Source organism: Flavobacterium hungaricum (genome assembly GCF_015182285.1).
Classification (GTDB): domain Bacteria; phylum Bacteroidota; class Bacteroidia; order Flavobacteriales; family Flavobacteriaceae; genus Flavobacterium; species Flavobacterium hungaricum.
The window spans coordinates 1-57671 of sequence record NZ_PRDM01000007.1; the positions used below are offsets into that span (position 1 = coordinate 1).

General features: G+C 35.2%; 46 protein-coding genes and 1 other RNA gene (1 of these 47 running past the window's edge). 23 read left to right on the plus strand and 24 right to left on the minus strand.

The genetic code is table 11. The annotated features are described in order from the left end of the window. The coding region (locus C4F50_RS24495) for a SprB repeat-containing protein (RefSeq protein WP_194141269.1) at positions 1-1858 on the minus strand (1858 nt) is incomplete at its 3' end. A gap of 815 nt (positions 1859-2673) precedes the next feature. Here C4F50_RS24495 and C4F50_RS24500 point away from each other — a divergent pair. From C4F50_RS24500 to C4F50_RS24520, 5 genes are all read left to right on the plus strand, one after another. After that, positions 2674-3159: a SixA phosphatase family protein gene (locus tag C4F50_RS24500; RefSeq protein ID WP_194141270.1), complete on the plus strand. Its 486-nt coding sequence runs from the start codon at positions 2674-2676 to the stop codon at positions 3157-3159. A gap of 5 nt (positions 3160-3164) precedes the next feature. Continuing rightward, complete coding sequence (gene ppk1 / locus C4F50_RS24505; protein WP_194141271.1) at positions 3165-5243, plus strand: polyphosphate kinase 1; 2079 nt, start codon at positions 3165-3167, stop codon at positions 5241-5243. Positions 5244-5276: 33 nt separating this feature from the next. Beyond that, positions 5277-6167 carry a Ppx/GppA phosphatase family protein gene (locus tag C4F50_RS24510; protein WP_194141272.1) on the plus strand — a complete coding sequence of 297 codons (891 nt, stop codon included), beginning with the start codon at positions 5277-5279 and terminating at the stop codon, positions 6165-6167. Positions 6168-6217: 50 nt separating this feature from the next. After that, positions 6218-6778: a Crp/Fnr family transcriptional regulator gene (locus tag C4F50_RS24515; RefSeq protein WP_194141273.1), complete on the plus strand. Its 561-nt coding sequence runs from the start codon at positions 6218-6220 to the stop codon at positions 6776-6778. 685 nt (positions 6779-7463) lie between these two features. After that, a complete protein-coding gene (locus C4F50_RS24520) occupies positions 7464-8042 on the plus strand; it encodes an NAD(P)H-dependent oxidoreductase (protein WP_194141274.1) in 579 nt (192 codons plus the stop codon). A gap of 33 nt (positions 8043-8075) precedes the next feature. On the opposite strand, the gene C4F50_RS24525 is transcribed toward C4F50_RS24520, so the two are convergent. The 3 genes from C4F50_RS24525 to C4F50_RS24535 form a co-directional block, all read right to left on the minus strand. Continuing rightward, entirely contained in the window at positions 8076-8519 is a 444-nt protein-coding gene (locus C4F50_RS24525; protein WP_228012135.1) for a DNA polymerase III subunit gamma/tau, read from the minus strand. A gap of 245 nt (positions 8520-8764) precedes the next feature. Next, on the minus strand, positions 8765-9850 hold the full coding sequence (gene dnaX / locus C4F50_RS24530) for a DNA polymerase III subunit gamma/tau (protein ID WP_194141275.1): 1086 nt from the start codon (positions 9848-9850) through the stop codon (positions 8765-8767). 61 nt (positions 9851-9911) lie between these two features. Further along, the gene (locus C4F50_RS24535; protein ID WP_194141276.1) at positions 9912-10568 is read right to left on the minus strand and encodes a hypothetical protein; all 657 of its coding nucleotides are present in this window, start codon (positions 10566-10568) and stop codon (positions 9912-9914) included. Positions 10569-10747: 179 nt separating this feature from the next. Here C4F50_RS24535 and C4F50_RS24540 point away from each other — a divergent pair, with 179 nt between their 5' ends. The 7 genes from C4F50_RS24540 (at position 10748) to C4F50_RS24570 (ending at position 14749) form a co-directional block, all read left to right on the plus strand. Further along, the gene (locus C4F50_RS24540) at positions 10748-11548 is read left to right on the plus strand and encodes a peptidase (protein WP_194141277.1); all 801 of its coding nucleotides are present in this window, start codon (positions 10748-10750) and stop codon (positions 11546-11548) included. Between the two features lie 276 nt (positions 11549-11824). Further along, entirely contained in the window at positions 11825-12280 is a 456-nt protein-coding gene (locus tag C4F50_RS24545) for a nuclear transport factor 2 family protein (protein ID WP_194141278.1), read from the plus strand. Positions 12281-12325: 45 nt separating this feature from the next. Then, the gene (locus C4F50_RS24550; protein WP_194141279.1) at positions 12326-12772 is read left to right on the plus strand and encodes a GNAT family N-acetyltransferase; all 447 of its coding nucleotides are present in this window, start codon (positions 12326-12328) and stop codon (positions 12770-12772) included. A 96-nt stretch (positions 12773-12868) separates the two neighbouring features. Then, entirely contained in the window at positions 12869-13345 is a 477-nt protein-coding gene (locus C4F50_RS24555) for a BON domain-containing protein (RefSeq protein WP_194141280.1), read from the plus strand. A gap of 6 nt (positions 13346-13351) precedes the next feature. Next, positions 13352-13723, plus strand: coding sequence for a LysM peptidoglycan-binding domain-containing protein (locus C4F50_RS24560; RefSeq protein WP_194141281.1), 372 nt, complete (start codon positions 13352-13354; stop codon positions 13721-13723). 168 nt (positions 13724-13891) lie between these two features. Further along, a complete protein-coding gene (locus tag C4F50_RS24565; protein ID WP_194141282.1) occupies positions 13892-14371 on the plus strand; it encodes a BON domain-containing protein in 480 nt (159 codons plus the stop codon). A 6-nt stretch (positions 14372-14377) separates the two neighbouring features. Further along, the gene (locus tag C4F50_RS24570; RefSeq protein WP_194141283.1) at positions 14378-14749 is read left to right on the plus strand and encodes a LysM peptidoglycan-binding domain-containing protein; all 372 of its coding nucleotides are present in this window, start codon (positions 14378-14380) and stop codon (positions 14747-14749) included. A 289-nt stretch (positions 14750-15038) separates the two neighbouring features. Here the strand turns inward: C4F50_RS24570 and C4F50_RS24575 are convergent, their stop codons facing one another. Beyond that, a complete protein-coding gene (locus tag C4F50_RS24575) occupies positions 15039-15332 on the minus strand; it encodes an SH3 domain-containing protein (RefSeq protein WP_194141284.1) in 294 nt (97 codons plus the stop codon). A 125-nt stretch (positions 15333-15457) separates the two neighbouring features. On the opposite strand from C4F50_RS24575, the gene rnpB reads away from it, so the two are divergent. Both rnpB and C4F50_RS24585 read left to right on the plus strand, forming a co-directional pair. Continuing rightward, positions 15458-15799, plus strand: an RNA gene (gene rnpB, locus C4F50_RS24580) — RNase P RNA component class A. Positions 15800-15830: 31 nt separating this feature from the next. After that, complete coding sequence (locus C4F50_RS24585) at positions 15831-17081, plus strand: cation:dicarboxylate symporter family transporter (RefSeq protein WP_194141285.1); 1251 nt, start codon at positions 15831-15833, stop codon at positions 17079-17081. 159 nt (positions 17082-17240) lie between these two features. On the opposite strand, the gene C4F50_RS24590 is transcribed toward C4F50_RS24585, so the two are convergent. Then, positions 17241-17435 (minus strand): hypothetical protein, encoded by a 195-nt coding sequence (locus C4F50_RS24590; RefSeq protein ID WP_194141286.1) that lies wholly within the window; start codon positions 17433-17435, stop codon positions 17241-17243. Positions 17436-17621: 186 nt separating this feature from the next. Between C4F50_RS24590 and C4F50_RS24595 the strand changes: the two genes are divergently transcribed. Together C4F50_RS24595 and C4F50_RS24600 are read left to right on the plus strand one after the other, a co-directional pair. Further along, positions 17622-18167 (plus strand): hypothetical protein, encoded by a 546-nt coding sequence (locus C4F50_RS24595; RefSeq protein ID WP_194141287.1) that lies wholly within the window; start codon positions 17622-17624, stop codon positions 18165-18167. A gap of 1 nt (position 18168) precedes the next feature. Then, positions 18169-18807, plus strand: coding sequence for a hypothetical protein (locus tag C4F50_RS24600; RefSeq protein WP_194141288.1), 639 nt, complete (start codon positions 18169-18171; stop codon positions 18805-18807). Here the strand turns inward: C4F50_RS24600 and C4F50_RS24605 are convergent, their stop codons facing one another. Both C4F50_RS24605 and C4F50_RS24610 read right to left on the minus strand, forming a co-directional pair. Further along, positions 18808-19497, minus strand: coding sequence for a response regulator transcription factor (locus tag C4F50_RS24605; RefSeq protein WP_194141289.1), 690 nt, complete (start codon positions 19495-19497; stop codon positions 18808-18810). Positions 19498-19507: 10 nt separating this feature from the next. Then, positions 19508-20866 carry a sensor histidine kinase gene (locus C4F50_RS24610; RefSeq protein ID WP_194141290.1) on the minus strand — a complete coding sequence of 453 codons (1359 nt, stop codon included), beginning with the start codon at positions 20864-20866 and terminating at the stop codon, positions 19508-19510. Between the two features lie 136 nt (positions 20867-21002). Here C4F50_RS24610 and C4F50_RS24615 point away from each other — a divergent pair, with 136 nt between their 5' ends. Then, the gene (locus C4F50_RS24615) at positions 21003-23114 is read left to right on the plus strand and encodes an outer membrane beta-barrel family protein (RefSeq protein WP_194141291.1); all 2112 of its coding nucleotides are present in this window, start codon (positions 21003-21005) and stop codon (positions 23112-23114) included. 120 nt (positions 23115-23234) lie between these two features. Here C4F50_RS24615 and C4F50_RS24620 read toward each other — a convergent pair whose 3' ends face one another. Both C4F50_RS24620 and C4F50_RS24625 read right to left on the minus strand, forming a co-directional pair. Further along, positions 23235-23840 (minus strand): RsmD family RNA methyltransferase, encoded by a 606-nt coding sequence (locus tag C4F50_RS24620; protein WP_194141292.1) that lies wholly within the window; start codon positions 23838-23840, stop codon positions 23235-23237. Continuing rightward, a complete protein-coding gene (locus tag C4F50_RS24625; protein ID WP_194141293.1) occupies positions 23837-24658 on the minus strand; it encodes a DUF3822 family protein in 822 nt (273 codons plus the stop codon). Before C4F50_RS24625 ends, C4F50_RS24620 begins: the two co-directional genes overlap by 4 nt. Positions 24659-25068: 410 nt before the next feature. Here C4F50_RS24625 and C4F50_RS24630 point away from each other — a divergent pair, with 410 nt between their 5' ends. From C4F50_RS24630 to kdsB, 3 genes are all read left to right on the plus strand, one after another. Then, positions 25069-26478: an ATP-dependent DNA helicase gene (locus tag C4F50_RS24630; RefSeq protein WP_194141294.1), complete on the plus strand. Its 1410-nt coding sequence runs from the start codon at positions 25069-25071 to the stop codon at positions 26476-26478. A gap of 73 nt (positions 26479-26551) precedes the next feature. Next, entirely contained in the window at positions 26552-27382 is an 831-nt protein-coding gene (ygiD, locus tag C4F50_RS24635) for a 4,5-DOPA-extradiol-dioxygenase (protein WP_194141295.1), read from the plus strand. A gap of 111 nt (positions 27383-27493) precedes the next feature. After that, entirely contained in the window at positions 27494-28228 is a 735-nt protein-coding gene (gene kdsB, locus C4F50_RS24640) for a 3-deoxy-manno-octulosonate cytidylyltransferase (RefSeq protein WP_194141296.1), read from the plus strand. Between the two features lie 192 nt (positions 28229-28420). Here kdsB and C4F50_RS24645 read toward each other — a convergent pair whose 3' ends face one another. From C4F50_RS24645 to C4F50_RS24685, 9 genes are all read right to left on the minus strand, one after another. After that, a complete protein-coding gene (locus C4F50_RS24645) occupies positions 28421-30835 on the minus strand; it encodes an alpha-ketoacid dehydrogenase subunit alpha/beta (RefSeq protein ID WP_194141297.1) in 2415 nt (804 codons plus the stop codon). Between the two features lie 188 nt (positions 30836-31023). Continuing rightward, the gene (locus tag C4F50_RS24650) at positions 31024-33771 is read right to left on the minus strand and encodes a gluzincin family metallopeptidase (RefSeq protein ID WP_194141364.1); all 2748 of its coding nucleotides are present in this window, start codon (positions 33769-33771) and stop codon (positions 31024-31026) included. A gap of 279 nt (positions 33772-34050) precedes the next feature. Continuing rightward, positions 34051-34779 carry an LOG family protein gene (locus C4F50_RS24655; RefSeq protein WP_057116425.1) on the minus strand — a complete coding sequence of 243 codons (729 nt, stop codon included), beginning with the start codon at positions 34777-34779 and terminating at the stop codon, positions 34051-34053. A 388-nt stretch (positions 34780-35167) separates the two neighbouring features. Further along, a complete protein-coding gene (locus C4F50_RS24660) occupies positions 35168-36076 on the minus strand; it encodes a hypothetical protein (protein WP_194141298.1) in 909 nt (302 codons plus the stop codon). 101 nt (positions 36077-36177) lie between these two features. Continuing rightward, positions 36178-39009 (minus strand): excinuclease ABC subunit UvrA, encoded by a 2832-nt coding sequence (gene uvrA, locus C4F50_RS24665; RefSeq protein ID WP_194141299.1) that lies wholly within the window; start codon positions 39007-39009, stop codon positions 36178-36180. Positions 39010-39110: 101 nt separating this feature from the next. Beyond that, complete coding sequence (locus C4F50_RS24670; RefSeq protein ID WP_194141300.1) at positions 39111-40064, minus strand: Fic family protein; 954 nt, start codon at positions 40062-40064, stop codon at positions 39111-39113. Between the two features lie 60 nt (positions 40065-40124). Continuing rightward, positions 40125-41909 (minus strand): chloride channel protein, encoded by a 1785-nt coding sequence (locus tag C4F50_RS24675; RefSeq protein WP_194141301.1) that lies wholly within the window; start codon positions 41907-41909, stop codon positions 40125-40127. Between the two features lie 72 nt (positions 41910-41981). Beyond that, complete coding sequence (gene ggt, locus C4F50_RS24680; protein WP_194141302.1) at positions 41982-43667, minus strand: gamma-glutamyltransferase; 1686 nt, start codon at positions 43665-43667, stop codon at positions 41982-41984. Positions 43668-43754: 87 nt separating this feature from the next. Then, entirely contained in the window at positions 43755-44339 is a 585-nt protein-coding gene (locus C4F50_RS24685) for an acyl carrier protein phosphodiesterase (protein WP_194141303.1), read from the minus strand. A gap of 221 nt (positions 44340-44560) precedes the next feature. Between C4F50_RS24685 and glmM the strand changes: the two genes are divergently transcribed. Further along, complete coding sequence (glmM, locus tag C4F50_RS24690; RefSeq protein ID WP_194141304.1) at positions 44561-45949, plus strand: phosphoglucosamine mutase; 1389 nt, start codon at positions 44561-44563, stop codon at positions 45947-45949. Positions 45950-46019: 70 nt separating this feature from the next. On the opposite strand, the gene C4F50_RS24695 is transcribed toward glmM, so the two are convergent. Both C4F50_RS24695 and C4F50_RS24700 read right to left on the minus strand, forming a co-directional pair. After that, complete coding sequence (locus tag C4F50_RS24695; RefSeq protein ID WP_194141305.1) at positions 46020-47504, minus strand: glycosyl hydrolase; 1485 nt, start codon at positions 47502-47504, stop codon at positions 46020-46022. A 175-nt stretch (positions 47505-47679) separates the two neighbouring features. After that, positions 47680-48555 (minus strand): lysophospholipid acyltransferase family protein, encoded by an 876-nt coding sequence (locus C4F50_RS24700; protein ID WP_194141306.1) that lies wholly within the window; start codon positions 48553-48555, stop codon positions 47680-47682. 112 nt (positions 48556-48667) lie between these two features. Between C4F50_RS24700 and C4F50_RS24705 the strand changes: the two genes are divergently transcribed. Next, the gene (locus C4F50_RS24705; protein ID WP_194141307.1) at positions 48668-49306 is read left to right on the plus strand and encodes a rhomboid family intramembrane serine protease; all 639 of its coding nucleotides are present in this window, start codon (positions 48668-48670) and stop codon (positions 49304-49306) included. 52 nt (positions 49307-49358) lie between these two features. Then, entirely contained in the window at positions 49359-50048 is a 690-nt protein-coding gene (locus C4F50_RS24710; RefSeq protein WP_194141308.1) for an SIMPL domain-containing protein, read from the plus strand. Between the two features lie 361 nt (positions 50049-50409). Here the strand turns inward: C4F50_RS24710 and C4F50_RS24715 are convergent, their stop codons facing one another. From C4F50_RS24715 to C4F50_RS24725, 3 genes are all read right to left on the minus strand, one after another. After that, positions 50410-51219, minus strand: coding sequence for a mechanosensitive ion channel family protein (locus tag C4F50_RS24715; RefSeq protein WP_194141309.1), 810 nt, complete (start codon positions 51217-51219; stop codon positions 50410-50412). A 507-nt stretch (positions 51220-51726) separates the two neighbouring features. Continuing rightward, positions 51727-52956, minus strand: a complete 1230-nt coding sequence (locus C4F50_RS24720; protein WP_194141310.1) for a sensor histidine kinase — start codon at positions 52954-52956, stop codon at positions 51727-51729. Between the two features lie 9 nt (positions 52957-52965). After that, positions 52966-57671 carry the 3' portion of a HAMP domain-containing protein gene (locus C4F50_RS24725; RefSeq protein WP_228012136.1) on the minus strand. The gene runs 1660 nt beyond the window's last position, so the window shows 4706 of its 6366 coding nt (coding positions 1661-6366); its start codon lies beyond the right edge, outside the window; it ends in the stop codon at positions 52966-52968.

Here is a 57671-nt window from a genome sequence, read left to right on the forward strand (position 1 = left end):
TCAAAGCTTCCTGGTTACTGCATTCTATTGTTTGGTTTAAAGAACCGGCTTGGGTTGTCCAGATTGGTGCAGTGGTATCCTGAATCGTAATCACCTGTGTGAAAGTTTCAGAAATATTGCCACAGTCGTCTTTAACTGTCCAGGTATTGGTATAAGTTCCGGCATTTCCGCATCCTTCAGAGGCTGTAAACTGACCGCTTACTTTAGTAATGTTGCTCACATTTGTATCACAAGCATCAGAAGCAATAGGGAATAAGGCCTGCGCCGAAGTCAAAGCTTGCTGATTACTGCATTCGATTGTTTGGTTTAAAGAACCGGCTTGGGTTGTCCAAGCAGGAGCGGTATTATCTTGAATTGTAATTACCTGATTGAAAACAGTTGAAGTATTGTTACAGATATCTTTTGCAGTCCAGGTATTGGTATAAGTTCCGGAATTTGCACAAGATCCTGCTGAAAAAACTCCGCTCACTTTAGTATAAGTTACGGTTCCGCCGCAGTTATCAGAAGCAGCCGGTGCTTGATTCTGCGCTGTAGTTAATCCCGCCGTGTCACTGCACTGTAAAGTCACATCCAATGAATTTGCTTGGGTTGTCCATGCAGGAGCGGTATTATCAACAATATTTATGGTTTGGCTTACCGGAAGAGAGCTGTTGTTACAAGCATCTTTTGCTGTCCATGTTCTGGTTATAGAATAGGTGCCTGCACAAGAACCTTGCGTAGTCTGGTCAACATACGTTAAAGAAGTAACGATGCCACTATTATCTGTAGCTGTTGCTTCAGCAAATACAGGAACGGCAGGACAATTAATAATGCTTGGTTCTGGCAGCGGATTAACAATTGGTTTAACAGAATCTCCTCCAGATACCACTACAGTCAATTGTTTGGTACAATTATTAGTGTCTTTTACAGTGACTGTATAGCTTCCAGGATTAACTCCAGCCAAATTTTTGGTAGTAGCTCCATTATTCCATAAGTATGTGTAGCCGGGAGTTCCGCCAGTAACAGTTAGAGTTATGTTTGAAGTTCCGCCACTGCAACTGACCGCGGTATGGGTTTCGCTCAACATCAATTCTGCTGGCGAAACTATGGGAAGAATGTAGGTGTTAGTGAGATTTTGAGCATCTTTAACAGTTAATTTCGCTGTATTATTAGCAGTGGTATAAGTATAAGTCGGATTGGGTGAAGTAGAATCTGGCGTACCTCCGTCATTATTAAAATCCCATGAATAAGTATAAGGCGTTTTACCTCCATTTGTAGTCGATGTAAAATTAACAGTTGTACTTGTGCCAACAGTGCAGGCTTTGTACGTAAATTGTACAGCTAGAGGTTTAGATATTGTAAATGTATTGGTAAAATCACATTGCGAATTACTATAAGATCCACAAGTATAATTTGGTCCTGGGTCACTATTGCTGCTCGTTCTCCAGCCAATAATGGTGTTGGAAAGGGTAAGTTCATCACCACAAGTCCAATTGAACGGACCATAGATTAGCTTTTTATTGCTTCCAGGAACGATCTCTCCTAATAAGACATTCAAAAAAGTACCAGTTCCATTAATTATTAAATCGGTATTTAACCTTGCATAATAAATGCTGGAATTAGAATTCGAACTATAATTAAGATAAATATAAACCGGCTGTACCTGTCCAACGGTACAGGTTGAGTTGGTTATAGGCTCTCCGTTTACTCCAGACAGGCTTAGATATACATCGGTAAGTGTGTAATTGTTTGATTTGCAATTATAACCGCAAGTTCTAAGGTCTACTTGTGAAAAAGATGAATGAATGTTGAATATTAAAAACAGCATTATAAACGCATGTTTAACATTAATATTCGTTAAATAAGTAATGTTTTTCATAATCTCTAATTTTTAATTTTTAGTCATTTTATTTGGAGATTGAATTATAATCCGTTTTACTGATTATAAAATGGTTAGGTTGTTTTAAATAAAAATTATAGAATTTGTCTGTAGAAAATTTTAAAGTGATTTTTTTAAGATTTTAGGTTAATTTTTAGTGAAATTCTCAAGAAGATGGAAAATCTTTCTATTTGATTTAATTTAATTTAATTTAATGGGACAAATAGGGTCGTAATCACATCGTGCGCTCTAAAAGAAAAATGACTTACAATTTGAACACTTTTTAGGACCTTTGAAGTGTGCTTTTAAATTCTTATAAATCATTTATCTGTTTTGTGATATGTTTAAATTTTTAACAGAATCAAAGTTATATTAGAGTTTTTCTAATTAAATTTTTTTATCTGTAACTAACCTAAAAACTCGTTGAAGTGCTCTTTTTTTGTCAAAAATTGACTCAAAAAAATATATTTTTGACTGATTTGCCCAAAAATTATTATCGAATTTTCTTCTTTTTTGATGAAAATGAGGTGATTTACTTTTGTTTAAATATCTAATAATCAGATATTTAGTTAATTTTTTACAGATATAGGAAATATCGACCAAGTGCTGATTATTATAGATGAACTACATAAAATTGATGATTCTCATTTCGTAATTTTTGAAAATTGTTAACGTTTTGAGAATTGCCTATTCCTGTTAAATTTTTGATATAATGTTAACGGAAATAAAAAAAAAGAAACGTTTACAATTTCTTTTGTAAATTAGAACTTAATTAAAATTTGAATCTCTTTTTGAGGTCTTTAAACGAAATACTTATGAAAAATTTAATTTTAATACGTCATGCCAAATCAAGCTGGGAAGCTCCATTAAAAGATTTTGACCGACCATTGATGAAAAGAGGGATTCTAGACGCGCATGAAGTTTCATTAAATATCTCAAAATATCTTCCTAAAACCTATATTATATGGAGCAGTCCGGCAGCACGTGCTTCAGAAACAGCTCTCATATTTGCACAAAATATTTCATATCCCCTCGAAAGTATCGTTTTCAGAGACGATCTTTATACTTTTGATGAGAAACAACTAGAAAAAGTTATCAAATCGTGTGATAATAGTTTTGAAAGCGTTATTCTTTTCGGACATAACGAGGCTATTACAAATTTTGTTAATAAATTTGGAGATGTTTTTATAGATAATGTTCCTACTTCGGGCTTTGTATCATTGCAATTTGATTCTGAAAGCTGGGACAGCATCGATAAGGGCAAAACACATAAAACTATTTTCCCCAAAGACCTAAAATAATTACCGTGTACGAACAGAAATATATCGATAGAGAAAAAAGCTGGCTGGCGTTTAATGCAAGAGTACTTCAAGAAGCAGGAGACAATACAGTGCCACTTTTAGACCGACTGCGTTTTGTTGGAATTTTTTCAAACAATTTAGACGAATTTTTTAGGGTTCGGTACGCCGCCATTCGTCGATTAAGCCTTTCTGGAATTTCTGGTGAAAAATATTTAGGCGGTGTTTCAGCGCCTCAGTTAATTAAAGATATTACCGAAATTGTAATTCAACAGCAATCTGAAAGTTTGCGTATTTTAGGAAATATAGAAGCAGAACTCGAAGCCGAAAATATTTTTATTATAAACGAGACACAAATCACTCCTAAGCAGGAATGTTTTTTAAAAGATTTTTATACACAAAAATTAAGTCCAGAGCTCGTAACCATCATTTTGAATGATTTGGCTGTTTTTCCAATTCTAAAAGATACGTTAGGATATCTGGCTGTTCGTTTAGAATTAGAAAACGAAGAAGTTCGTTATGCATTAATTGAAATTCCAAAAAACATCAACAGATTTGTTGTTCTTCCGTCTGATGATGAAAAACAATACGTTATTTTAATCGATGACGTCATCCGATTTAAACTTAAAAACATCTTTAATATTTTTAATTACAAAAGTGTTTCGGCACACATGATTAAAATTACCAGAGATGCACAATTAGATATTGATAGTGATTTGAGCAAAAGTATGCTCGAAAAAATTGCCTCTTCAGTAAAAGACCGACGAATTGGAGAACCTGTTCGTTTTATTTATGATAGTCTGATTGAAGATGACACACTTCATTTCTTTTTAGATAAAATGAAGATTGTCGAAACCGACAGTATCATACCAGGAGGAAGGTATCACAATCGACGCGATTATATGGCTTTTCCTAATTTAGGGCGATATGATTTGTTATACAAACCAAACGAACCGCTTCCGGTTCCGGGTTTAAGTCTTGAAGGAAGTATATTAGAGAAAATCTCCAAAAAAGATTATTTGGTGCATGCGCCGTATCAGTCGTTTTCTTATTTGACTAAGTTTTTGCGTGAGGCAGCCTTAGATCCAAAAGTAACAAGTATAAAAATCACGTTGTATCGCCTCGCTAAGAACTCGCAGGTGATTAGTTCGCTGATTAATGCCGCAAAAAATGGGAAACGCGTTGTGGTTCAGATCGAACTTCAGGCACGTTTTGACGAAGCTTCGAATATTTCTTATGCAGAACAAATGCAAACGGAAGGGATCGAACTTATTTTCGGAATCAAAGGATTGAAGGTACACAGTAAAATCTGTGTAATAGAAAGAACGGAAGAAGGGAAAAATCGTCGTTACGGTTTTATTTCAACAGGAAACTTTAACGAATCGACAGCCAAAATTTATACCGATGTAACACTTTTAACCTGTCATCAGGGGATTTTAAAGGACACTTCGAAGATATTTGAATTTTTTGATATCAATTATAGAGTACACCGTTACAAACATTTAATTGTATCGCCTCATTATACCAGAACAAAGTTTATAAAGCTTATCGATCGTGAAATTCTTCATGCTTTAGCAGGTAGAAAAACACACATAAAGCTTAAAATGAATAGTTTATCAGATTTTAAAATGATCGATAAATTATATGAAGCCAGCAATGCAGGTGTAAAAATACAGCTTCAGGTAAGAGGAATCTGTTCGTTGATTCCGGGCATTCCTGGAATGAGCGAAAATATCGAAGCCATTAGTATCGTCGATAATTATCTGGAACACACCAGAGTTTATATTTTTGGAAATGCAGGTTTAACCGAAGTTTACATTTCATCTGCCGATTTCATGACCAGAAATCTTGACTTAAGGGTTGAGGTAACATGCCCGATATACGATCTTGAAATCAAAAAAGAATTGATTGATAATTTTAACATTGCATGGAAAGGAAACGTAAAAGTACGTTATCATTCTTATAAATTAGATAATAAATATAAGCCTAGAAATCATCATGCCCCATTTAGAGCACAGCTTGAAACCTATAAATATTATCAAAAGAAAATTGAGGTAATCGAACAGGTTGCATCGCCGGCGAATTAATTAAAAAACATTAAAAAAAAATCATAAGTGAGCATGATTAATATCAAAAAATTAGCAGCAATAGATATCGGATCAAATGCCATGAGGCTCCTGATATCGAATGTTGTAGAACAAGACGGAAAAGAATCGCAGTTTAATAAAAGTTCCCTTGTTCGCGTGCCGATCCGTTTAGGTCAAGATGCCTTTACGGTAGGTGAAATTTCAGAAGAAAATATCGATCGAATGGTAGATGCCATGAAAGCATTCAACCTTTTGATGAAAGTACATAAAGTAGAGCGTTATATGGCGTTTGCTACATCGGCAATGCGTGAAGCATACAATGCCAAAGAAGTTGTGGCTTTGATTAAGAAAAAAGCCGACATCAAAATTGAGATTATCGATGGTAAAAAAGAAGCGGCGATTATCGCTTCTACAGATCTGCATCATTTATTGAAATCGGACGAAACCTATCTTTTTGTTGACGTGGGCGGCGGGAGTACAGAATTTACTCTTTTCTCTGACGGAAAATTAATTAATTCAAGATCGTTTAAAGCTGGAACCGTACGTTTGTTAAACAATATGGTTCACGATGTAGTTTGGGATGAAATCGAAAAATGGATTAAAACGAATACAAAAGATTACGAAGAAGTTACCCTGATTGGTTCTGGTGGAAACATCAACAAATTGTTTAAAATGTCTGGAAAACAACAGGAAAAACCGCTTTCGTATATTTACATCAATTCGCAATATGCTTTTTTAAATTCATTGACGTACGAACAGAGAATCGCCGAGTTAGGTTTAAACTCTGACCGTGCTGACGTAATTATACATGCGACACGCATTTATCTAAATGCCATGAAATGGAGCGGCGCACGCCAGATTTACGTTCCAAAAATCGGACTTTCTGATGGTATCGTAAAAGCTATGTATTACGGAAAAATTTAATTTTTTTTATTTGCCGCTAATTAGTGTAATTAGCGGCAAAACTTTATATAATGAAATCAGTTTTTCAATCCATTCAAAAACTCTCTGCAGAAGAATTGTCTCTTTTAGATGATTTAATCACTTTTCGGACTTTGAAAAAAGGAGAAGTTTTGTTGGATGAAAATCAAATCTGCAACGAAATTGTTTTTATAAAAAAAGGAATTCTGCGTTCTTTTTTTGTCAATCATAAAGGAGATGAGATCACGAATTGTTTTGCCTTTGAAAATGAATTGATGGCCTCCTTCGCCAGCTTTATTCAAGAAGAAAAAGCCGAAGAAAGTATTCAGGCTCTGACCGATACAGAATTACAGATTTTAGATCGTAAAGGACTCGAAAAACTCTATAGATCAAGTTCTAATTGGCAGGAAACAGGAAGAAAGTTAACCGAAATAGAATTTGTAAACCTTCATAAAAGAATGGTTTCGTTTCAGAAATTATCAGGTACCCAGCGCTACGAAGAATTGTATCAGAATCATCGAAAATATGTAGAATTGATTCCGCTCCAATATTTAGCTTCTTATTTAGGAATCACCCCAAGACATTTAAGCCGAATCAGAAAAGCTGTTATTTAGTTTTTTGATTTTTTGTTTCCGCAGAATTCTAGCAGATGTCAATAAAAATCATTCTAATCCTTTACTCTGTGGTAAAATAAGATCAAATTTTGTAAATCTGCTTTATCTGCAAAATCTGCGAGAAAATATAATTTTAGTTTCACGCAGATGTAAAGAGATTTTAGCAGATCCTGGATAAAAAACATTCTAATCCTTTAATCTGTGGCAGAATAAGATCCAATGCTCCAAATCTGCTTTATCTGCAAAATCTGCGAGAGAATATAATTTTAGTTTCACGCAGATGTAAAAGAGATTTGAGCAGATTTTAAATGAAAAACATTCTCATATTTAATCTGTGGTTAAATAAGATCAAATATTGTAAATCTGCTTTATCTGCAAAATCTGCGAGAAAATATAATTTTAGTTTCACGCAGATGTAAAGAGATTTTAGCAGATTTTAAATAAAAAACATTCTAATCCTTTAATCTGTGGTAGAATAAGATCAAATATTGTAAATCTGCTTTATCTGCAAAATCTGCGAGAGAAATTTAATTTTAGTTTCACGCAGATGTAAAAGAGATTTGAGCAGATGTCAATAAAAATCATTCTAATCCTTAACTCTGTGGTAAAATAAGAGAAATTTAATTTTAGGACATTTGTCTAGTAAAAGAAAAACCGCAAAAAGTATTTTTGAAAAAACTTCAATATGAAAAAAATACTCATTATAAACGGACATCCCAATCCCTCAAGTTTTAATTTTGCGATAGCAGAAGCCTACAGAAAAGGAGCATTGGATTCAAAAGCAGAAGTAGAAACAATTACAATTGCGGATTTAAATTTTAATCCAAACTTAAAAGTTGGTTATCAAAAACGAACAGAGTTAGAGCCCGATTTAATTCAGGCGTGGGAGAAAATTCAAAAATCCGATCATTTGGTTTGGATCCATCCTGTTTGGTGGGGCGGACTTCCTGCAATTACAAAAGGTTTTGTAGATCGACTATTTTTACCCGGAATGGCATTTCAATATCGTGAAAACTCGGTTTGGTGGGATAAATTATTAAAAGGAAAAACCGCTCATATCATCACAACGTTAGATCAGCCGGGCTGGTACTACAGATTGTTTTATGGAAGACCCAGTGTCAATCAGTTAAAGAAATCAACTCTTGAATTTTGCGGTGTAAAACCCGTAAAAGTCAGTTATATCGGAATCATAAAAACTGCCGACGAAAATCAGAGAAAAAAATGGCTCGAAAAAGTCTATAATTTTGGCTTTAGGAATACATAAAAGCTGCCAAAAAAATCTTAAAAAAAAAGAAAATTAATCCTTCAGATCCAGTCCAAATATCGAACGTAAAAGTTCAATGTTTGGATTGATTTCTACGAAACGATTGTAACGGTCTTGATTGTTGTACGATCTTTTGGTCTCTACTTTTTCGTTTACGATAACTTCTATTGTAATATCGTGATTGTGTAAATGACCTTTTAAATGACCCAATAAACCGTTCATCATGCTTTCAAATTCTAGCTTAGAACCTTCGTTTGGAAGCTCATAAGTAATATGAGTGCCGTTTAAGACAGGATCGGTGATCAATAAGATCGACTCCATAATTTTGAAACCTTTTTGACCTAAGCGCTCCGCATATTTGTTCCAGTGAAGACGCATATCTGTTTCGTTAAATTCTTCGGTAGGTAAAACAGAAGAAGGCTTAACATACGATTTAGTGCTTTGCTCTAATTCTTTTTTCTTACGGATACTTGCCAAAGAGAAGGCCGAAACTTTAGGCGTATTATCTGTTGCTGCTTTTGGAGTTTCCGGAGTTTGAACCTTAGGAGTTTCTACAGTATTTGCAGTATTTGCAACGCTCGGATTTACAGTGCCATTGTCATTTTGACTGGTATTGACATTGGTGTTTTCTGCCGAATTTGGAGTTTGGGATTTAGGATTTGAATCTTTAGTTATTACTTCAACAATAGAAAAGCTTCCGTTTTTGTAATAAGTGGGCGGAATTATGAATTGCTCAGCTTTTTTTTTTCTCCATCAAAATTGATAGAGGCTAACTGCATCAAACATAATTCAACCAAAAGACGTTGATTCTGGCTCAGTTTATATTTTAAATCACAATCGTTGGCAATGTCAATTCCTTTCAATAAAAATTCCTGAGAACATTTTTGAGACTGCACGCCATACATTTGCTGGGCCTGTTCGCCAACTTCTAATAAAGCAATTGTAGCAGGCGTTTTGCTTACCAATAAATCCCTAAAGTGCGATGCCAGACCTGCAATAAAATGATGTCCGTCAAAACCTTTTGCTAAGATGTCATTGTAAGCCAGTAATAAATCTGGAATTTTATTTTCAAGAATTAAATCCGTAACGGTGATGTACGTTTCGTAATCTAAAACGTTTAAATTTTCGGTTACTGCCTGACGTGTTAAATTGGTGCCGCAATAGGAAACCACACGGTCAAAAATAGACAAAGCATCACGCATTGCACCATCTGCTTTTTGAGCAATAATGTGCAAGGCATCGTCTTCAAAATTGATTCCCTGACTTTCAGCAACGTCAGCCAAATGTTCTTTAGCATCTTTTACCGTAATTCTTTTGAAATCAAAAATCTGACAGCGTGATAAAATCGTTGGAAGGATTTTATGTTTTTCTGTTGTTGCTAAAATAAAAATAGCATGTTTTGGCGGTTCTTCTAATGTTTTAAGAAAAGCATTAAAAGCGGCCGAAGACAACATATGAACCTCGTCAATAATATATACTTTGTATTGTCCGGTTTGCGGCGGGATTCGAACCTGATCGATAAGGCTTCGAATGTCATCAACCGAGTTGTTGGAAGCAGCATCTAACTCAAAAACGTTAAACGCAAAATCTTCGGTAGGATCATCATATCCAGGCTGATTAATTTTACGAGCCAAAATACGCGCGCAGGTCGTTTTACCAACACCACGAGGTCCTGTAAACAAAAGAGCAGATGCCAAGTGATTGGTTTCGATAGCATTTAACAAAGTGTTGGTAATGGCTTTTTGTCCCACAACATCTTTAAATGTCTGCGGACGGTATTTACGAGCCGATACTACAAATTGTTCCATATTCTCTTTTATTCGATAGCAAATATATGACTTTTGTTTCGTTGTTTAAAACCGATTTTACTTATTTGGCGAAATTCTTTTTCTTCAAAATTACAAACAGTAAACTCAGAAATAATAGGATGTTGACAATCAAAGAAATGATGATGTATTTGCTGTAAGATTCTACTTTTGACTCGGTTTTTTCTTTTTCTGATTTTTGATTTTCTAAAGTTTTATAGATTCTTAATTGCTCCAATTGATAAATCCAATCTTGTAAATTTCGATTTTCAGAACTCAGGTTCCAGACATAAAAAGTCAATGATTTTATTTGATCCTCGATCTTCTGAGAAATATGAATCTCGGGCGGAGAAGGCATGGAGTCACTTCCATAAGGTTTAAACCCTGTACTTGGAGAACAGCCGCTCAACTTAATAGTTTTATCATCGTTGAAACTGGCATAAACAATCCAAAGCTGTTTTATTGATGGAATAATAGAACAATTACCAGAGTATTTTTGTGTAATGAATTGAGAATTGTACTTTCCTTTAAAGAGTTCTATGATTTTAAATGTATAGGTTCTTTTTATTGAATCGACTTTTATTACTTCTCCATAAAATACAATTTCATATTTTAATCCTGTTTCTACCATGTTTTCTCGGTCAATTGGCTTGCAATCGCAGGAAAAAGAATAATTATAAAAACATAAAAGCAGTAAAAGGAAAAAGTATTTTAGTTTCATAAGCTGGTTTTTTATACAATAATAATCTTTTTTTAGAATGATTACCAACTAATAAAATAATAGTATTTTTAGCATAAATTTGAATCGAATGGAAATTTTTCATCCTTTCAAAAAAAGAACAAAAACAATTGGAGTAGAGAGACTTTTTAATTCATCAATTAACAAAATAATAAAAAAATATGAACGCCAAACAAATTGTGAGATTAAGTAATATTATCGGGATAACGTCTATACTATTATTGGTTTATTGGGTATTTACTTTTATTGTGATTCAGGTTTTTGGATTAAAAGTGTTTAAAGAAAACATTACAGAGAGCTTTTACTTGAGTATTCTCGGAATTCTTGCTCTTATGGTGGGTTCGTTGATAATTAATTTAATGTTTAATTTGACTAGAATTGCAGAGAAACAAAATCAGGATATTGTCAATCAAAAATCAAATAGAAGAAAGTTCATTACTTTTCTTTTAATTTTTCCTCTGATTCTAATAATTCTTTTTGGGGGCAATTACCTGACTTCTGCTAAAAAAGAAAACATGTTAATTGATTCTGCAAAATCAATTTTAGAATCTAATAAATCAAATAGCAATAAACTTTTGAATTATACTTTTTCTAATGCATACATTAAGGAAACAGCAGAAACGTTAAAAGTATTATCAGAAACAGATAAAAACTTTCCGAGTGTCACGCTAATTGTTAAAGATTCAATCAAAGGTTCGCCGGTCTTTCTAGGTTTTAATCAATATTATAATGAGAATTTAAATGTAAAAGACACTATACAGCTCGAAAAAGTAGATTATATACACCAAACTACAAAAGAAGAAAGAATTTATTTAAATGAAGTTTTTGATAAAAACAGCGAAGAACTGAGATACAGCTCTCATAACGGAAATTATGAATTATTCTATCCGTATAAAAAGAATGGAAAAACGATCATAATCTATTTTTCTGAACAGCAGCGCTACGGGAAAATTGGCAGTTAAAAAATCTCTTAACCTTTAGTTTACTAGACCAAATATTTATGATAAAGAAATTGCTCTTAACCGCTTTCATTCTGATCGCAATTTTCATCGTGTTTATTATAGCTGTCATTTTTTATTTTGGAGGAGGACCTTCACTTTTATATTTATTTTAAATGAATTAGTCTCCAAAATATTTTGAGCGAATGCTAATAACATGTGCTGGTATGATTATAAAACACATATTAATAGTGTTTTAAAAGATAAAAACATTGAATAGTAACTAAAATAATTTATTGTATGAATATGAAAAAAATCTTTCTTTTAATTTTTATCTGCTTCATTTCTTTAAAATTTCAAGCCCAAACTGCTCAAGATTCTGCAGCGATTAAACGCGTGGCATTGGCATATATAGAAGCGCAGCATACACCAAATCCGAAATTGATGGAAAGCGCGCTGCATCCTAGAATGGTAAAAAGATCGGTTTTTAGAAACAAAACCGCACAAAAGGATTTTGTTTCAGAGTTTTTTGCCGAAAACATGATTATTCTTGCCGAAACGTATAATATAAAAGGCGATAAGTTTCCTAAAAATCCGCGAAAAGAAGTCAAATTACTCGATGTTTCTGCAAAGACAGCATCGGTAAAATTATTAGCAGACGCGTGGATCGATTATATGCACATTGTTAAAATCAACGGCGAATGGAAAATCATAAACGTGCTTTGGCAGTACAACGATGTATCCCAGCATGAATAAAAATTGTATCTCAACCAATTTCTGAGTTTTAGAAATTATTGTATTATGAAAAACTCTTCATTACAAATATCAGAATTCAAAGAAAGCGATAGAAAAGCGCTGCAAGAACTATTTTTAAAAGTTCGCAAAGAAACTTTTGTATGGAAAGATCAGACTAGTTTCCATTTGGAAGATTTTGATAAAGAAACCCAAGGCGAATATATTTTGACTGCTTTTTTTGAGAACAGACCCATCGGATTTATCTCAGTTTGGGTGCCCAATAAATTTATTCACCATTTGTATATTGATTCAGAATTTCAGAAACGCGGTATCGGGAAATCGCTTTTAGAAGCCATTGTAAATGAAATAGGCTATCCGTTACGATTAAAATGCCTCGAGAAAAATACACTTGCAATCTCATTTTATAAAAAACTGGGATTTACCGAAAAAGAAAAAGGAGGCTTTGGAAATGATTCTTATATTTTATTTCAATTGAATACCACATCAGAATAGTAAATAAAAACTTTCATAAATATAGTAATTGTAAGAATAATTGCAATATTGTTTTGAATATTGCGTTATGCAAGTAAACAATTAAAAAAAAATATTATGAAAATTAAATCTATTTTATTTTGCGGCTTCCTTGCTTTGGCATTAGCATCTTGTGGTCCTAAAGATGCAGACATTCAAAAAGAAGTTACTTCAAAATTGAGCACTTTACCAGGAGTTGAAGCCACTGTTTCTAAAGGTGTAGCAACTATTTCTGGAACTTGTAAGGATGATGCAGTTAAAGAAAATGCTACAGTTATCGTAAAAAGCGTTAAAGGTGTTAAATCTATCGTGAACAACTGCGAAGTTTTATCTCCCGAACCTTTAGTAGAAGCTTCTGTAAACATTAATCCAGATGCTGTATTGACAACGTCAGTTAATGAGGTTGCAAAAGCCTACAACGGTGTGAGTGTTTCTGTTAAAGAAGGCGTGGTTACTTTAACAGGTGACATTAAAAGAGCCCAATTGCCAAACTTGATTAAAAGTGTACAGGAATTGAAACCTAAAAAGGTTGAGAATAAATTAACTATTAAATAAGAAGCCATGAGTTTAGTAGATAAATACAAAGAATTAACCGATTTGGCAGTTAATTTAGGAACTGCTGGTCTGCAGGTAAGAGAAGAAAACAGTGTGTTGTATATTGATGGTACAGCAAAATCTGCTGAAGATAAAGAAAGATTGTGGGCAGCTTACGGAAAAATAGACCCCGATTTTAGATCGTCTGATGTGGTAATGAATATTGAGGTAAACGAAAGCGCATCTACAGAATATACAGTTAAAAGCGGCGACTCGCTATCAAAAATTGGCAAACATTACGGCATTTCTTGGCAGGCGATTTACGAAGCCAATAAAGACATTATTAAAAATCCAGATTTGATTCAGCCAGGCTGGAAGTTGAAAATACCGACAGCTTAAATTAAATTATTAAATCCGCCCTTTATGGCGGATTTTTTTTGCACCTCTGATCCAAAAGGGACTAAAGCGGCATTACTGTGAATGATATAAAAACGACGTGATTTCTTATAATTATTTGATATTGAATCTCTTTAATTTTGATTTGGTTAATTATTAAAATTTATTATTATGAAAATCAGATCAATTTTATTGGGAATGGGACTTGTAGTTTCTCTTGCAGCGTGTGCGCCAAAAGATGCAGATATCGAAAAAGCAATCAGTGAAAAATTAGGAGATGCTCCTGAAGTACAGGTAAGCGTACACGAAGGTGTTGCAACAATTACAGGAACTTGCGAAGACGAAGCTTTTAAAAGAAATATTGAAAAAAGCGTTAAAGCAGTAAAAGGTGTAAAATCTGTAGTAAATGCCTGCGAACTAGAAAGAGCCAATCAAGAACCTGCGGCAGCAGCTGTTGTAATTAATTCTGATGCTGATCTGGATAAATTGGTCAGCAAAGTCGTAAAAGAGTACGACGGTGTAAGCGCCACTGTTGTGGGCGGTATTGTTACACTTTCTGGAGAAATCAAGAGAGAGAAACTACAGTCATTAATGCAGGGTTTACAAGAATTGCATCCCAAAAAAGTGGATAACAAATTAATTATAAAATAAAGCATCATGAGTTTACAAGATAAATACAGAGAAGTAATCAATTTAGCTTCAGACTTAGGAATTACTAATCTGCAGGTAAGAGAACAAGATAATGTACTGTATATTGACGGTACAGCAGAAACAGCAGCAGATAAAGACAAACTTTGGGATTCGTACAATAAAATTGATCCCGACTACAGAGCAGCAGACGTAGTTATGAACATACAAGTAACTGAAAAAGTCTCGAGAGAATATACGGTCGAAGTAGGAGATTCTTTGTCTAAAATAGGAAAAGCATACGGCGTTTCCTGGCAGGATATTTTTGAAGCCAATAAAGACGTGATCTCAAATCCTGATTTAATTCAACCCGGTTGGAAATTAAAAATACCAACAGTTTAAAATTTAATAAACTACAATTAAAAAATTCCAAATTCCAATTCTGTAAACATCGAATTGGAATTTGGAATTTTAAATTTTGAGCTCATTCCAATCAGTTTACTCCAAGAGTTGGAATTTGGGATTTTAAAAAATTGGAATTTGAAATTTTAACACATTCCAATCAGTTACTCCAAGAGTTGGAATTTGGAATTTAAAAAAATTGGAATTTAAAATTTTAATTTTTAACGCATTCCAATCAGTTACTCCAAAAGTTGGAATTTGGAATTTTAAAAAATTGGAATTTAAAATTTTACCTTCCTCGAATGCTCAAGTCAAACAAAAACTTTGCAGTTTCCTGATCTGAGTCTGCTGAAAAGCCAGCTACATAGACACCCTTTTTTCCCGTTGTCGATTTAATTCCGTATACAACTGCCTCATCTGCTGGGTCCGATTCCCCTTCGTATCGATACACATGAACAATTTCAAATTTCTCAGGATTCTTTTTAATCATGTCAGCATTTCGATTAAAATCGCATGTAAATCCCTTCTCATTCAATTGATCTAAAGCTTTTGAAACAGTTGCGTAGTGATACATTCTTTTCATGATACTAGACTTTAAAAATTAATGAATTTTAAAGATAACTATTTTAAAATTAAAAAGTTAGGATGTTGGTCATAAAATCCGAAATTTAAAATCATTATTCTTAATTCATAAAGTGTTACTTTTGCCGGGCAGACCGCCTTATCGTCGTCCTGATTTATCGGGAGGGAGGAAAGTCCGGACACCACAGAGAAGCATAGCGGGTAACGCCCGTCGGTTCTCTCGTTTTTTGGAACGAGAGGATTAGGACAAGTGCAGCAGAAAGTATGTACAGGTAATGCTGTAGTGAAACCAGGTAAACTCTATGCGGTGAAATACCAAGTATATCGGCATTTAAGGGCTTCTCGTCCGTTGTCGAAGGGTAGGTAGATTGAGTTCTGGAGTAATTCAGAATCTAGATAAATGATAAGGTATTGTCTTGTTGCAAAACCAGATAAGAACAGAATCCGGCTTATAGGTCTGCATTTTTTTTATATTTGTGAAATATCTAGCTTCTTTTTCATGAATGTAACCACTCCAAAACCTGCTTCTAAATCAAATAAAAGCATTTACTATCACGTTTTTACCAACCTTACTTTTTGGGTTTTAATCGCCATTATTACGGGTGTTCTGCTTGGACATTATTCGCCTGAAAATGGAGTGAAAATGAAAATTGTCGGCGAGACCTTTGTCGACATTATCAAGCTTTTTATTGGACCCATTATTTTCCTGACAATAGTTTTAGGAATTTCTGGAATGGGAAATCTTAAAAAAGTGGGCCGAATCGGCGTAAAAGCATTGACTTATTTTGAGATAGTGTCGACAATTGCTTTAGCGATTGGTGTTGCTGTCGCCTATATTTTTCAACCCGGAAAAATTGATAAAGCAGGCTTAACACTGCAAGATGCCAGTAAATATACAAGCAGTACAGCAGAAAATTTTTCGTGGCTTAGCTTTTTCTTATCCAATTTTACACTTCAGGTTTTATTGGCCGCTATTGTGTGCGGTATTGCTTTGAATTTTTACAAGAAAAGGGAGCAGACTATTTTGGTTTTAGAAAGATTATCTAATGTTGTTTTTACAGGATTAAAATACATTATGTACCTCGCTCCAATTGGTGCTTTTGGCGGTATGGCGTACACAATCGGGAAATTTGGTTTAGCAACTTTGATTCCGCTAGGTAAATTAATGCTTTGTGTTTATGTAACGATGGCTCTTTTTGTGTTTTTAATTTTAGGAAGCATTCTGAGATATTATAAAATCAGTATACTTTCCATCTTAAAATATATTAAAGAAGAACTTTTGCTCGTTCTCGGAACTTCCTCTTCAGAAGCCGCACTGCCAAGTATTATGATAAAACTCGAAAGAATGGGCTGTAGTAAATCTGTTGTAGGATTGGTGATTCCGACCGGCTATTCTTTTAATCTCGACGGCACTTCGATTTACCTATCCATGTCAGTGATTTTCCTTGCGCAGTTGTACGATGTACATTTGAGTTTCTTCGAAATATTAACTGTAATCGGAATTTTAATGATTACTTCAAAAGGCGCTGCAGGCGTAACCGGAAGCGGTTTTATTGTTCTTGCTTCTACTTTAACAGCTTTGCATAAAATTCCGGTAGAAGGGTTGGCTTTTTTATTGGGCGTCGACAAATTTATGAGTGAAGCCAGAGCCATTACCAATTTAATTGGAAATACAGTCGCAACCATTATAATCTCTAAAACCGAAAGAGATTTTACAGAACTGGATTTTAATCCTGTTACGGAGAAATAAGATTTTGCCGCGAAGGCATTAAGACACAAAGTTTTTTGATTAAGAGCAAAAGCTTTTAAACAGATTTTATATCTCTGTGAAGTAAAAATCCATCTAATCTGAGCAATCTGCGGTTAAAAAACGTTGTGCTTTTGCGTCTTCGCGGCATATAAAAAAATACTAAGATTCGTCTTTAGTTGTACGAACCAAACTGATTCCTGACATAAAAAATACGATTCCCAATATTCCGTAAATGATAAGAGATTTGATGTCGCGCGTTGCTCCAGAAGTGCCGGCAAAAATTACAGCGGTATAGATAAGGCCAACAATTCCGAGAATCGTTAATAAGCCTCCAAAAAAGCGTTTTAGGTTCATGATTTTTAGTTTTAATGTTACTCAAATGTATAATTGATTTGTTTCTAGTGTGTTATATCATTGGTTCAGAAAATTATATTTTTTGCATCTACAGCGGCCTTAAAATTTTGTAGGATTATTTTTTGAACGAGTTTCAAGCGTATTGTTAAAATGCTACATTTGCTTGACACTAATCCAAATACCAAAATGCTAAAAAACTACTTAATTCTATTTACTTTTTTCTTTTGCATGCTCAAAGCAAATGCACAGGACGAAGCTCCTTCCGTTAGAAAACATCAATTTAAAATCAACATGCTTTTTCCAGGTTTTGTATACGAACATGGATTTTCTGCTAAAAACACACTGTATTCAGAAGCCGTTATAGGAGTGGGGTATCGATACAATAGTTATTACAACGACGGAAGCGTGTATTTTTTTCCGCTCATCAATGAGCAGTTCCGCCATTATTACAACTTGGAAAAAAGAAACCTTAAAGGAAAAAGAACAGCTTATAATTCTGGAAACTTTTTAGCTCTAAATGCGATGTATAACTTTGAATCTATTTCTACCAACAGCGATTACGGAAATTATGTACCCTCTTTTACGCTTGCTGCGCTTTGGGGATTGCAGCGTACGTATAAAGGAAGATTTAATTTGGAATTTAATGCAGGGCCAGGCGTTAATTTTGACCAATACGATACTGAGTTTGTTCCGGTTATTAACTTTAGCTTAGGCTGGGTACTAGGGAAATAATATGCAGAAAAAGATAATCGTTTTTTTAGTCCTGTTTACAGCCTTTTTTAGCAATGCACAAGAATTACGTCCGTTTGCCGGATTGGGAGGTTTTGTTCATTTATATTCTTTTGAAAAAGATTCGCAGTCATCTCCTGCAGTAAGCCTTTCTGCCGGTGCAGAATATAAACTATTTGGTTTTTTTCTGCCAGAAATTGAAGCCAATTATATGTTTGGAAAATTTAAAAACAAAGTAGATACTAATTCTAACTCTGATAAAACATTCTCTAATGTAAATTTTAGTTTAGCTCCTAAAATTGCTTTGGGTGATTATGGAGAAAGCGCCTACTTTCAAATTTTTCCAAAATACATTTATTCCTTAATTACCGCTACAGAAACCGTAAATACCAATAGTCAATTGGGTACAGCTGCAAAAGAAAGAAGCACATCAGTTTCGCAGCACAATATTGGACTCGGCGTTGGAATGGTCATTAATTTCGATAGCTGGTATTCTAATTCACTGGCAATAAATGTCAGCTATAGTTCAGTTAGGGTTTCGCAGCCTTTTGACCAGTTAAATCCGATGACAGAACGAACAGATAATATGGGCGTTTACGGTATAGAATTTAAATATTACTTTGGAGTAAAAAGACTGAAATAATCAGTTCTTATTGATCTTAAATTCCAATCCAATATTTCGAGTGCTTTCGATACTGATTTTCGGATCCGAATTAAAATATTTTCGAAGTCTGCTGATAAAAACATCCATGCTTCTGCCAGAGAAATAATCATCATTTTTCCAGACAGACATTAGAATTTGATCTCTTTTTAAAAGCTGATTGTGATTTAAGTAAAAATATTCGATAAGAGAAGCCTCTTTTTCGGTAAGCTGCTGTATATGATTTTGGTGGCTGATTGTTAAGCGTTCGTTGTCAAAAATATACGAACCAATTTCAATAGTGTTATTTCCGTTTAGCGTTCTCTTTTGTTCCAGTCTCTTTAAGATATTCTGCAAACGCAGAATCAGTTCATCAGCTTCAAAAGGTTTGGCAATATAATCATCGGCACCCAATTTCAGGCCGATTATTTTATCTTCTTTTAACTTTCGAGCAGTCAGAAAAATAAAAGGAGTTTCGGGATTGATTTCAATGGTTTTTTCCGCCAATGAAAAGCCGTCCATTTTGGGCATCATCACATCAAAAACGCAAATATCAAAAGTTTGGTTTTTAAAATGCTCTAAAGCTATTTCACCATTTTCTGCCCAAGTTACTTGGTATTCATGCAGTTCTAAATACTGTTTTAGAATGGCTGCAAAATCAAAATCATCTTCGGCTAAAAGTAATTTTTTCAAAATCTGGGAATTAAATATTTAATAAAATAGTAAACTGAGCACCTTTTCCTAAGTCACTCACAACTTTAACAGAACCCTGATGTGCTTTGATAATTTGGTTTACATAAAACAATCCTAAGCCTAAACCTTTTGTATTGTGCAGATTACCCTGTTCAACACGGTAAAATTTCTCGAAAAGCAAAGCTTGTTTATTTTTAGCAATTCCGATTCCGTTGTCCTCAATGCTGATCGAAAATTGATTTTCATGTAAATTGGTTCTAATCGTGATCTTATCTGAACCGTATTTTACAGCATTTTCCAATACATTTAAAAGTGCCGTTGTTAAGTGAAAAGGATCTAAAACCAAATGAGTACTGGCTTCGTTAAAAACGGTTTTAATATGAACTTTTGGATACGCGACTTTAAAATCGTCAATAATGGTTAAAAGAAAACTTCTGGCTTCTACTTTTTCTTTACGAAGTTCGATTTGATTTTCGGCCAAAGAGTTCGCCATAACCTGATCTATTAAACTTTGCAGGCGATTGTTTTGACGGGAAATAGTGTTGACCACCAAATTGAAATTTTCTTCGTTTTCACGAATATCTTTTCGCTCTAAAATTTTGGTCGAAATCCCTAAAGTCGCCAAAGGTGTTTTTAATTCATGCGTAATATTATTAATGAAATCAGTTTTGACTTCGTTTACTTTTTTCTGTTTAATTAAAGCCTTAATCGCAATCACAAAAAGACTGATTAAAGTGACTATTGACAATAACGAAAGCACTAAAATAAAAGTCATTCGTTTCATAATAATCATTTCCCAATCGACAACAGAAACATACATCGAATCCTCGGTCAATAATTTGTAATCTTGTCCTTCAAGGCTTGCATTGGTTGTTTCGACATAATTTCGAACTAGAAATGCCTGGTTTAAAGAAGCTAGATTTCCGTACAATTTATTATGAATAAAAGGCTTTTCGGAGAAGATAGTATCCGATTTTTGAGCGTTTTTATAAAGGATAAATTTATTGAGTACAATCGCAAAATCAATTTTTAAATTAGGAAGGTCACGTTCAAATTTCAACTGGATTCTTTTAGTAACCGCATCACGAAATTCGTTTTCAATAATGCCTTTCTGAATTTCCAACTTGTTGTTTTTTCCGTGAATGTACCTTTCAGAAAGACTTTTATAGAGCGCTTCTTTTCTAGCAATAAAGGCAGAATCAATGTCACTGTAATTATTAGTAATCGAAGCAATTTCGTTTTTGATTTCCGTATGAAACTGCGCCACTTTGTAATCGTAGGCGGTTTTAACCAAATAACACTGCACCGTCGATAAAATGATCAGTGCAATAATAGAAAACGTGATTAAGAGATTGATTCTTTGTTTCATATCGATTCAAAATTCGTTTCAAAAATAAAGCTTTTACAAGACAAAAAACAGATTAACGCTCGATTAACCTTCCATTAACTTTCAAATACTGTTTTCTGATTCATTTTTGCAGCAGCATAATCAAAACCATTTTAAAATGAATAGTAACCTGCTCTTAAAAATCTTCATCATAATTTATCTGTTTTTGTTTTCTTTAATTGCAAATGCACAAAACGAAACGCCAAAAGATTCTATTTCAAAAGAATTGCAAGAAGTGATCGTGAAGCAGCATAAAAAAGCATTTACCAACAACAACGGCAATATCAAAGTTGATGTTGCAAATTCTATTTACAACACGATCCCCAATCCGGTAGATTTGCTGGCAAAACTTCCTTTGGTGCAGGTAAGTTCTGATCGAGAAAAGATTACGCTTGTCGGCAAAGGAAATCCGCTTATTTATATTGACAATCAAAAAGCAGAAATGAGCGATTTGAATGCTTTAGCAGTTTCGGATATCAAAACGATTGAGATCATTCAGAATCCCTCTTCAAAATACGAAGCGTCAGGACGAGCTGTCATTTTAATCACTAGAAAATTAAGTAAAAAAGACAGTTTTAGAACCGAGATTTCTGAAATGGCTTCGTTTAAAAAGAACTACAATAATTATCTGGGTTTCAATTCGAATTTCAAAAAGAATAAAGTAGAACTGAAAGCCAATTTTAATTACAACCGCCGGAATCCTTGGGAAAATCATAGTATTGCTTACGAGATTCCGCAGGCTTCTATTGTTTCAAATTACGATGTAACGGCCGATAGTAAAGTACACGAGTATATTTTTGGAGGGGGCTTGTTTTATAAAATAAATGAGGACGATTATTTTTCGATTAATGCCAGCGGCAAACTGCGGCATGATACTTTTCCGATCAACACATTTACATACGATAAGAATCAGGACGAAGAAAATAATGTCTTGACTTGGAGTGACAATACGAGTAAAAAGAACTTTGTAAATGCGTTTATAAATTATTCTAAAAAGCTGAAATTTATAGATACAAAGCTGTTTACAGGTTTTCAGTATTCCAATTTTAACCAGCATTTATGGAGTTTGGTTGAAAATAAATTTAACGAAACCGAATTTGAGTTATCGCAAAACCGAGATCAGAAATTTAATGTCGATGTCTTTTCGAGCAGAATTGATTTAGAAAAAAAGTTTAAAAATGAAATGAACTGGGAATACGGAGGCTTGTATTTACAGGCAAAATCGAAATCTGACGTTTCTATTTTTAATTATGATGAAAATGAAAACGCGATTTCTAATTATAATTTTAAGGAACAAAACACAGCTGGTTACACACAACTTTCTGGAAAGATAAAAAAGATGGATTTTTCGGTTGGTTTAAGAGTTGAAAATACCAATGTCAGTGGTGTTTTTAAATCGCAGAGTCTGCCTGTATTAGATAAAAATTACACCAATTTATTTCCCAAAGCGCAGTTTACGGTTCCTATAGACAGTACAAAAAGCATCAGTTTAAATTACGCCAAAAGCATTGTAAGACCGAATTATTCTCGGTTAAGCCAGATTTCAACTTATATAAATCCGTATTTTTTGTACGGAAACAGCATGAATATCGATCCCGCTGTCGTTGATGAAATTTCGAGCACTTTTCAGTATCATGACAAAACAGTTAAATTGAGTTACTATGGGGTTAAAAATCCAATGTATTCGAGTTTTATTTTTAATAAAGAAACCAATGTGTTGACCATTTCTGAGGTCAATTTTAATAAAGAAACCGGAGTAAGCCTTGATTTTGAATTGCCTTTCAGCTATAAATTTTGGACAACAACCAATTCTTTGGTTTTTTATTTAGAAAAAGTAGAAGACCAAGCAGCAGTTTTTATGAAATCTAAGCCGTATGTATATTATTATTCTAACAACGAATTTGATCTTACCAAAGGTTATAAATTTGTAATAGGCTGGTGGGGCGCAACGAAACAATACAAAGGAATTTATGAGCATGGCGCTAATTTTATTATGGACATGTCTTTGGCTAAAACCTTCAAAAACTGGAATTGTACGTTGAGTTTTAACGACCTTTTTAGAACTACGATTTACAAAGAGCAACTGACCATAAACGACGTCAATTCTAAATCCAGATATCTAGTGGATGCACGCGAAATCTCGATTGCTGTTCGCTATACGTTCGGGAAAGTTAAAAATTCCGATTATAAAGAAAAGAGTATTAACGAAAATGAAAGCAGAATTCGATAAAATGAGACGCTGATTTCAACAGCTTTTTGTCGTATTCATGGCAATAAAAAACCTCCAGTTTCAGCTGAAGGCAGTGATATTTAAATACAAAAATAAATTTGTGCAATCTGCGTCTGAAAACTAACCTTCGTCTTCTTCAGCTTCTTTTTTAGACCTATCATGTGGTAGTTCTTCATCATCATCGGTAGAATTTAATTCGAAGAAACTAAAATAAGAACCGCCGTAGCTTTTTTGAAAAGAAAAATTACTCATATGATCGAGCTTGGTGTATTTAGAATGCTCGATAATCATCATTCCATCTTCTTCCAGTAAATCTCTTTCAAAAACCGTTAAAACAATTTTTTCAAAAGTCGCCTGATCCAATCCGTAAGGCGGATCGGCAAAAATAATATCGTAAGTCGTTTTGGCGTTTTCTAAAAATTTAAAAACATCACTTTTGGTTGCAGCAATATCAAAATCAAATTCTGATGAAACCTGTTTAATGAATTTAACGCATCCAAAATCGCCGTCCACAGAAGTGATCGGTGCGCTGCCGCGTGAAGCAAATTCGTAGCTGATATTCCCGGTTCCCGAAAATAAATCCAAAACCTTTAAGCTGTCAAAACTAAAATGATTATTCAAAACATTAAACAATGCTTCTTTACTCATATCAGTCGTTGGTCTTACAGGTAAGTTTTTTGGCGGAAAAATTCTTCGCCCTTTGTGTTTTCCTGAAATAATTCTCATGATTGAAATAAGATATAATGTTTTTGATTTTGAGCAGTTGTATAGTTGTTTTTTTCTTGCAGTTTGGTCACATCCAAAAACGAAATATGGCGTATGTATTTGTAAGCAATAGCATAAAAAGGATCGTTCTCTGCGATCGTTCCTAATAATTCGAGCTGAAAACTTTCGGGATTGAGACTCAATTGTTCTGCTGTAAATAAAATGTAATAAATAAAATCTTCCGGCGTATTGTATTCCACAGAATTAAAAAGTAATAATTTCTGATTCTGAACGACGATCACTTCAAAATTGCCTGGATTAAAATTTACGATCATTTTCTTTTCGTCGTTATTTCTGGAATTGTCCAGAATTTTTTCGACCAAAATACTGTTAGCATGTTTGGAGTCAAAAGAACCAACATTATCAATCAGGAAATTATTAATGTTTACATACGGAATATAAACCGAATTCATCTGATACTTTGAAAGAGTGTCAAAAGTAAAAAAATCGGTTTCAAATACCTTTGTAGTGTATTGCAGATAACTTCCTAAATAGTTTTCGTCAAACAAAGCCGTTGGGACAAAAGTCGAAAGATTATTATTGTGAATAACCATTACTTCATCATAAGCAGCTCGTAATTCAGGATTTTTTTTGAAAGCTTCGGTAAATAAATCTTCAATTTTTATTGATTTATTAGAAGTATCAAATTCAATTTCTTTAAAAGAAGTGATGACATTATTTAAAGTATCAAAACAACAATATGAGAATCCCGTTAGAGAAACCTGTATCGAAAGTTTTTTATAATTTTTTGAAGTAATGTTAGTATTGTGTAATGACATAGTTGATTTACAATTCGTTACCTGTTTAAATCAAGAAAGAATTTTAGGCGTCACAAACTTACAAATTAAAAAGCAACAATTATAATTGCAATTTCAAAAAACAATTTCAATTGAATTTTAAAATAAGGTTAAGAAAAGGTTTGGTAATGAGGTTTTTTGAGTCCTATGAACGATGTAAGTTTGTTTTAGTATGGTTTTATTATAGAATACTAATCACCCAGATTCGCTGACACAGAAAAATAGATTTAGTTTTTAAAAATTAGAAAATCCTTGTAAATCCGTGCTTTCGCAATTGCGAATCTGCTTCATCCGCGTGCAAAAAGCAGCACATAAAAAAACTGTTTAAATGAACCTATATTACCTATATGTTTTAAAAATAAAAGCCGAACTTTGTCTTTCAATATTACACTATGAATTCTGCACTGTTTTACGGTATTTTACAAAAACGATTCCCATTTGCACCCACTCACAAACAGGATATTTTTTTTCAAAAAATCGCTATTTTTTTAACCGAACCCCAAAACGATACCATTTTTGTTTTGAAAGGATATGCGGGTACCGGAAAAACCACTGTGATTTCGACTATCGTAAACAATCTGGGCGACATCAATAAAAAATATGTTTTGCTGGCGCCAACTGGTCGTGCGGCAAAAGTTATTGCCAATTATTCGAATAATCCAGCCTTTACGATTCACAAAAAAATCTATTTCCCTAAAAAATCCTCTGGAGGCGGCATTGCGTTTACCAAACAAGTCAACAAACATAAAAATACCATTTTTATCGTCGATGAGGCCTCTATGATCTCAGACAGTACTCTCGACAGCGGATCGCTTCTCGATGATTTGATCAATTACGTTTATTCTGGAAGTAATTGTAAAATGATTCTTTTAGGAGACACTGCGCAGCTTCCTCCCGTTAATTTAGATATTAGCCCGGCACTTGATATTCAGACTTTAGGAGTGCATTACGATAAAGAAATTGATCATATCGAATTGGACGAAGTAATGCGTCAGGAAGAAAGTTCTGGGATTTTGTATAACGCAACAGAACTTCGTGAATTGCTCAAAGAAAGTTTTATTACGGAGTTTAAATTCAATGTCAAGAAGTTTAAAGATATTGTAAGACTAACGGATGGTTACGATATTCAAGATGCGATCAATACGGCATACAGCGATTGGAGTATTGAGGATACGGCGTTTATTGTTCGTTCTAATAAAAGAGCCAATCAATATAACGAACAGATTCGAAGTCGTATTTTATTTAAAGAAAGCGAACTTTCTGTCGGCGATTTCCTGATGGTGGTAAAGAATAATTATTTCTGGCTAAAAGAAACCGACGAAGCTGGATTTATCGCCAACGGAGATATTATTGAAGTTCTGGAAATGTTTGGAATCAGAGAACTCTACGGATTTAAATTTGCAAAAGTAAAAATCAGAATGGTTGATTATCCCAACCAAAAACCTTTTGAAACGGTTCTGATTCTGGATACTTTGACGAGTGAATCTCCTTCTTTGACGTATGAAGAATCAAATCGTTTGTACGAAGAAGTGATGAAAGATTATGAAGAGGAATCAACAAAATATAAGAGATTTCAGAAAGTTAAAGAAAACGAATATTTTAACGGATTGCAGGTTAAATTCTCGTACGCGATTACGTGTCATAAATCTCAGGGAGGGCAGTGGAATACGGTGTTTATCGAACAGCCGTATCTTCCAAACGGAATCGACCGTGATTACATCAGATGGCTTTATACAGCAATGACACGTGCCAAAAATAAATTATATTTGATAGGTTTTAAAGACGAGAGTTTTGAAGAATAAATTTTTCCGCCACGAATTCACGAATTTCATTTGAATAATTCGTGAATTCGTGGCGAAAAAGAAACTTTAGCAAATGACGACACTAAATGATTTACATTCGATTTCATCAACGTTTTCGAATACCGATAAAATGCCCGTTCTGTTTTTAGGACATGGGAGCCCCATGAATGCCATTGAAGAAAATCAGTTTGTGGCTGGTTTTCGGGATCTGGCCAAAACATTACCGCAGCCCAATGCTATTTTATGTGTTTCTGCGCATTGGTTTACCAAAGGAACAAAAGTAACTTCAATGGAAATGCCGAGAACCATTCACGATTTTGGAGGATTCCCGCAGGCACTTTTTGATGTACAATATCCCGCAAAAGGAAGCCCGGAATTGGCTGTGGAAACTCAGAAAATCTTAGATCCTATAATGGTCGAATTAGACGAACACTGGGGGTTAGATCACGGTGCCTGGAGCGTTATTAAACATTTGTATCCAAACGCAGATGTTCCAGTTATTCAGCTGAGTATAGATTATACTAAATCAGGGCAGTATCATTTTGAATTGGCCCAAAAACTGCAGGCATTGCGCTATAAAGGTGTTTTAATCATCGGAAGCGGCAATATTGTACACAATCTCCGAATGGTCGATTTCAGAAATTTTGACAAAGACAATTATGGTTACGATTGGGCTATTGAAGCAAGAGAAACCGTAAATAATTATTTGTTAGATGGGAATTTTCAGCCGTTGATTGATTTTGAAAAAATGAATAAAGCCGTACAATTAGCCGTGCCGACACCAGAGCATTATCTGCCGTTATTGTACACTTTAGGTTTAAAAGACAAAACTGATGATTTGAGTTTGTTTAATGACAAATTATTGGCAGGTTCTTTAAGTATGACTTCGGTAAAAATTATGTAAAAAAAACTCTGTGAATCTCATTGCAAATCTTTGCGAATCTCTGTGTTATAATTTCACAAAGCTGCAAGAAGATTTTCCGCAAAGATTCGCTAAAAATAAAAGATATAAAAAATGAAAATAATAGCGGTAATTCCGGCGAGATATGCTTCAACACGTTTCCCTGCAAAACTAATGCAGGATTTGGGAGGCAAAACAATAATTCTAAGAACCTATGAAGCGGCAGTTTCTACAAACTTATTTCAGGATGTTTTTGTAGTAACCGACTCTGATTTGATTTTTAATGAAATCGTTTCAAACGGCGGAAAAGCTATTATGAGTATCAAAGAACACGAATCTGGCAGCGACAGAATTGCCGAAGCTATTGCAGATCTTGATGTAGATGTTGTAGTGAATGTGCAGGGCGATGAACCTTTTACAGAAGCTGGACCATTAGAGCAGGTTTTATCTGTTTTTAAAAATGATACAGAAAAGAAAGTAGATTTGGCTTCATTGATGCGCGAAATTACAGATGAAGAGGAAATCAATAATCCAAATAACGTAAAAGTTGTGGTAGACCAATCGCAGTTTGCGTTGTATTTTTCGAGATCCGTAATTCCGTATCCTAGAGAGAAAAATGTTGGTGTAAGATACTTTCAACACATTGGAATTTACGCCTTCAGAAAACAGGCTTTATTAGACTTTTACAGCCTTCCTATGAAATCTTTAGAAGCTTCTGAGAAACTGGAGCAATTAAGATATTTAGAGTTCGGAAAACGCATTAAAATGGTCGAGACTGCCCATGTGAGTATTGGAATTGATACGGCTGAGGATTTGGAAAGAGCTAGAGCAATGCTGCGTGATATTTAATTAATTGTTTAATTACTATCCACAATCTTGTCATTTCGACGAAGGAGAAATCTCCGTAAGCAGCTCGACAATGATGGATGAATTTTTCGCGAATTTCTTTCTAGGATAATTTCTCGCTGTGGTTGAATGATAAATGAAAAAAGCTCCAATCGATTAAGATTGGAGCTTTTTTAGGTATTAAAATCAATTTATTTATTGATATAAATTTGGATATTTAGCCGGATTAACTTCGTGCATCATATCGTAAATTTTCTCGTAAATGTCTTCTGCAGAAGGTTTAGAGAAATAATCACCGTCAGTTCCGTAGGCTGGTCTGTGCGCTTTTGCTGCTAAAGTTTGTGGTTTACTGTCCAAATGTTTATAAGCATCTTGTTCTTCTAAAATCTGCTGTAAAATGAATGCTGAAGCTCCTCCTGGCACATCTTCATCAATTACTAAAAGACGGTTTGTTTTTGCAATACTTTTTACAATGTCTTTGTTAATGTCAAACGGAAGTAAAGATTGAATATCAATAACTTCACAATCAATTCCCTTTTCGGCTAATTCATGAGCTGCTTGCTGAACCAATCTTAAAGTTGATCCATAAGAAACTAAAGTAATATCAGTACCGTCTCTTAGAGTCTCTACAACTCCAATTGGCGTTTTAAATTCTCCAAAATTCAAAGGAGTTTTTTCCTTTAAACGATATCCGTTCAAACATTCGATAACCAAAGCAGGTTCATCACATTCTAACAAAGTGTTATAAAAACCAGCTGCTTGAGTCATGTCTCTTGGAACCAAAACATGGATGCCGCGAATAGCGTTGATAATCATTCCCATTGGAGAACCAGAATGCCAGATACCTTCTAAACGGTGTCCGCGGGTTCTGATGATTAAAGGCGCTTTTTGTTTTCCTACTGTTCTATATTGAAGTGTAGCCAAATCATCACTCATGATCTGAATAGCATACAATAAATAATCTAAATATTGAATCTCAGCAATAGGGCGTAAACCTCTTAAAGCCATACCAATACCTTGGCCTATAATAGTAGCTTCACGAATTCCGACATCGGCAACACGAAGTTCACCGTATTTTTCCTGCATGCCCTCAAGACCTTGATTTACGTCTCCGATATTTCCAACATCTTCTCCAAAAATTAAAGTTTCTGGGTATTTTGCAAACAAAGCATCAAAATTATCACGAAGAATCATTCGTCCGTCTAAGTCCGGTTTTGCATTTTCAGCATACTTCGGCAATACTTTTTCTACAGAAAAAACATTCTGCCCTGATTCCGAATGCAGGTTACTGCTGAATTTTACTTGAGTTTCTTTTAAAAATTTTGTAATCCAGTTTGATAAAAGTTCTTTACTATTTGGAACTTCAATAAAGCGAAGAATTTTTCGAGCATATACTAAAAGTTCTTTTTTCAAAGGCGCTTTAATAGCGCTTAATTCCGAAATTAATTTTTTAATTCTCTCTTTATGGTTGATGCTTGCTTCTGCAATCTGTTCCAATAAGGTCAAAAGATTTTTTTGATCTTCAATTATTGGATTTATAAAATCATTCCAAGCCTCTTTTTTAGCTTCAAGAACCTCTTTTTTCAATTGAAAATCAAGTTCTGCTAATTCTTCTGGAGACGCAATATTAATCGCAATCATCCACAAACGCATCTGGCGGATACAGTCAAAATCTCTTTCCCAAGCCAGTCTTTCAGCGCTTTTGTAACGTTCGTGAGAACCAGAAGTAGAATGTCCTTGCGGCTGTGTCAATTCGTTTACGTGAATCAAAACCGGAACATGCTCCTCACGTGCAATGGCGCCCGCTCTTTGGTAAGTCGAAACCAATTCTGCATAATCCCAGCCTTTAACTCTAATAATATCATATCCTTTAGAGTCTTCGTCACGCTGATATCCTTTTAAAATTTCAGATATATTTTCTTTAGTCGTTTGATGTTTTGCATGAACAGAAATTCCGTATTCATCATCCCAGACACTCATTACCATTGGTACTTGTAAAACTCCGGCAGCATTTATAGTTTCAAAAAATAAACCTTCAGAAGTACTGGCATTACCAATAGTTCCCCAGGCTACTTCATTACCATTAACAGAGAATTTATCTTTAATTGTAATTCCGTCAACATTTCTGTAGATTTTTGAAGCCTGCGCCAAACCTAATAATCTAGGCATTTGTCCTGCAGTAGGTGAAATATCAGAGCTCGAATTTTTTTGTTTTGTAAGGTCTTTCCAAGAACCGTCTTCGTTTAAACTATGTGTTACAAAGTGTCCGCCCATTTGTCTTCCGGCCGACATCGGATCATAGTTCAAATCAGTATGACCATATAAACCAGCAAAAAACTGCTTCGCGTTTAATTCGCCGATAGCCATCATAAAAGTTTGATCTCTATAGTATCCAGATCGGAAATCACCATCTTTAAAAGCCTTAGCCATTGCCAGCTGCGGTACTTCTTTACCATCGCCGAAAATTCCAAATTTAGCTTTTCCTGTTAATACTTCTTTTCGACCTAAAAGACTACATTCACGGCTTGTAACGGCTATTCTGTAGTCATTCAATACCTCAGTTTTGAAATCTTCAAATGTCAAAGTAGTATTGTTCATTTCTTTTATCATAATCGTAAAGGGTCAAATTTGTGACGCGAAATTACTTAAAAACAATCAATAATCATAATTCTTTAAAATAAATATAATTTAATTATTTGTATTTAAAATGAAAAAACTACGTATTTTATTTATGTTATCTGTATTGTTTTTCTGTTTTTATTAACAATAATTTATGTTTTTGATTAAAATATATTTAATTAAAACCATTTTCGGGTAAAAAGAGTAACTAATGTTTTTGGAGAGAAAGTGATTATAAATCTTACTTTTTCTTTATAACTCGGCTGTGCTATTTCCCAGCCGTTGTTAGAGTATACCGGAAAATAAAGTTCAAAATAATCCGGAACCAAATTTAAACGTACTCCTGTATCATAAGCAAAAAACTCATTTTGATGTTTATTTTTTAAAAAACCTATGTCGCCATAGAGTTCAACCCAGTTCCAAACCGCATAGCTGGCATTTAGAGTCGTCATCCATTGATTAGCAAATGCGGGCTGCAGCTGCGACTTAAAACCGCCCTCTGCAATTACATACTGCTGGCTGAAAAAACCAGAACTTTCAGATCTTCCAAAAAGATTGTAATCATACAGATAATCTGTCGGCCTGTCTAAACCAAAACTAAAATAATCTGAATTTGTTGTGTTTTTTATGAACGTTCCGGCAAAAAACCTAAGATTTAATTTGCGATTGTTTTCAAACAGATGTCTGTATTCTATTTCTCCCGAAACCTTAGAAAAACCGCTTGAAAACTGCAGATCTCCCATCAAATTAAAGTGATCAATAAGTTCTGTTTTGGTGTTAGAATAACGAACATCAAAAACCGAATAGTTGGGTTTGGAATTGTCGGTAATATAATCACTGGCTTCACGGTTTACAATTACCTGTCTCAATAAAATAAGTTGTTTTTTATTGTCTCTAAAATCTTCTTCGCGGATGCGGAACTGCACCATCGGATTCAATCTCAAATAGGTGGCATCCGGCGCATAATGAAAATAATTCTGGCTGATCGAATAGCGCACATTATACAAAAGGCTGTTTCTGTAATATTCGCTCCACGAAAAAGCAGAAGAACCAGATAATGTACCCGCTTTTATAGAATATGCAGGATTGACATCAAACGTAAACGGTTTGTCCAGAATGGTTTTATTGCTAAAACGAACTCCCGGCGTAATTCCGTCGTAATAATTATAGTAAATCGTCGGCAGATACAATATCTGATTGTAATAAGGATCTTCCAGATCTTTGGCAAAATTAAATTTTATCGGACGATTTAAAGAAAGGTGTTTTAAGGATTTCCAGTTGTTTCTTTGGTTAAATTCAGGAACTTCGTTATCGTAATTAATCACGATTTTGTCCGCATTTTTTCTGTCAAATTCGTAAACAGAATCTTTGGTTTTGGGTTCTATCCATTCTTTAAAAACTACTTTGTTTTTTTTGACACCGTATATCGGAATGGGCGCATAAATACCAGTCCTGTTTTTGATAGAAAATTTCACACTGTCAGCAGTTCTAGAAACGCCCGTAAATCTATAATCAATAATATCGCGGGAATCAATAATGGTATTAAAAAACCAGTCAATATTTTTAGGGCTGTTTTGAGTTAAAATCTGCTCAAAATCAACGCGATTGGTTTGTTCCGTTTTATTAAGATCATAAAACTGCTGAATACTTTGCGGTACAATATTATGATTCAGGTAATCATCCAGATAACTCAGACTTAAACCAGCGCGGTATTTACTCGCAATTTGTTCGTTAAATTTAATCAGCGTGTTTTTTGGGTCACCCAGGGGCTGATCCAGGTTTTTACGAGCCATCAGCATATAATAATAGCTGTATTGTTCGTTAAAAGTAAGGTTTGTAATATTGTAGCTTTTAAACAATTTCATGTCAGAAAGACGTCCCAGCATTTTCTTATCCAGATGATGTTCTTCCATATATCGCATCATCACATAAATCTGAATTCCGTCATAAATCCAATTGTCTTTTCGGGGATCCAATTTAAGGCTGGTTTTAAGATAATTGTTTAAAAAAGTCTTTAAAAAAGTAATTTCAAACATAAAATCATCCGGAAACGGACTAATGAAAGAAGGTAGCTGATTTAATCCATAAAACGGATTTCGGTCGTAATCTGCCTGCGAAACGGTAATTTTCTCATACGGATATTTGCCAATAAAACTTTCAGCAAAAGAAGTTACACGATTAATGATAATAGCTTTTTGAAATTCATCTATTTTCTTGTTTTTCAGATCAGTCAAAACTTCTAGTCTGCCATTGTTATAGCTTCTGAAATTGTTTTGCTTTTCAATAAAAAGACTAAAATCAATTCTGTTATTTCCTGTAAAAGAATAAATATTGAAATCTGCATTTGATACATTTTTCGAGATCGAATTTAAATCCGTAGCGATAGAATACTGGCTCGGAATCTTTATTTCGACTTCATAATCCGCGCTAGCATTGGCAATATCGTCCAGATTGAAGTTGTTGTATTTTACAAAACTATGATCCTCCAATCGGGCAGGGGTTAAGAACCAGTTTTTCAACGCCATGCCGCCTTTCTGATCGAATCCGTAATGGGTAAATTTATCATTCGGAATCTTCGAAATATACGTCAGATGCAGATTGATTTTTTCATTTGGAGCTAGTTTTTGATTCAATCTAACAATAATGAAATCAGGATTTTTGTCCGTGCGTTCCCATTCCAGCGCAGTAAAATTGTTGTCAGTCAGATTCAAAATAGTAGTATTACCTCGATCTGCCGCTTTCGCTAAATGAAAACCCCTGTAAAATTCGTCCGAAAAACGTTTTGCCAGCGGTGTATTTTTGTCTGCAAAAGCATTGTTCCAATCGTTTAAAACAATTGAATCCAGAGAATCATTAGAAGTATTAACAAAAATAATATCCTGTTTAACATTCAGTGTTTTAAGTTCAAGATTCACCGCCACTTCCATCTTAATTTGATGTTGCGCAGTTAGTTTTACCGTAATAAATAAAACTAAAATGTAGAATATAATTTTATAGGATGATTTCAAGTACGGCTTACAATTTTGGCATTTGTGGGTTGAAAATGATTTCGGATTTTTGTAAAAATAGTATAAAAAAAGCTGTTTTAAAAAAACAGCTTTCAATTTTTATAATAGTAATCCTTATTTTAACCCTATGAGTGTTATAAGTTCATTCAAAAATAGCCGTATAGGCTTCTACTTATTTCGTTTATAAGGTTTAATTTTTTAGAAGTTTGGACTCAAATCGTATTTTTTATAGAATTTATCCAATACATCAACCACTTCGTCTTCTGTATCAACGATCTTAAATAAGTTTAAATCTTCTGGGCTTACCGTATGCATTTTTTCAACCAAAACCGTTTTTACCCATTCGATCAATCCTGACCAAAATTCTACTCCAACCAAAATAATTGGGAATTTTCCAATTTTCTTAGTCTGGATTAAGGTAATCGCTTCAAACATTTCGTCCAAAGTTCCAAAACCGCCCGGCATCACCACAAACCCTTGAGAATATTTCACGAACATTACTTTTCTCACAAAGAAATAGTCAAAATTCAGGTTTTTATCGTGATCAATATACGGATTAAAATGCTGCTCAAACGGAAGTTCGATATTCAGACCAACCGAAGTTCCGCCGCCCAAATGTGCACCTTTATTACCAGCTTCCATGATTCCCGGGCCTCCTCCCGTAATCACACCATAACCCGCTTTACTAATTTTGTAAGCAATTTTTTCTGCCAATAAATAGTATTTATCATCTGGTTTTGTTCTCGCAGATCCAAAAATCGAAACACACGGGCCAATACGTCCCATTGCTTCGTAACCGTTTACAAACTCCGACATAATTTTAAAAATCGCCCAGCTGTCATTGGTTCTAATTTCATTCCACGTTTTTTGTTTCAAACGATCCTGAATTACTTTATCCTCATCATTATCAAAATCTTCTAATCTCATTTTAGGTATTTTAATTTATTATTTTATTATGTTTTTGTCTTTTTTTATCCCAGGCATAGTCAAAGGATAAGGAGCTGATTCCTGCTGTCCACTATATCTTTTCCTTGCTAAAGAAGCAAGAAAAAGGATGCCGTTCCCATCAGGGCTAGGGCAGTCTGCTTCAAACAAACAATTGGTTTAATTTAAAGATCTTTCTTTAAAACTTTAAATTTTTCAGAAAAAGCGGATACTAAATTAACTCTTTTTTCTAGAATTGTTATAAAAAACACGAATTATAATCTAAAAGTAATATACTTTAATAATTACAAATCTGCTTCTAATTCATATTCAATGAATTAAGCTTGTCTTTTTGCGTCTTTTTAAATTTTAAAAAGTAATCAAGAATTTTTTATTTCAAATTTTCTATTGTAATAGTTCGGTAAGTCTCGCAATATGTGGTTTTAGGAATATTATTTCTTTTTCCCGGAGCCGTTATGGCATTGAATGACATTATAAGGCGATCAATTTCGTCTTTAATGATTTTGTTTGGAGCGATAGAATTTACCTTCGTGATTTTTCCTGTTTCATTAATTGTAAAACGATATCTCAAGATAATTTCCCCTCTTAATTCTTGACTATTAAGCGTTTTTAATGAAATGTGCTGTACTATATATTCGTTTAATTGCTCATAAAGACATTTATTAACTTGCCAATAGAACTGCAAATCTTCGCAGCCTTTTATTACGGGAGCTTCATCGACTACAGCAAACTTACTTGCTTTTATCAGGACATCTTTATCTTCTTTCGCAAATAATTGCACACTTATTTTTCCTGATTTGTCACTTTCTTTCAGTCCCAGTTTTTCTAAAGGATATTTTTTGAAAACTTCAATAACTTTTCGGTCTACATCTTTATTTCCAGTATTGATGCGGCAGTTTGTTGCTTTGCCTGTTTTGCTTAATTCAAAAGTTAAGCGAATTGTATAATTGTATTTGTTATTTGATAGATGTTTGTAAAAAGAAGACCATTTTATGGCAGAAAAGTCAATTTTTTTGAGAAGTTTTTTTTCTAGATATATCTTAAAATAATTGGCTAAATCACTATCTTCAGCTGGCTGGGCCAAAGCTTGAAAAGTACCTACTTCATTTGTATAATCCTCTTGTGCTTCTTCTTTACTGTAATACGGATTCTCGGATTGCGAGTCTTTTATGTTTTTAATTCGTTCTCGGACAATTTTAGTAAGGCTGTCTTTTTCAGTTTGAGAATAAGAATTAAGCGAGATTAATGATATTGCAATAAATAATACGGTTGATTTCATATTTTGCTTTTTATGAGCTAAAATATAAAATAATTACTGTTAAATTAAGAAAATGTGTAAATCTTTGTCAAGATTAAGAACCTTGACAAAGATGCTGTTTTTTACTCTAATTCTTTCTTCAAAAACTTAGCCGTATAACTCTTTTTATTCTTAGCTACTTCTTCTGGAGTTCCTTTTGCAATTAGCTGTCCGCCGCCTTTTCCGCCTTCAGGACCAATATCGATAATATAATCCGCAAGTTTAATCACGTCCATATTATGTTCGATAATCAGAATTGTGTTTCCTTTATCAACCAATTTATTGATAACCTCCATCAAAACACGAATGTCTTCAAAATGTAATCCTGTCGTAGGTTCGTCCAGAATATAAAATGTATTTCCGGTATCTTTTTTAGACAATTCTCCCGCTAGTTTGATACGCTGCGCTTCACCGCCAGAAAGCGTTGTACTTTGCTGTCCAAGTGTAATGTAGCCCAAACCAACATCTTGAATCGTTTTGATTTTTCGGTAAATCTTCGGGATATTTTCAAAAAACGGAACCGCTTCATCAACCGTCATATCCAAAACATCCGAAATAGATTTTCCTTTATATCTGATTTCTAAAGTTTCTCTATTGAAGCGTTTTCCCTGACACGTTTCGCATTCTACATAAACATCTGGCAGAAAGTTCATTTCGATCGTTCTTACTCCAGAACCTTCACAGGTTTCGCATCGTCCGCCTTTTACATTAAAGCTGAAACGTCCCGCTTTATAACCGCGGATCATACTTTCTGATGTCATGGTAAACAGATTTCTGATTTCTGTAAAAACCTCTGTATAAGTTGCAGGATTGGAACGCGGTGTACGACCAATCGGACTTTGGTCAATATCAATTACTTTGTCAATGTGTTCCAAGCCTTCTATTTTTTTGTAAGGCTGCGGTTTTTTAACTCCGTTAAAATAATAAGCATTTAAGATCGGGTAGAGGGTTTCGTTAATCAAAGTCGATTTCCCGCTTCCAGAAACTCCTGTAACGCAAGTCATCTGCCCGAGCGGTATTTCAATAGAAACATTTTTTAGATTGTTTCCCGTTGCGCCGGTTAGTTTTAGGAATTTTCCATTCCCTTTACGTCGCTCTTTCGGAATCTCCAGTTTCATTTTACCATTCAGATATTGAGCAGTAATAGTGTTAGAAGCTAAGGTTTCCTTTGGAGTTCCGATACTGATAATTTCACCTCCGTATTTTCCGGCTTTCGGGCCTATATCAATAACGTAATCGGCTGTTTCGATCATGTCTTTATCATGCTCAACCACAATAACCGAGTTCCCGATATCGCGTAATTGTTCCAATGATTTAATTAGTTTTTCATTGTCTCTTTGGTGCAACCCAATACTTGGCTCATCCAAAATATATAAAACCCCAACCAATTGCGAACCAATTTGTGTTGCCAAACGAATACGCTGTGCTTCACCGCCGGAAAGTGATTTTGAACTTCGGCTTAAAGCCAAGTAATTCAAACCAACATTCATCAGAAAGTTCAAACGGTCTTTGATTTCTTTTACAACTTCAGAAGCAATCAAAAGCTGTTTGTCTGTCAAATGATTATTTAAATCCTGAAACCAAGCAGTTAAATCAGAAATATCCATATCACACAATTCGGTGATGTTTTTTCCATTTACTCTAAAAAACTGTGCTTCTTTTTTTAAACGCGAACCTTCGCAGACCGGGCACGGAATTTCGTCCATAAAATCTTTTGCCCAGCGCTTGATACTAGTTGTGGCGCTTTCGTCGTATTGATTTTTGATAAAATGAGAAATCCCTTCAAAATCAATTTTATAATCGCGTGTCACGCCCAAATCTTTTGAGCTGACAGTAAATTTATCTTTGCCGCCGTGAAGAATCATGTTCATTGCTTCTTCTGGAATTTTCTCGATTGCATCGGTTATTTTAAAACCAAACTTCTCGCCAATGGTTTCCAGCTGTTTGAAAATCCAAGACGATTTATATTCTCCAAGCGGTGCAAAACCTCCTGCTTTAATCGATAACTTAGGATTCGGAATTATCTTTTTTACATTGATTTCGTGCACTGTTCCCAATCCATTGCAATGCGGACAAGCCCCTTTTGGAGAGTTGAATGAAAATAAATTCGGTTCAGGATTCTGATAGGATATTCCAGTTGAAGGACACATCAAATTTCGACTGAAATAGCGCACTTCATTGGTATCCTGATCTAAAACCATCAAGACATTTTCGCCGTGATGCATAGCAGTATTGATACTTTCAGACAAACGTTTTTGATTATCTGGAGTATCTTCAATCAACATTCTGTCAACGACAATTTCAATATCGTGGGTTTTATAACGGTCTAATTTCATTCCGGTAACCAAATCCTGTACTTCACCGTTAACGCGTACTTTCAAGAATCCTTGTTTGGTAATCTGCTGGAATAATTCAGCATAATGACCTTTTCTGGCTCTAATAATTGGAGCTAGAATATTAATTCGTTTTCCTTTAAAATCCTGAATAATTAAATCTCTAATCTGTTCGTCCGAATACGAAACCATTTTTTCGCCCGTATTGTAACTGTATGCATCAGCGCCTCGGGCATACAAAAGACGAAGGAAATCGTAAATTTCTGTAATAGTTCCTACAGTAGAACGCGGACTTTTACTGGTGGTTTTCTGCTCAATTGCAATAACAGGCGAAAGTCCGTCGATTTTATCAACATCCGGACGTTCTAATCCGCCAAGGAATTGTCTGGCATAAGCCGAAAAAGTTTCAACATAACGACGCTGGCCCTCGGCATAAATGGTGTCAAATGCCAAAGATGATTTTCCAGAGCCGGATAAACCAGTAATTACAACCAGTTTTTCTCTAGGAATAGAAATGTCGATATTTTTTAGATTGTGAACTCTTGCGCCGAGAACTTCGATGGTATTGTCTTTTTCTAACATAATTTTGAGCAAAACGCAAAGTTACCACTTTGATTTATTCTTTTAGTGCTCGATAGCAAAACTTTATGTTACAATTAGTAACAAAATACGCTGACTATGGGTCAGCGTTTTCTTTGTCTGTTTTGCATATAATTTTCTATTGCTTCTTTGGTTGTATACCAGTTTCTGCCTTCTTTGTAAGCGTCTATTTTGCCCGTTCTGGCCAATAAGCTTACATATTCCTGACCATAAGGCGTATCTGGTTCGCTTACAATATTTGTTATCGGCTGATAATCGTAAGTGCTTCCCGGCATAGCATTTAAGTAAATGTTTAAAGTACGTTCTAGTGCCTGGCACATCAAAAGCGTTAATTTTTGATAATTCCCGTTATTGGCCTGATTCAATGCTTCGTAATATTTCTTACGGTCATTTTTGAGAATAATAGCCGGAGGAAAGCCACAGCGCATTAAAAGTAAATTCATGCTCAAACGAACTGTACGCCCGTTTCCATCAAAAAAAGGATGAATCCAGACTAATTTATGATGGTAAATTGTAGCCAGCTCAATATCATTTAACCCTAACGGATTTGTATTGATAAAATCGATTAGTTCATCAAGATAATCAGAAACTTTATTGGCATTTGGAGGCATAAAATTGGCTCCAGAAATGCGAACACCTCCATTACGGATTCTTCCTGCAAAATCTTCTTCTATTGATCGTAATACCAAACTATGAATAGAAAGAATGTCAATGCTTCTAAGCTGGTAATTATCGTTTACAATGGAATACAAATAATCAATTGCTTTGTCGTGATTGTGGGTTTCAAAATGTTCTCGCAGTGATTTTCCTTTTATGGTAATTCCTTCCTGAATAACCATTTGGGTCTCGCGTAAACTCATTGTATTTCCTTCGATACTATTAGAATTGTAAGTCCATTCTAATGATAAGCTTTCGCGAATTTTATTCAAGGCGATATTCGGCAGGGGTCTGCTGTTTTGCAAATCCTGTCTTTTTTGATACAATCTTTCAAAGGTTGCTTCAAATTCTGGTCGGTATGTTAAGTCGATATTCCACATACCGCAAAGTTACTTCTTAATATCGGATAACTAAAATTTTTAACACATCCGATATTAAGCTTATTCAATCGTCATCGAACGCAGTTTTGTTCTGTAGGCTTCTAGTGCTATAGATTTGGAAATGAAGCCGTAGTATTTTTCATCTCGCAGAACAGGAAGAAATGCAGATTTCGATTTTTCGAACTTACTCATTACAATTTCCATACTGTCATAAGATGAAATTGTAGCAGCAGGGGTTTTCATGACATCACTTATCTTAGTATATTTTACGCGATAGGTATTGAATATAATTTCGCGAATATCATTAAAATGAACTACTCCCACTAAATCTTTTTCATTATTAACCACTGCAAAAACCACTTGGTTTGAATGCGAAATAAGATCCACTAATTTGCTTAAGTTTTCGTCTGGATGAACCGTCAGATAATCGCATTGAATGATAGTGTCGATATCTAAAGTTGATAATATATTAGAATCTTTATTGCTGGTAAAGGCATGTCCTTTTTTGGCAAGTCCTTTTACATCAAGCGAATATTTTTCGAAACGTTTTGAAATCGCGAAACTAATAGAAGAAACGATCATAAGCGGAATCATTAATCCGTAACCTCCTGTGATTTCTGCAATCAAGAAAATTGCGGTAAGCGGTGCGTGAAACAAACCGCTCAGAATCCCCGCCATTCCGACCATGGTAAAATTACTGATTGGAAGTTTTGAAAGGCCAATAAGCGTTATAAATTTAGAAAAGAAATATCCTAGATAAGAACCTAAAAATAGAGAAGGAGCAAAGTTTCCTCCATTTCCGCCGCTTCCGATAGTTAAACCAGAAGCAAATACTTTTACCATCATCGTGGCGCCAACAAAAAGTAGTAAAACCCAGTGATTGTTTCTATAATCGGCAAATAACGTATTGTCTAAAATTTGTCCCGGATCAGCTTCAGACAATGTTTTGATGCTTTCATAACCTTCGCCAAATAGTGTAGGGAATATAAAAATCAATAAAGCCAAAAGTGAGGAACCTATAAGGGCTTTTTTGTACGGACCAATCTGCTGTTTAGCAAAATAATGTTCTACCCTCTGAAAATTTCGAGAATAATAAATAGCCATAAGTCCCGTAAGAACTCCCAAAAGCACATAAAACGGAATATTATGATAATCAAAAGTCTCTTGTTTTTTGAAACTTAAAAGAATGCTTTCGTCCAATAGAATAGCAGAAACCAAGGCTCCTGTTGCAGCAGAAATCATAATAGGAGTAAAGGCAGAAATACTGACGTCTACCAATAAAACTTCGATAGCAAAAAGAACTCCGGCAATCGGCGCATTAAAAGCTGCAGCAATTCCGGCCGCAACGCCGCAGCCAATCATTAAAGTTCTGTCTTTATATTGAAGTTTATAATTTTGGGCAAAATTAGATCCAAAAGCAGCGCCCGTAATTACAATCGGGCTTTCTAAACCTGCAGATCCTCCTAGACCAACTGTTAACGAGCTCGTTACAATTTGTGCATACAGCTGCTTTTTCGGGATAATACTCGCTTTTTTAGCAACCGCATATAAGATTTGAGAAGTCCCTTTTTGAATGGATCCGTTTAGGACTTTTTTTACCACAAAAACCGTCATTACGATTCCGATTATCGGCAGTATACTGTTAATGAAGCTTAATTTAAGGATTCCGTTTATGGAAGTGGCAAACGAAAAAACACTGTGTGCAAAAGTCTTTAAAACAATTACAGCAAGAGAACAGGATATCCCGATTAAAACGCTTGATAAAAAAATAAACTGCTTTGGAGTCATTATAGATTGTGCCAAAGCAATGATGCTTTCGAGTCGTCTGAAATATTTTTTTAGCATTCTGTCATAAAATTATCGGGTTTACAAAATTAGGCTATAATGTTGTATAAAAAAATAAAATAAGTAAAACTCTTAAAAACCGACAGCTTTATCATCGCCTCTAAAATCGGCTCCGCCCTCTAATTTATTATCGGGTAAAACCAAAATGGCATCGACCTTTCCGATAATAGGAGTTGGCTTTTCGTTAATCAAATATTTTTTAGCTTTAAGCCTATCTATAGTTTTTGCTTCAAAAGTATTCGGCTCAAACGTGATCAAATCAGGCAGCCATTGATGATGAAAACGAGGCGCATTGACAGCTTCCTGCATGCTTAAATTATATTCGTAAACGTTTAAAATCGTTTGCAGAACAGAGGTAATAATAGTGGATCCGCCGGGCGTTCCGACCACCATAAAAAGTTTTCCGTCTTTCTCTACAATTGTGGGTGTCATTGAACTTAACATGCGTTTTTGCGGCGCAATGCTGTTGGCTTCATTTCCTACTAGACCAAACATATTCGGCGAACCTGGTTTGGCACTGAAATCGTCCATTTCGTTATTCAAAAAGAAACCCAATTCGTCACAATAATATTTGGAACCGTAACCGTCGTTTAAAGTTGTTGTAGCAGCGATTGCATTGCCAAATTGGTCTACAATAGAATAATGCGTGGTTTCGGTACTTTCGTTATACGTTACTTTTCCTTCTTTTATTTCAGAAGACAAACTCGCTTTTTCGGGATTAAAACTTGACATTCTTTCTTTTAAATAATCTGGTGCCAATAACGCTTTAATCGGGATTTTTACAAAATCGGGATCGCCTAAAAAATAGCTTCTGTCGGCATAAGCTCTTCGTTCAGCTTCTACAATTACCTGAATTGCTTCGTCTGAATTATGTCCCATTTTGGCTAAATCATAAGGTTCGAGCATTTTTAAAATCTGCGCCAGACAAATACCGCCGCTGCTTGGAGGCGCCATCGAAGTAATTTTTAAACCTTTAGAAGTAAACTGCAAAGGCTTTCTCCATTTGGCTTCGTATTTAGCCAAATCTTCCATGGTAATAATACCGCCTTTTTCTTTGAGATAATTGACTAATATTTTGGCGGTTTCGCCTTTGTAAAATTCGTTTCGTCCTTTTTTCTGAATTCTTTTTAAGGTTTTGGCCAAAGCAGCATATTTGATCGTGTCGTTTTCTTTAAAATTTCCAGACAATAAAGAGTTTTCTCCGTTAATTTTTACAATGCTTTCATGATAGTTCTTTAAACTTGTTTCTTGTTTTTTGGTCACGATAACACCGCGTTCTGCCAATGCAATTACGGGTTTCAAAATTTCGGACATTTTCATAGTGCCGTACTTTTTATGAACAGCAAAAACTCCAGCAATAGTTCCGGGAACGCCAATTGCCAAAGCCGTTTCGGTGCTTTTTCCTTTAATCACATTTCCATTTTCATCCAAAAACATATCTTTTGTGGCTGCCAAAGGTGCTTTTTCTCGGTAATCTATAGAACCTGCTTCGCCGTTTGCTTTTCTATAAACCATAAAACCGCCGCCGCCGATATTTCCTGCAAATGGAAAAGCAACTGCCAAAGCCAATTCTGTACCAACCATGGCATCAAAAGCATTACCGCCTCTTTTCATAATGTCGGCTCCAATTTTTGAAGCTTCTTCGCGGGCCGAAACTACCATTGCTTTTGTAACCACCAAACCTGTGGGGTTTACATTTGCTTGCTGGGCATAAGTGCTGAAATAGAAAAGAGTTATAAAAAGGGTGATTTTTTTCATAAATAAGGAAGCCTTTAAATGAATTTAAATGTATGTTTTTAAACTTGATAGAAATATTTTTTTGAATAAAACAGAATTCAAAAAGGGTTAAAGAGAAATTAATTTTTGATAAGAATTCTTTCTTAACTCTTCAAAAAACACCGTGAATTCTTCTTCAAATTCAGAATAATGTTCTTTAAGTTCTTCGACAGCAAACTGCATTCGCGACGTATTTTTTGACCTTCTATCCATTTGGGTCAGAATCTGGTGGATTCCTTCGACAGTCTGATAACTCAAAAGCCAGTTTCGTTCGATCATATACGGCATTAAACCCTGTGTCTTTTCGGTCAAAATATCATAATTCTGATGCAGGGAATTATAAAAACGATTTATAAAATCTTCTAATTTTTCATCAGAATAATTGGTCCAGTTTTTGGCTAAAAAATGATCGTAAACAATATCGACTACAACGCCGGAATAGTGATGGTATTTTTCGTGAAGCCTTTTGGTGCTTTGTCTGAAAATATCGTGAGAATCAGTATAAGTATCAATAAATCGGTGTAATAATATGCCTTTTTGGACATCTTCCGGAAAATGCGCAAATTGTTTTCCTCGGATTCCGTCGGCCATAAAATTGCCAATCTTAATCAAATCATTGTCTCCAGAAAGATATATATGAGCTAGGAAATTCATTTTTGTTCTTTTAAGATGCTAAGGTTCTGAGATTCTTAGAAACTAAGCTAATTATTGTAAAAGTATAAAAACTTTTTTAAATCATTTTGTTATAAAAAATCACTCGTGCCAAACTTCAGGCTCTAAAATCTCAGAAGCTTAAAAAAAATCTTACCCGCTTTGCAACTTAGAATCTTAGCAACTTTTCTATATTTGTAATAAAATAACCTATACTCACAAAAATGACTTTAATAAAATCTATTTCTGGAATCCGTGGAACCATCGGTGGAAAAGTAGGAGACAATCTAACTCCTGTTGATGCTGTGAAATTTGCATCGGCTTACGGAACTTTCTTGAAAAACAATATTGCTAAAGATAAATTGACTGTTGTAATTGGCCGTGATGCTAGAATTTCCGGACCAATGATTCATAACTTGGTAGTAAATACATTAATAGGTTTGGGGATCAATGTTATTGATCTTGGGCTTTCTACAACGCCGACTGTTGAAGTTGCTGTGCCTTTAGAAAAAGCGGATGGCGGTATTATACTGACTGCTTCGCACAATCCAAAACAATGGAATGCTTTAAAATTGTTAAACGCAAAAGGCGAATTTTTAAGCGGGGCTGACGGTGCTAAAATTCTTGAAATTGCCGAAGCAGAAGCTTTTGATTTTTCGGATGTAGATAGTTTGGGCGAGATCACAATAAACGATGCGTATATGGATATTCATATTGACGAGGTTTTAAATTTACCTCTTGTTGATGTTGAGGCTGTAAAAGAAGCGAAGTTTAAAGTGGTAGTTGATGGTGTCAACTCTTCTGGTGGAATTATCATCCCGAGACTTCTTGAATTAATGGGTGTAGAAGTAATTGAATTATACTGCGAACCAAACGGACATTTCCCGCATAATCCAGAGCCTCTAAAAGAACATTTAACGGATATCTCGGAATTGGTTGTAAAAGAAAAAGCTGATTTTGGAATCGTGGTGGATCCAGATGTTGACCGTCTGGCTTTTATCTGTGAAGATGGCGAAATGTTTGGTGAAGAATATACTTTGGTTGCTGTTGCGGATTACGTTTTAAGTAAAACTCCAGGAAATACAGTTTCAAACATGTCGTCTTCTCGTGCTTTGAGAGATGTTACAAATGCACATAACGGAAACTACGAAGCAAGTGCTGTAGGAGAAGTGAATGTGGTTGAATTAATGAAAAAAAATAATGCCATTATCGGCGGTGAAGGAAACGGCGGGATTATTTATCCTGAATTGCATTACGGACGTGACAGTTTGGTTGGAGTGGCACTTTTCTTAACGCACTTAGCCAATAAAAAAATGTCTGTTGCAGCTTTGAGAGCTTCTTATCCAGAATATTATATGAGCAAAAACAAAATCGAATTGACACCGCAGATTGATGTTGATGCAATTTTGGCTCAAATGACAGAAAAGTATCAAAACGAAGATATTTCTACAATTGACGGTGTAAAAATTGATTTTGAAACTGAATGGGTTCATTTGAGAAAATCAAATACAGAACCAATTATTCGTATTTATACAGAAGCACCTTCGCAAGATGCAGCCGATAAATTGGCACTTCGAATTATTGATGAAATTAAAGTTATTGCGGGAATTTAATCTCGATTATATTCAAAATATAAAATACCTCTTTCATTTTTGAAAGAGGTATTTTTTTATAATAGAGAATCTAGTTTTTTATAATTTTCGTTGATTTCTTAAACGAACCGTATTGAACTGTTACTATATAAATTCCGTTTGAAAGTTTATCGCCAATTTTAATGTCTTCATTGGTATAAAAGGCATCGGAAGAATAACAAACTGCGCCTTTCATATCTGAAATTTTTAAGCGAACGGGTTCTGTAATTGCAGATTTTATGTGAAGTACAGATTGTTCCTTAAACGGATTTGGGTAAATAGTTAAAGCATCTTTTTCGGAAACAGGATCGTCTATTCCTAAATTGACTGCCTCGACATCAATAAAATTAAAATTCATATCGTTTGATTTGAATTTGATCTTCAAATACACTTCGCCTTTTGGTAATGTAATCCCGTTTACAACTTTATCAGTATAAGTTTGAGCTCCTCCTGTCGCAGGAAAAGTTTCATCTGTTTTTGCAGCAACATCATTTACATAAATGTCAAATTTACCGGGAATAGTCTGAGAAGCAACTCTGAAAGTAAGTTTATAAGTTCCAGCATTGGAAACGTTTAACATAAATTCATTCCAATCTCCATTACTGATAGAAGAAACCGTTTGTCCAGTTCCAGAATCAGTTGTTGTTAGTAATGCAGTTCCTTTACGTCGGTAATGTTTGTTGGCAGTAATTCTGCCCGGAATGTTCATTTTTTTATTGGTGTACGTAATATTTATGTATTCTGTTCCAATAGGTTTTAAAACGCCGCTTACAGGGCTTAATAACTGACCTTCCAGCATATCGGTCCAAGCAGCAGGAACTCTTCCCGTAAACCAAGAATACCTGTAAATGTCAGGATCGTTTTCAAAGCTATTCAAAATATCTTTCATAAAAGCTATTTTCTGATCTGCAGTCTGAATTACCCTGTTGGCAAACTCCGTTACCCAGATAGGGCGGTTGTATTTTTTGAGAAGCCCCGTAACTCCAATAACCGATCCTGCGGTATTGTCATAAGTATGAAAAGCAATATAATCTACTTTACAATTTGGACATAAGAGAAAAAACTCGTCGTGCCATTTTAAAGGATCGCTATAACCTCCGTAATTATCAGGACCATTGTAGGCAGGAGAAGCACTTACAATTTCTAAGTTTTTTGCAGCCGCAATCTTTTCTACGTTTGTCCATGCGTTTACTGCTTCCTGCGGGGTTAATCGGGCGCCGTCATTAAAATTAGGTTCATTAAAAGCTAATAAATACTTAGCTCCGGGTTTTATTTTGTTAATGAAGGCCTGAACTTCGGTATCGCTGATTTTTCCCCAAGCCATCGGAACGTATTCGACTCCGATAGATTCGTAATTGGCATTGGTGTCGTTTTCGGGCAGAGAACCCCAATTGTACCACCAGGAAACCCCAGGTTTAAGGGCCAGTAGGTCGGCTGTAGAATTTTGTCCGTAAGCTATTCCGCGTTTTGGGCTTTGAGCGAAAGTAGTTACTGCAAAAAACAAGTACAGCGATGTAATGAATAGTTTTTTTTTCATAAGTAGATAATTTGATTTGGGTAAATTTTATCAACTTCAAATATATTATTCTGTAATCAATATCTTGTCAAAAAAAATATTACAAAAACCCATCAAATTTAGCTGCGCCTACACTGAATTGGCTTAAAACAAAAAATCCAAAAAGCTGTTATGTCTTTTTGGATTTTTATAAGCATTATTTTTCAACTCGGTGTTTCCATCTTTTATGTGTCCATAAATAAAATTCAGGCTGTTCCAAGATTTGTTTTTCGACTTCTTGTAAGTACATTTCTGTGATTTTAAAATCCGGATATTCTTTCGGATTGTCGGCAAGAGAAAGAAAGGTCGCTTCGTAATAACCTCTTTTTACCTTTTTTACTTTTACCATGATCACGGCCAAATCGTATTTTTTGGCCAGCATTTCGGCACCGGTGTGTACTGGGACTTCAATTCCTAAAAAAGGCATCGAATGAAAAATCCTGTCCAATTTTGGAGATTGATCACTCGCAAGACCATATAGACTTAATTTTCCGTTACGCTGGTTTTGCGCCATTGTCGGAATTGCTTTTCTGGTTTCGATCATTTCAGTATTGTATTTTGTTCGAATTTTTCGAATCAATTTATCAAAATAAGGATTTGCTAGTTTTTTGTATACCGCAACACCTTGAAAACCAAGTTTCGGATTGATTGTTAAAAGCCATTCGTAACTCGCATAATGAGAAGCAACAAGAATGACGCTTTTCCCTTTTTTAGCATAATCCAATACCAGATCAATATTTGTTACGTGAAATCTTCTTTCCATTTCCTCAGCAGAAATAGTCATCGTTTTAATCATTTCTAAAAACATATCACACATATGTTTGTAGAATTTCTTTTCGATTTCTTTTCTTGCAGCATCGCTTAAATGCGGCAATGTAAGTGCCAGATTCTCGCGAACGACTTTTTTACGGTATCCGACCACTCTGTAAATTAAAAAATAAACAAAATCTGAAAACAAATAAAATAATCGAAAAGGAAGTATAGAAATAAGCCACAATAAAGGATAGGCCAAAATATAAACTAAAAACTGCATGTAATTTTTTTTTACAAAGATATTTAAAAATGCTTTGCGATTTGATATTTTGCTTTCGTGCGTACTTATGTTTAAGAATGATTATATTTACAATTCACAATAATTATATTTTATGAATCTTTTTTTGGCAGGTATTATAATTGCAAATGTATTGATTAGTTACAAGGGTTTTAATGATCTTTATTTTTTTAGAAAATACGAATTTCATATCGGAAGCATTCGTTCGGGAGAACAAATAAGAATGCTGTCTTCTGGTTTTCTGCATGTTGATATGATGCATTTGTTTTTCAATATGCTGACGTTGTGGTTTTTTGCGTCAGATGTAATTAATAATTTAGGAAATGTTTCATTTTTACTGATATACTTTGGGAGTTTGATTTTTGGAAATTTACTCACTATGGTATTTCACAAAAATGATTATAGTTACCGCGCGGTAGGAGCTTCGGGTGCAGTGACAGGTGTTTTGTACGCAGCGATTCTGTTAAGCCCGGGTAAAGATGTTTGTCTGTATTTTTTTCTTTGTATTCCAGGTTTCATTTTTGCAATTCTATATTTACTTTATTCCATTTACGGAATGAAGGCCCAAAACGACAATATTGGCCACACAGCACACTTTGGAGGCGCTATAGGAGGTTATTTAATCACATTGATAAAAGTTCCTTCGCTGGTTACCGACCAGACTTTTATTGTGGTACTGATGGCAATTCCTATTTTAATACTTTTTGGAATGGCAAAATTGGGAAAACTATAATGCTGGCATAACTTTTGGAATGCACTTATCAAATAATTAAAATTTAACAAAAATGAAAAAACTAGTATTATTTTTAACAATCATGTTTATGACTATGTCTTACGGCCAGGAAATCAAACAAATTCCGCTGATCAATGTGAACGGCGAAGGAAAAGTAAAAGTAGCCCCTGATCAGGTTTGTATTTCAGCTTCTGTTGAAACAAAAGGGAATAATGCTAAAGACGTTAAAAAACAAAACGACGAAAAGATGGATGCTGTTTTAAAATTCATCAAAAAAATGGGTATTCCAACAGCAGATTTTAAAACAAAACAAGTAGCTCTTAATCCGCAGTACGATTATGAGAAAAAGAAAACTTCTTATAACGCAGTTCAAACTGTAGAAATCGTAGTAAGAGATTTAGCTAAATACGATGAGTTAATGGAAGGTTTGGTACAACAGGGAATCAACCGTATCGACAAAGTTTCTTTTGAATCTTCTAAATTGGCGCAGCACCAATCTGAAGCTAGAAAATTAGCGATGAAAGATGCTAAGGTAAAAGCAGAAGAATATGTGTCTGTTTTAGGACAGAAAGTGGGTAAAGCTTTTACAATTTCTGATAACTCTCAAGTGTATCACCCACAGCCGATGTATGCATCAATGCGTATGAAAGAATCTGCTGATCTTGGAGCTTCAAACGAAACTCTGGCAATTGGCGAAATCGAAATCACGGCAAACGTAAGTGTAAGCTTTGTATTAGACTAAAGAAAATAGATTTTCAATATTTAAAAACCAAATTCCAAATCGGGATTTGGTTTTTTTTATGTTTTGATTTTCAGTATCATAAATCGTAATCCTATAATTCCCGCTGCATAATCATGTAATTTTTTTTTGAAGATTTCATTTAGTTTTAGAGTTCAGAAAAAATCAGTAAAAAGAAGAAATGATTTAAGTTCGGCTTCATAAAAGACAGGTCAGCTAATTTAATGTTTTCGAATACTTTTTCTGAGTGCTGATTTGCCGGTTGTGTCGTTCGGATTTAAAGAAACCCTTTGGTATAAATTACCAAAGGGTTTTGTTTTATTTTAAAATAATGAATGGCGGATAAATTCTAATTTGCAGCTTCCTATTTAACAACAAATCCAGCCTCATTAAGAGCTTCTGTAACTTTAATGATTACTTCCGAGCGGTGTTTTCCGTCGCTTATCGATAAATCGGTTTTTACCCAATAGCGTACTACAATCTGCACAACGGCACTGGTAATTCCAGATACTACAGCGGAATTAGAATACCCGTTTTCTGCGGTTTCAGCATCTGCTTTGATGATATCAGTAATAATTTCGATTGCTTTTTTATAATCGGCACCATATTCCAGACCTATAGTGAAATCCTGCAGTAAGTAACCTTCACTGTTAAAATTGGTCAGAGTATTTTTTATTAATAATGCATTGGGAATATAGATGTTTTTACTGTCGCTTTTAATCTGTGTATCCCGAAGGTTAAGCGCAACTACTTTTCCTTTTACGCCGTTACTTTCAATAATATCGCCGACAGAAAAAGGTCTTTTAAAAGCCAATAAAATACCGGCCAGAAAATTTTCTCCAATATCTTTCAGCGCAAAACCAATAATAAAAGCAGAGATTCCGGCTCCAGCGAGAACGCTTTGAGCAACGCCGGTAAGACCGATGACGCGGAACATAAAAAGAAATCCGATAATGATTAAGACCACTTTAATAAGATTTGCTATAAAAGAAGCTAAAAGTGGATCGTCGATGTTTCGTTTTAATCTTCGGTCCGAAAACATTTTAACCTTCGCAGCAATAAACCAAGACAGCAGAATGATTAAAATGGCTAATAATAATTTTGGAGTAATATCAACTAGTCCCTGATAGTATCCCTCAATATGTTTGATTATATCTTGAAAAAATTCCTCCATTAATATGAATATTTTGAAATTAAAAAAAAGCTGTAATATCAAATTTAATAATAGGATACTGGACGGGATTATAAGTTTTTACCATTAAATTATATAATCACTATATTTTGAGGGTTGTGAGTTATGGGTTGTGAGTTATGGGTTAGGAGTTAAGGGTTAGGGGTTAAGGGTTAAGGGTTAAGGGTTATGAGTTATGAGTTATGAGTTATGAGTTATGAGTTATGGGTTATGAGTTATGGGTTATGAGTTATGAGTTATGGGTTATGGGTTATGGGTTATGGGTTATGGGTTATGAGTTATGAGTTATGGGTTGTGGGTTGTGGGTTGTGGGTTAAGGTTATGGGTTATGGGTTATGGGTTATGGGTTGTGGGTTAGGTTTTTAAGGGTTAAGGGTTAAGGGTTTTGAGTTGAGGGTTTTGGATTGAGAGTTTTGGGTTGGTTATGGGGTGTTTGTTAAGGATATGAATTATGAATTACGGGGTGTAATTCATAATTCATACCTAATATTACTGCGGAATGTAAATATTAAAAACAGCTCCTTCCATAGGTTTTGCGGTTGCGGTGATAATGCCGTTATGGTTTTCGACTATTTTTTTTACGATAGCAAGACCAATTCCGGTTCCGTTATAAACATCTCTGCTGTGAAGTCTCTGAAAAACTCCAAAGATTTTCTCGCTGTATTCAGGTTCAAATCCGATGCCGTTATCTTTAAAAATAATGTGGCAGTAATTTTCAAGCGGGAGATTGGTATTGTTTAAATCTTTTCCGTTTACGATGCTGCTTGTAATTTCTATTTGCGGCTGTATTTCTTTCTGCGAAAATTTCAATGCATTATTCATTAGATTTTCGAGCAGCTGAATAAACAAAAACGGAATAATAGTTACATTGCCATGAATGCTGGTTTTTATGAGTGCATTCTTTTCTTTAATATTTTCATGGAGTGCCTCTTTGACATTTTCTATTATGATATTGAGATCAATATCTTCAAAAACCCGCTCGGTGCTATTGGTTTGAGAAAAGTTCAAAAGATCATTTATTAGGTCCCGCATTCGGTTAGTAGCATACAGAATTCGGTCAAATTTAATACGCCCATCTGGACTCAGGTTATTGTATTCTTTTGCCAGAAGTATATTGGTAAAGGTCTGGATTTTTCTTAAAGGTTCCTGTAAATCATGACTTGAGATGTGAGTAAAAGCATCTAACTCGGCGTTTTTCTTTTTAAGTTCGGCAGCAAATTTCTCAATAGCATTATACTGTGCTTCTAGTTCTTCATTTGCTTTTAATAATTTAGCATTGAGTATTGTAGCTTCTTCTTCTCGAAGTTTAAGTTCCCTGTTTTTTTTATATAATTCGGTAAAAACCATCACTTTTGCCTGTAATATTTCGGCAGATAACGGTTTAATCATATAATCTACAGCACCAGCTTGATATCCTTTAAAGATATAATCGGTGGTATTCATGTTGGCTGTTAGAAAAATAATGGGAACCTGTTTTAGTTTGTCGCTTTGACGGATCATTTCTGCCGTTTCAAATCCGTCCATGAGAGGCATCTGCACATCCATAAGAATGATGGCAAAATCCTGGCTCTTAAGCAGGATTCTAAGCGCATCTTTTCCGGAAGTTGCTTCGACAAATTCATAACCTCGGTCTGCCAAAATGATTTGAAGCGACATGAGGTTTTCTTTTTTGTCATCGACAATTAATAATTTCACCTTATTTTCAATGGGAGTTTTCATAATTTACGGTTATTTTAACCATGCTCTCATTAAAGAGGATAGTTGTTCAACATTAACCGGCTTAGTAATATAATCTGATGCTCCAGATTCAATACAACGCTGTCTGTCTCCTTTCATTGCTTTTGCTGTCACAGCAATAATGGTTAAATCTTTGTGTTTAACATTTTTTCGAATAATTTTCATCGTTTCGTAACCGTCCAGTTCCGGCATCATAATATCCATTAAAACAATATCAATTTTCAAATTCTGATTTAAAATTTCTACTGCTTCATGACCGCTTTCAGCACTGATTACGTCTAATCCGAAACGCTCCAATGCCGTTGTTAAAGCAAATAAATTTCGAACATCGTCATCTACAAGAAGTACTTTTTTATTTGCCAGCACATCTTCTTTGAAATGATAGGTTTCTATTCTGGTTCTCATGCTTTCAGGCAGTTCTTTATGGACACGGTGCATGAATAGGGCAGTTTGGTCGACAACCTCATCAATTGATGACACGCTTTTGGTAATAATGCTGTGCGCAAATCGGTTGATTTTACTGCGTTGTTTTTTATTCAAATCTCCTGCAGAATGTATGATAATGGCAGTTTCCTGACCCGCAATATTATTTTCAAGATCACTGATTAAATCCATCCCGTCTGCATCCGGAAGCAGAAGATCAAGTATAATACAGTCAAAAGAAGTTTCTTTAATGTGTTCAACGGCTTCTTTTGCTGTTAATGCTTTAGAAATATGAATGTCTTTTCCTTTAACGGCTTCATAAATACGATTCAGTTCTATTTCATTATCATCTACAATAAGAAGATTTTTTTGTTTGGCATTTTTAAAATGTTTGACGTCATTAAAAATCGAAGTAAGCAGCTCATTTTTTACGGGTTTCACCAAAAAGTTTCGTGCACCTCTTTTTAAGCCCTTATTGCGTTCATCTTCTCCAGAAATAATGTAAACAGGAATATGGCGGAGTGTAAAATCGGTTTTTAATCGATCAAGAATTTTCCAGCCGCTGGTATCAGGCATATTCAAATCCATTGTAATGGCTTGGGGCTGAAATTGATTGATATAATCTACAATATCATTACCGCGAGTCGTTACAATACCTTTAATGCCATGTTGATGGGCTCTTTCTAATAAAACTCTTGCAAAAGTAACATTATCTTCTGCAATCAAGATCAGCTGGTCATCGGGCTTGATAGTATTGCGATCATCACCGATTTCATCAGCAAAATACAGATCCATATCAGAATTTTTGAAACTGGCTGATGGCAGTGATTTTAGACGGCTTTTTCCTGCATGAATTACATTCGTTTCTTCATTAACCGTAATGTCTTGAAGTTCTGGAAGCTGCACAAATTTTAAAGGAAGGAATAAAGTAAATTTACTTCCGATATTGGTGTCGCTTTCCAATTCGATACTTCCTCCCAATAAATCAGAAAGACCGCGGCTAATGGATAATCCTAAACCGGTACCTCCGTATTTACGGCTCGTAGAACCCTCTGCTTGCTGGAAAGCTTCAAAAATAATGTTTTGTTTTTCTTTTGAAATTCCGATTCCAGTATCTGAAATTTCAAAAGCAACCACAGCTTCGGCATTTTCGAGACTGCTGTTTTTGGTTTTCCAGTTATTGTTCGCTTTATATATTTTTAGTTTTACTTCTCCTTTTTCGGTAAATTTAAAAGAATTAGACAGCAGGTTTTTTAGAATCTGATTCAATCGCTGCGAATCCGTTTCCATTGCGTCCGGAAGATTGTCGTCCATCATGATTTCAAAATTCAGATGTTTCGCCTCAGAAATTGGATTGAAAGTAGAAGCCACAAATCGGCTGATTTCATCAAAAGTAATCGGGTTATAATCCACAGAAATATAACCAGATTCAATTTTAGAAAGATCCAGGATATCATTAATTAATTGAATAAGGTCATCCCCGCAGGCATTTATAGTCTTAGCAAACTGAATTTGTTTTTCGGATAGATTTCCGTCGCGGTTGGCGATTAACTCACTTGCTAAGATTTGCAAACTGTTAAGCGGTGTTCTTAACTCGTGCGACATATTGGCCAAAAACTCGGACTTGTATTTGGAGGTTAAGGTAAGCTGGTCGGCTTTTTCTTCCAAAGCTTTACGGGCAACCTCAACTTCTTGGTTTTTAACCTCAACCTCTTCTTTCTGGTTGGCTAATAGAATCGCTTTTTCTTCTAGTTCTTCGTTGGTATTTTTTAAAACTTCCTGCTGGCTTTTCAGCTCGTTGGCAAGCGATTGCGACTGTACCAAAAGTTCTTCGGTTCTTGAGTTCGATTCGATTGTATTAATTACGATACCAATACTTTCTGTTAATCCTTCTAAGAAATCCAAATGGGTCTGACTGAAAGTATCCAGAGACGCAAGCTCGATTACGGCTTTTAATCTTCCTTCAAAAAGTACGGGAAGAATAATGACATCTTTTGGTCTGGCATCTCCCAAACCAGAATTGATTTTAATATAATCTTTAGGGACATTACTTAAAATGATTCGTTCTTTTTCAAATGCAACCTGACCAATCAATCCTTCTCCCATAGTATATTGAATAGGGGAGTCTTTTCTTTTAACGTAAGCATAAGAAGCAATTAGATTCAGTTTAGAATCCATAAATTCTTCGCCTTCTTCTAGAATATAAAAAAGTCCGTGCTGTGCAGTAACTACCGCAGCAAGTTCTGAAAGAATTTTTTTAGTTACAGCATTTAATTCTTTTTGTCCCTGAAGCATTTGGGTAAACTTAGCCAAATTCGATTTCAGCCAGTCTTGTTCCTGATTTCGTAATGTTGTGGCTTTCAGATTAAAAATCATCTGGTTGATGGTATCCTTAAGTGCCTCAACTTCTCCTTTGGCCTCAACACCAATGGTTCGAGTTAAATCTCCCTGCGTTACCGCCGAAGCTACCTCAGAAATCGCACGTACCTGGGTCGTCAGGTTTGCAGCTAATTGATTTACGTTTTCGGTTAAGTTTTTCCATGTTCCAGACGCTCCCGGAACATTTGCCTGACCTCCCAGTTTTCCTTCGGCACCCACCTCACGCGCCACCGTAGTAACCTGATCAGAGAAAGTTGCCAGCGTATCAATCATTTCGTTGATGGTGTCGGTTAATTGTGCTACTTCACCTTTGGCATCAATAGAGAGTTTTTGTTTTAAATTTCCTTTGGCTACCGAGGTTACTACCTTTGCAATTCCACGAACCTGACCTGTTAGATTCGATGCCATTACGTTAACCGAATCCGTTAAATCTTTCCAAGTTCCTGCAACCCCTTTTACTTCAGATTGTCCGCCTAGTTTTCCTTCGGTTCCTACCTCACGTGCCACACGCGTTACCTCAGAAGCAAATGAATTCAGCTGTTCCACCATCGTGTTAAAGGTATTTTTCAAATCCAGAATTTCTCCTTTAACATCTACGGTAATTTGTTTAGAAAGGTCACCATTTGCAACGGCTTTGGTTACATCGGCAATATTACGCACCTGTCCGGTTAAGTTAGACGCCATCTGGTTAACAGAATCGGTCAAATCTTTCCAAGTTCCTGCAACTCCGGGCACAAAGGCCTGACCTCCCAATTTTCCTTCTGTACCCACCTCACGCGCCACACGAGTTACCTCAGATGCAAAGGCACGGAGCTGATCTACCATTGTGTTTACAGTTTCTTTTAACTGCAGAATTTCCCCGCGAACGTCGGCTGTAATTTTTTTAGACATATCTCCGTTGGCTACGGCGATCGTTACATCGGCAATGTTACGTACCTGAGTGGTTAAGTTTCCGGCCATCTGGTTAACAGAATCGGTCAAATCCTTCCAAGTTCCTGCAACTCCCGGTACATTCGCTTGTCCTCCCAGTTTTCCTTCTGTACCTACCTCACGCGCCACACGAGTTACCTCTGAGGCAAACTCACGAAGCTGATCCACCATCGTATTCAGGGTTTCTTTTAGCTGCAGAATTTCTCCGCGAACGTCTACCGTAATTTTTCGGGACATATCGCCATTGGCCACGGCAATCGCCACATCAGCAATGTTACGTACCTGAGCCGTAAGATTTCCTGCCATTTGGTTAACCGAATCCGTTAAATCTTTCCAGGTTCCGGCAACTCCGGGTACGTTCGCCTGACCTCCCAGTTTTCCTTCGGTTCCTACCTCACGCGAAACCCTTGTTACCTCCGAGGCAAAACCTCGAAGCTGATCCACCATGGTATTAATTGTATTTTTTAATTCTAAGATTTCTCCCTTTACGTCTACGGTAATCTGGAGCGATAAATCTCCTTTTGCTACCGCTGTGGTTACCTCTGCAATATTACGCACCTGTCCGGTAAGGTTAGATGCCATTTGGTTTACCGAATCGGTCAAATCTTTCCATGTTCCGCCGACACCTTCAACCTGTGCCTGACCTCCCAATTTTCCTTCTGTACCCACTTCACGTGCCACACGGGTAACCTCAGAAGCAAAAGAGTTCAGCTGCCCCACCATTGTGTTAATGGTGTTTTTAAGCTCTAAGATTTCTCCTTTGGTATCTACTGTAATCTGGCGGGATAAATCGCCTTTTGCCACCGCAGTAGTTACTTCGGCAATATTACGCACCTGTCCGGTAAGGTTAGACGCCATCTGGTTCACCGAATCGGTCAAATCTTTCCAAGTTCCACCAACACCTTTTACTTTTGCCTGACCGCCTAATTTTCCTTCTGTACCCACCTCAAGTGCCACACGCGTTA

What these genes read in the sequence shown, in the direction of transcription:
- C4F50_RS24500 (WP_194141270.1), top strand. Translation starts at nt 2,674, where the DNA reads ATGAAAAATTTAATTTTAATACGTCATGCCAAATCAAGCTGGGAAGCT.
- C4F50_RS24510 (WP_194141272.1), top strand. Translation starts at nt 5,277, where the DNA reads ATGATTAATATCAAAAAATTAGCAGCAATAGATATCGGATCAAATGCC.
- C4F50_RS24515 (WP_194141273.1), top strand. Translation starts at nt 6,218, where the DNA reads ATGAAATCAGTTTTTCAATCCATTCAAAAACTCTCTGCAGAAGAATTG.
- C4F50_RS24520 (WP_194141274.1), top strand. Translation starts at nt 7,464, where the DNA reads ATGAAAAAAATACTCATTATAAACGGACATCCCAATCCCTCAAGTTTT.
- dnaX (WP_194141275.1), bottom strand. Translation starts at nt 9,850, where the DNA reads ATGGAACAATTTGTAGTATCGGCTCGTAAATACCGTCCGCAGACATTT.
- C4F50_RS24535 (WP_194141276.1), bottom strand. Translation starts at nt 10,568, where the DNA reads ATGAAACTAAAATACTTTTTCCTTTTACTGCTTTTATGTTTTTATAAT.
- C4F50_RS24540 (WP_194141277.1), top strand. Translation starts at nt 10,748, where the DNA reads ATGAACGCCAAACAAATTGTGAGATTAAGTAATATTATCGGGATAACG.
- C4F50_RS24545 (WP_194141278.1), top strand. Translation starts at nt 11,825, where the DNA reads ATGAATATGAAAAAAATCTTTCTTTTAATTTTTATCTGCTTCATTTCT.
- C4F50_RS24550 (WP_194141279.1), top strand. Translation starts at nt 12,326, where the DNA reads ATGAAAAACTCTTCATTACAAATATCAGAATTCAAAGAAAGCGATAGA.
- C4F50_RS24555 (WP_194141280.1), top strand. Translation starts at nt 12,869, where the DNA reads ATGAAAATTAAATCTATTTTATTTTGCGGCTTCCTTGCTTTGGCATTA.
- C4F50_RS24560 (WP_194141281.1), top strand. Translation starts at nt 13,352, where the DNA reads ATGAGTTTAGTAGATAAATACAAAGAATTAACCGATTTGGCAGTTAAT.
- C4F50_RS24565 (WP_194141282.1), top strand. Translation starts at nt 13,892, where the DNA reads ATGAAAATCAGATCAATTTTATTGGGAATGGGACTTGTAGTTTCTCTT.
- C4F50_RS24570 (WP_194141283.1), top strand. Translation starts at nt 14,378, where the DNA reads ATGAGTTTACAAGATAAATACAGAGAAGTAATCAATTTAGCTTCAGAC.
- C4F50_RS24575 (WP_194141284.1), bottom strand. Translation starts at nt 15,332, where the DNA reads ATGAAAAGAATGTATCACTACGCAACTGTTTCAAAAGCTTTAGATCAA.
- C4F50_RS24585 (WP_194141285.1), top strand. Translation starts at nt 15,831, where the DNA reads ATGAATGTAACCACTCCAAAACCTGCTTCTAAATCAAATAAAAGCATT.
- C4F50_RS24590 (WP_194141286.1), bottom strand. Translation starts at nt 17,435, where the DNA reads ATGAACCTAAAACGCTTTTTTGGAGGCTTATTAACGATTCTCGGAATT.
- C4F50_RS24595 (WP_194141287.1), top strand. Translation starts at nt 17,622, where the DNA reads ATGCTAAAAAACTACTTAATTCTATTTACTTTTTTCTTTTGCATGCTC.
- C4F50_RS24600 (WP_194141288.1), top strand. Translation starts at nt 18,169, where the DNA reads ATGCAGAAAAAGATAATCGTTTTTTTAGTCCTGTTTACAGCCTTTTTT.
- C4F50_RS24610 (WP_194141290.1), bottom strand. Translation starts at nt 20,866, where the DNA reads ATGAAACAAAGAATCAATCTCTTAATCACGTTTTCTATTATTGCACTG.
- C4F50_RS24615 (WP_194141291.1), top strand. Translation starts at nt 21,003, where the DNA reads ATGAATAGTAACCTGCTCTTAAAAATCTTCATCATAATTTATCTGTTT.
- C4F50_RS24620 (WP_194141292.1), bottom strand. Translation starts at nt 23,840, where the DNA reads ATGAGAATTATTTCAGGAAAACACAAAGGGCGAAGAATTTTTCCGCCA.
- C4F50_RS24625 (WP_194141293.1), bottom strand. Translation starts at nt 24,658, where the DNA reads ATGTCATTACACAATACTAACATTACTTCAAAAAATTATAAAAAACTT.
- C4F50_RS24630 (WP_194141294.1), top strand. Translation starts at nt 25,069, where the DNA reads ATGAATTCTGCACTGTTTTACGGTATTTTACAAAAACGATTCCCATTT.
- ygiD (WP_194141295.1), top strand. Translation starts at nt 26,552, where the DNA reads ATGACGACACTAAATGATTTACATTCGATTTCATCAACGTTTTCGAAT.
- kdsB (WP_194141296.1), top strand. Translation starts at nt 27,494, where the DNA reads ATGAAAATAATAGCGGTAATTCCGGCGAGATATGCTTCAACACGTTTC.
- C4F50_RS24645 (WP_194141297.1), bottom strand. Translation starts at nt 30,835, where the DNA reads ATGATAAAAGAAATGAACAATACTACTTTGACATTTGAAGATTTCAAA.
- C4F50_RS24650 (WP_194141364.1), bottom strand. Translation starts at nt 33,771, where the DNA reads ATGGAAGTGGCGGTGAATCTTGAACTTAAAACACTGAATGTTAAACAG.
- C4F50_RS24655 (WP_057116425.1), bottom strand. Translation starts at nt 34,779, where the DNA reads ATGAGATTAGAAGATTTTGATAATGATGAGGATAAAGTAATTCAGGAT.
- C4F50_RS24660 (WP_194141298.1), bottom strand. Translation starts at nt 36,076, where the DNA reads ATGAAATCAACCGTATTATTTATTGCAATATCATTAATCTCGCTTAAT.
- uvrA (WP_194141299.1), bottom strand. Translation starts at nt 39,009, where the DNA reads ATGTTAGAAAAAGACAATACCATCGAAGTTCTCGGCGCAAGAGTTCAC.
- C4F50_RS24670 (WP_194141300.1), bottom strand. Translation starts at nt 40,064, where the DNA reads ATGTGGAATATCGACTTAACATACCGACCAGAATTTGAAGCAACCTTT.
- C4F50_RS24675 (WP_194141301.1), bottom strand. Translation starts at nt 41,909, where the DNA reads ATGCTAAAAAAATATTTCAGACGACTCGAAAGCATCATTGCTTTGGCA.
- ggt (WP_194141302.1), bottom strand. Translation starts at nt 43,667, where the DNA reads ATGAAAAAAATCACCCTTTTTATAACTCTTTTCTATTTCAGCACTTAT.
- C4F50_RS24685 (WP_194141303.1), bottom strand. Translation starts at nt 44,339, where the DNA reads ATGAATTTCCTAGCTCATATATATCTTTCTGGAGACAATGATTTGATT.
- glmM (WP_194141304.1), top strand. Translation starts at nt 44,561, where the DNA reads ATGACTTTAATAAAATCTATTTCTGGAATCCGTGGAACCATCGGTGGA.
- C4F50_RS24695 (WP_194141305.1), bottom strand. Translation starts at nt 47,504, where the DNA reads ATGAAAAAAAAACTATTCATTACATCGCTGTACTTGTTTTTTGCAGTA.
- C4F50_RS24700 (WP_194141306.1), bottom strand. Translation starts at nt 48,555, where the DNA reads ATGCAGTTTTTAGTTTATATTTTGGCCTATCCTTTATTGTGGCTTATT.
- C4F50_RS24705 (WP_194141307.1), top strand. Translation starts at nt 48,668, where the DNA reads ATGAATCTTTTTTTGGCAGGTATTATAATTGCAAATGTATTGATTAGT.
- C4F50_RS24710 (WP_194141308.1), top strand. Translation starts at nt 49,359, where the DNA reads ATGAAAAAACTAGTATTATTTTTAACAATCATGTTTATGACTATGTCT.
- C4F50_RS24715 (WP_194141309.1), bottom strand. Translation starts at nt 51,219, where the DNA reads ATGGAGGAATTTTTTCAAGATATAATCAAACATATTGAGGGATACTAT.
- C4F50_RS24720 (WP_194141310.1), bottom strand. Translation starts at nt 52,956, where the DNA reads ATGAAAACTCCCATTGAAAATAAGGTGAAATTATTAATTGTCGATGAC.